Origin of the sequence: Lelliottia sp. 7254-16, from assembly GCF_002922995.1 — a bacterium.
GTDB classification, from domain to species: domain Bacteria; phylum Pseudomonadota; class Gammaproteobacteria; order Enterobacterales; family Enterobacteriaceae; genus Enterobacter; species Enterobacter jeotgali.
Genome location: NZ_PQVS01000006.1, coordinates 172,331 through 229,156, shown reverse-complemented (window position 1 = coordinate 229,156; position 56,826 = coordinate 172,331). Strand labels below are relative to the sequence as shown.

Annotated in this window: 55 protein-coding genes and 5 tRNA genes (2 of these 60 only partly in view); 24 read left to right on the top strand and 36 right to left on the bottom strand. The window is 56.3% G+C overall.

What is annotated here, in order from left to right; translation table 11 throughout:
• Together emrB and leuA are read left to right on the top strand one after the other, a co-directional pair.
• Positions 1-1,380, top strand: partial view of a multidrug efflux MFS transporter permease subunit EmrB gene (emrB, locus tag C3708_RS11180; RefSeq protein ID WP_095283028.1) — the 3' portion only. It extends 159 nt beyond the left edge of the window; 1,380 of the gene's 1,539 nt are visible here — the last part of the coding sequence; its start codon lies beyond the left edge, outside the window; the stop codon is at positions 1,378-1,380.
• 102 nt (positions 1,381-1,482) lie between these two features.
• Entirely contained in the window at positions 1,483-3,132 is a 1,650-nt protein-coding gene (gene leuA / locus C3708_RS11175; RefSeq protein WP_103949273.1) for a 2-isopropylmalate synthase, read from the top strand.
• Here leuA and C3708_RS11170 read toward each other — a convergent pair.
• The 19 genes from C3708_RS11170 to mltB form a co-directional block, all read right to left on the bottom strand.
• The gene (locus tag C3708_RS11170; RefSeq protein ID WP_103949272.1) at positions 3,129-3,893 is read right to left on the bottom strand and encodes a helix-turn-helix domain-containing protein; all 765 of its coding nucleotides are present in this window, start codon (positions 3,891-3,893) and stop codon (positions 3,129-3,131) included. The two genes, leuA and C3708_RS11170, sit on opposite strands and share 4 nt — an antisense overlap.
• 129 nt (positions 3,894-4,022) lie before the next feature.
• Positions 4,023-4,538, bottom strand: coding sequence for an S-ribosylhomocysteine lyase (luxS, locus tag C3708_RS11165; RefSeq protein WP_095283031.1), 516 nt, complete (start codon positions 4,536-4,538; stop codon positions 4,023-4,025).
• Positions 4,539-4,690: 152 nt separating this feature from the next.
• Complete coding sequence (gene gshA, locus C3708_RS11160) at positions 4,691-6,235, bottom strand: glutamate--cysteine ligase (RefSeq protein WP_103949282.1); 1,545 nt, start codon at positions 6,233-6,235, stop codon at positions 4,691-4,693.
• Positions 6,236-6,320: 85 nt separating this feature from the next.
• Complete coding sequence (locus tag C3708_RS11155) at positions 6,321-6,749, bottom strand: YqaA family protein (protein WP_095283032.1); 429 nt, start codon at positions 6,747-6,749, stop codon at positions 6,321-6,323.
• Positions 6,746-7,312 (bottom strand): fructose-1-phosphate/6-phosphogluconate phosphatase, encoded by a 567-nt coding sequence (gene yqaB / locus C3708_RS11150; protein WP_095283033.1) that lies wholly within the window; start codon positions 7,310-7,312, stop codon positions 6,746-6,748. The genes C3708_RS11155 and yqaB overlap by 4 nt, the downstream gene beginning before the upstream one ends.
• 126 nt (positions 7,313-7,438) lie before the next feature.
• Positions 7,439-7,515: transfer RNA gene (locus C3708_RS11145), tRNA-Arg, on the bottom strand.
• Between the two features lie 54 nt (positions 7,516-7,569).
• Positions 7,570-7,646 (bottom strand) — tRNA-Arg (locus tag C3708_RS11140).
• 196 nt (positions 7,647-7,842) lie between these two features.
• A tRNA-Arg gene (locus C3708_RS11135) sits at positions 7,843-7,919 on the bottom strand.
• A 64-nt stretch (positions 7,920-7,983) separates the two neighbouring features.
• Positions 7,984-8,060 (bottom strand) — tRNA-Arg (locus C3708_RS11130).
• A gap of 4 nt (positions 8,061-8,064) precedes the next feature.
• Positions 8,065-8,157 (bottom strand) — tRNA-Ser (locus C3708_RS11125).
• Between the two features lie 342 nt (positions 8,158-8,499).
• Positions 8,500-8,685, bottom strand: a complete 186-nt coding sequence (gene csrA / locus C3708_RS11120) for a carbon storage regulator CsrA (RefSeq protein ID WP_000906486.1) — start codon at positions 8,683-8,685, stop codon at positions 8,500-8,502.
• Positions 8,686-8,926: 241 nt separating this feature from the next.
• A complete protein-coding gene (gene alaS / locus C3708_RS11115) occupies positions 8,927-11,554 on the bottom strand; it encodes an alanine--tRNA ligase (protein ID WP_103946533.1) in 2,628 nt (875 codons plus the stop codon).
• Between the two features lie 131 nt (positions 11,555-11,685).
• Positions 11,686-12,186: a recombination regulator RecX gene (recX, locus tag C3708_RS11110; RefSeq protein ID WP_103949271.1), complete on the bottom strand. Its 501-nt coding sequence runs from the start codon at positions 12,184-12,186 to the stop codon at positions 11,686-11,688.
• Between the two features lie 67 nt (positions 12,187-12,253).
• Positions 12,254-13,312 carry a recombinase RecA gene (gene recA, locus C3708_RS11105; RefSeq protein WP_095283036.1) on the bottom strand — a complete coding sequence of 353 codons (1,059 nt, stop codon included), beginning with the start codon at positions 13,310-13,312 and terminating at the stop codon, positions 12,254-12,256.
• 83 nt (positions 13,313-13,395) lie between these two features.
• On the bottom strand, positions 13,396-13,893 hold the full coding sequence (pncC, locus tag C3708_RS11100) for a nicotinamide-nucleotide amidase (RefSeq protein ID WP_103949281.1): 498 nt from the start codon (positions 13,891-13,893) through the stop codon (positions 13,396-13,398).
• Positions 13,894-14,024: 131 nt separating this feature from the next.
• Positions 14,025-14,903, bottom strand: coding sequence for a metal ABC transporter substrate-binding protein (locus C3708_RS11095; RefSeq protein WP_103949270.1), 879 nt, complete (start codon positions 14,901-14,903; stop codon positions 14,025-14,027).
• 14 nt (positions 14,904-14,917) lie between these two features.
• A complete protein-coding gene (locus C3708_RS11090) occupies positions 14,918-15,766 on the bottom strand; it encodes a metal ABC transporter permease (protein ID WP_103946536.1) in 849 nt (282 codons plus the stop codon).
• Complete coding sequence (locus C3708_RS11085) at positions 15,763-16,416, bottom strand: metal ABC transporter ATP-binding protein (RefSeq protein WP_103949269.1); 654 nt, start codon at positions 16,414-16,416, stop codon at positions 15,763-15,765. Before C3708_RS11085 ends, C3708_RS11090 begins: the two co-directional genes overlap by 4 nt.
• Before the next feature lie 297 nt (positions 16,417-16,713).
• On the bottom strand, positions 16,714-17,814 hold the full coding sequence (mltB, locus tag C3708_RS11080) for a lytic murein transglycosylase B (protein ID WP_103949268.1): 1,101 nt from the start codon (positions 17,812-17,814) through the stop codon (positions 16,714-16,716).
• A gap of 274 nt (positions 17,815-18,088) precedes the next feature.
• Here mltB and srlA point away from each other — a divergent pair, with 274 nt between their 5' ends.
• From srlA to gutQ, 7 genes are all read left to right on the top strand, one after another.
• A complete protein-coding gene (srlA, locus tag C3708_RS11075) occupies positions 18,089-18,652 on the top strand; it encodes a PTS glucitol/sorbitol transporter subunit IIC (protein ID WP_095283041.1) in 564 nt (187 codons plus the stop codon).
• Positions 18,649-19,632, top strand: a complete 984-nt coding sequence (locus C3708_RS11070) for a PTS glucitol/sorbitol transporter subunit IIB (RefSeq protein ID WP_103946538.1) — start codon at positions 18,649-18,651, stop codon at positions 19,630-19,632. Before srlA ends, C3708_RS11070 begins: the two co-directional genes overlap by 4 nt.
• Before the next feature lie 12 nt (positions 19,633-19,644).
• Positions 19,645-20,007 carry a PTS glucitol/sorbitol transporter subunit IIA gene (gene srlB / locus C3708_RS11065; protein WP_103946539.1) on the top strand — a complete coding sequence of 121 codons (363 nt, stop codon included), beginning with the start codon at positions 19,645-19,647 and terminating at the stop codon, positions 20,005-20,007.
• 15 nt (positions 20,008-20,022) lie between these two features.
• Positions 20,023-20,802, top strand: coding sequence for a sorbitol-6-phosphate dehydrogenase (gene srlD / locus C3708_RS11060; protein WP_103949267.1), 780 nt, complete (start codon positions 20,023-20,025; stop codon positions 20,800-20,802).
• Positions 20,803-20,891: 89 nt separating this feature from the next.
• The gene (gene gutM, locus C3708_RS11055; RefSeq protein WP_095283046.1) at positions 20,892-21,251 is read left to right on the top strand and encodes a transcriptional regulator GutM; all 360 of its coding nucleotides are present in this window, start codon (positions 20,892-20,894) and stop codon (positions 21,249-21,251) included.
• 63 nt (positions 21,252-21,314) lie between these two features.
• Positions 21,315-22,088, top strand: coding sequence for a DNA-binding transcriptional repressor (locus C3708_RS11050; RefSeq protein WP_095283048.1), 774 nt, complete (start codon positions 21,315-21,317; stop codon positions 22,086-22,088).
• A complete protein-coding gene (gene gutQ / locus C3708_RS11045) occupies positions 22,081-23,046 on the top strand; it encodes an arabinose-5-phosphate isomerase GutQ (RefSeq protein ID WP_103949266.1) in 966 nt (321 codons plus the stop codon). Before C3708_RS11050 ends, gutQ begins: the two co-directional genes overlap by 8 nt.
• Here the strand turns inward: gutQ and norR are convergent.
• Entirely contained in the window at positions 23,043-24,557 is a 1,515-nt protein-coding gene (norR, locus tag C3708_RS11040) for a nitric oxide reductase transcriptional regulator NorR (RefSeq protein ID WP_103949265.1), read from the bottom strand. The genes gutQ and norR overlap by 4 nt on opposite strands.
• Before the next feature lie 186 nt (positions 24,558-24,743).
• On the opposite strand from norR, the gene norV reads away from it, so the two are divergent.
• Both norV and norW read left to right on the top strand, forming a co-directional pair.
• Complete coding sequence (gene norV, locus C3708_RS11035; protein ID WP_095283053.1) at positions 24,744-26,192, top strand: anaerobic nitric oxide reductase flavorubredoxin; 1,449 nt, start codon at positions 24,744-24,746, stop codon at positions 26,190-26,192.
• Positions 26,189-27,322 carry an NADH:flavorubredoxin reductase NorW gene (gene norW / locus C3708_RS11030; protein WP_103949264.1) on the top strand — a complete coding sequence of 378 codons (1,134 nt, stop codon included), beginning with the start codon at positions 26,189-26,191 and terminating at the stop codon, positions 27,320-27,322. Before norV ends, norW begins: the two co-directional genes overlap by 4 nt.
• Positions 27,323-27,610: 288 nt before the next feature.
• On the opposite strand, the gene C3708_RS11025 is transcribed toward norW, so the two are convergent.
• The 4 genes from C3708_RS11025 to C3708_RS11010 all read right to left on the bottom strand — a co-directional run bounded on the left by C3708_RS11025 (position 27,611) and on the right by C3708_RS11010 (position 32,560).
• Positions 27,611-28,639 carry a HoxN/HupN/NixA family nickel/cobalt transporter gene (locus C3708_RS11025; protein WP_103949263.1) on the bottom strand — a complete coding sequence of 343 codons (1,029 nt, stop codon included), beginning with the start codon at positions 28,637-28,639 and terminating at the stop codon, positions 27,611-27,613.
• Position 28,640: 1 nt separating this feature from the next.
• Positions 28,641-30,863: a carbamoyltransferase HypF gene (hypF, locus tag C3708_RS11020; RefSeq protein ID WP_103949262.1), complete on the bottom strand. Its 2,223-nt coding sequence runs from the start codon at positions 30,861-30,863 to the stop codon at positions 28,641-28,643.
• A gap of 6 nt (positions 30,864-30,869) precedes the next feature.
• Complete coding sequence (gene hydN / locus C3708_RS11015) at positions 30,870-31,415, bottom strand: electron transport protein HydN (protein WP_095284358.1); 546 nt, start codon at positions 31,413-31,415, stop codon at positions 30,870-30,872.
• A gap of 131 nt (positions 31,416-31,546) precedes the next feature.
• Positions 31,547-32,560, bottom strand: coding sequence for a LacI family DNA-binding transcriptional regulator (locus C3708_RS11010; protein WP_103949261.1), 1,014 nt, complete (start codon positions 32,558-32,560; stop codon positions 31,547-31,549).
• 215 nt (positions 32,561-32,775) lie between these two features.
• Here C3708_RS11010 and ascF point away from each other — a divergent pair, with 215 nt between their 5' ends.
• Both ascF and C3708_RS11000 read left to right on the top strand, forming a co-directional pair.
• Positions 32,776-34,227 carry a PTS cellobiose/arbutin/salicin transporter subunit IIBC gene (gene ascF, locus C3708_RS11005; RefSeq protein ID WP_103949260.1) on the top strand — a complete coding sequence of 484 codons (1,452 nt, stop codon included), beginning with the start codon at positions 32,776-32,778 and terminating at the stop codon, positions 34,225-34,227.
• Positions 34,228-34,245: 18 nt separating this feature from the next.
• On the top strand, positions 34,246-35,670 hold the full coding sequence (locus tag C3708_RS11000) for a 6-phospho-beta-glucosidase (RefSeq protein ID WP_103949280.1): 1,425 nt from the start codon (positions 34,246-34,248) through the stop codon (positions 35,668-35,670).
• A 291-nt stretch (positions 35,671-35,961) separates the two neighbouring features.
• Here the strand turns inward: C3708_RS11000 and hycI are convergent, their stop codons facing one another.
• The 9 genes from hycI to hycA form a co-directional block, all read right to left on the bottom strand.
• Positions 35,962-36,417, bottom strand: coding sequence for a hydrogenase maturation peptidase HycI (hycI, locus tag C3708_RS10995; RefSeq protein ID WP_103949259.1), 456 nt, complete (start codon positions 36,415-36,417; stop codon positions 35,962-35,964).
• Positions 36,410-36,820, bottom strand: a complete 411-nt coding sequence (locus tag C3708_RS10990; RefSeq protein ID WP_103949258.1) for a formate hydrogenlyase maturation HycH family protein — start codon at positions 36,818-36,820, stop codon at positions 36,410-36,412. The genes hycI and C3708_RS10990 overlap by 8 nt, the downstream gene beginning before the upstream one ends.
• Complete coding sequence (locus tag C3708_RS10985) at positions 36,817-37,584, bottom strand: NADH-quinone oxidoreductase subunit B family protein (protein WP_103946547.1); 768 nt, start codon at positions 37,582-37,584, stop codon at positions 36,817-36,819. Before C3708_RS10985 ends, C3708_RS10990 begins: the two co-directional genes overlap by 4 nt.
• Positions 37,584-38,126 (bottom strand): formate hydrogenlyase complex iron-sulfur subunit, encoded by a 543-nt coding sequence (locus tag C3708_RS10980; protein ID WP_095283071.1) that lies wholly within the window; start codon positions 38,124-38,126, stop codon positions 37,584-37,586. The genes C3708_RS10985 and C3708_RS10980 overlap by 1 nt, the downstream gene beginning before the upstream one ends.
• Before the next feature lie 9 nt (positions 38,127-38,135).
• Positions 38,136-39,845 carry an NADH-quinone oxidoreductase subunit C gene (locus C3708_RS10975; RefSeq protein WP_103946548.1) on the bottom strand — a complete coding sequence of 570 codons (1,710 nt, stop codon included), beginning with the start codon at positions 39,843-39,845 and terminating at the stop codon, positions 38,136-38,138.
• A gap of 17 nt (positions 39,846-39,862) precedes the next feature.
• Positions 39,863-40,786 (bottom strand): respiratory chain complex I subunit 1 family protein, encoded by a 924-nt coding sequence (locus C3708_RS10970; RefSeq protein WP_103949257.1) that lies wholly within the window; start codon positions 40,784-40,786, stop codon positions 39,863-39,865.
• A gap of 1 nt (position 40,787) precedes the next feature.
• Positions 40,788-42,614, bottom strand: coding sequence for a formate hydrogenlyase subunit 3 (gene hycC, locus C3708_RS10965; RefSeq protein WP_103949256.1), 1,827 nt, complete (start codon positions 42,612-42,614; stop codon positions 40,788-40,790).
• Positions 42,611-43,219 (bottom strand): 4Fe-4S dicluster domain-containing protein, encoded by a 609-nt coding sequence (locus C3708_RS10960; RefSeq protein ID WP_095283079.1) that lies wholly within the window; start codon positions 43,217-43,219, stop codon positions 42,611-42,613. Before C3708_RS10960 ends, hycC begins: the two co-directional genes overlap by 4 nt.
• Positions 43,220-43,289: 70 nt before the next feature.
• Positions 43,290-43,745: a formate hydrogenlyase regulator HycA gene (hycA, locus tag C3708_RS10950; protein WP_095283081.1), complete on the bottom strand. Its 456-nt coding sequence runs from the start codon at positions 43,743-43,745 to the stop codon at positions 43,290-43,292.
• Between the two features lie 209 nt (positions 43,746-43,954).
• On the opposite strand from hycA, the gene hypA reads away from it, so the two are divergent.
• The 7 genes from hypA to C3708_RS10915 all read left to right on the top strand — a co-directional run bounded on the left by hypA (position 43,955) and on the right by C3708_RS10915 (position 50,223).
• Positions 43,955-44,305, top strand: coding sequence for a hydrogenase maturation nickel metallochaperone HypA (gene hypA, locus C3708_RS10945; RefSeq protein WP_095283083.1), 351 nt, complete (start codon positions 43,955-43,957; stop codon positions 44,303-44,305).
• A gap of 3 nt (positions 44,306-44,308) precedes the next feature.
• Positions 44,309-45,172, top strand: coding sequence for a hydrogenase nickel incorporation protein HypB (gene hypB / locus C3708_RS10940; RefSeq protein WP_103949255.1), 864 nt, complete (start codon positions 44,309-44,311; stop codon positions 45,170-45,172).
• A complete protein-coding gene (locus C3708_RS10935) occupies positions 45,163-45,435 on the top strand; it encodes a HypC/HybG/HupF family hydrogenase formation chaperone (protein WP_103946552.1) in 273 nt (90 codons plus the stop codon). Before hypB ends, C3708_RS10935 begins: the two co-directional genes overlap by 10 nt.
• Before the next feature lie 3 nt (positions 45,436-45,438).
• A complete protein-coding gene (gene hypD / locus C3708_RS10930; RefSeq protein WP_103949254.1) occupies positions 45,439-46,560 on the top strand; it encodes a hydrogenase formation protein HypD in 1,122 nt (373 codons plus the stop codon).
• Positions 46,557-47,567: a hydrogenase expression/formation protein HypE gene (gene hypE, locus C3708_RS10925; protein WP_103949253.1), complete on the top strand. Its 1,011-nt coding sequence runs from the start codon at positions 46,557-46,559 to the stop codon at positions 47,565-47,567. The genes hypD and hypE overlap by 4 nt, the downstream gene beginning before the upstream one ends.
• Before the next feature lie 60 nt (positions 47,568-47,627).
• The gene (gene flhA, locus C3708_RS10920; RefSeq protein ID WP_095283090.1) at positions 47,628-49,700 is read left to right on the top strand and encodes a formate hydrogenlyase transcriptional activator FlhA; all 2,073 of its coding nucleotides are present in this window, start codon (positions 47,628-47,630) and stop codon (positions 49,698-49,700) included.
• A 94-nt stretch (positions 49,701-49,794) separates the two neighbouring features.
• Positions 49,795-50,223, top strand: a complete 429-nt coding sequence (locus tag C3708_RS10915) for a molybdopterin-binding protein (RefSeq protein WP_095283091.1) — start codon at positions 49,795-49,797, stop codon at positions 50,221-50,223.
• Between the two features lie 27 nt (positions 50,224-50,250).
• Here C3708_RS10915 and C3708_RS10910 read toward each other — a convergent pair whose 3' ends face one another.
• Positions 50,251-50,595 carry a nitrous oxide-stimulated promoter family protein gene (locus C3708_RS10910; RefSeq protein ID WP_095283093.1) on the bottom strand — a complete coding sequence of 115 codons (345 nt, stop codon included), beginning with the start codon at positions 50,593-50,595 and terminating at the stop codon, positions 50,251-50,253.
• 187 nt (positions 50,596-50,782) lie between these two features.
• On the opposite strand from C3708_RS10910, the gene C3708_RS10905 reads away from it, so the two are divergent.
• Both C3708_RS10905 and mutS read left to right on the top strand, forming a co-directional pair.
• On the top strand, positions 50,783-51,013 hold the full coding sequence (locus C3708_RS10905) for a SymE family type I addiction module toxin (protein ID WP_095283094.1): 231 nt from the start codon (positions 50,783-50,785) through the stop codon (positions 51,011-51,013).
• A 113-nt stretch (positions 51,014-51,126) separates the two neighbouring features.
• The gene (mutS, locus tag C3708_RS10900) at positions 51,127-53,688 is read left to right on the top strand and encodes a DNA mismatch repair protein MutS (protein ID WP_103949252.1); all 2,562 of its coding nucleotides are present in this window, start codon (positions 51,127-51,129) and stop codon (positions 53,686-53,688) included.
• A gap of 5 nt (positions 53,689-53,693) precedes the next feature.
• On the opposite strand, the gene C3708_RS10895 is transcribed toward mutS, so the two are convergent.
• Positions 53,694-54,581, bottom strand: a complete 888-nt coding sequence (locus tag C3708_RS10895; protein ID WP_103949278.1) for a LysR family transcriptional regulator — start codon at positions 54,579-54,581, stop codon at positions 53,694-53,696.
• Between the two features lie 108 nt (positions 54,582-54,689).
• Between C3708_RS10895 and C3708_RS10890 the strand changes: the two genes are divergently transcribed.
• Both C3708_RS10890 and C3708_RS10885 read left to right on the top strand, forming a co-directional pair.
• Complete coding sequence (locus C3708_RS10890) at positions 54,690-55,898, top strand: MFS transporter (RefSeq protein WP_103949251.1); 1,209 nt, start codon at positions 54,690-54,692, stop codon at positions 55,896-55,898.
• Positions 55,895-56,272 carry a DUF4440 domain-containing protein gene (locus tag C3708_RS10885; RefSeq protein WP_095283099.1) on the top strand — a complete coding sequence of 126 codons (378 nt, stop codon included), beginning with the start codon at positions 55,895-55,897 and terminating at the stop codon, positions 56,270-56,272. Before C3708_RS10890 ends, C3708_RS10885 begins: the two co-directional genes overlap by 4 nt.
• Positions 56,273-56,321: 49 nt before the next feature.
• On the opposite strand, the gene rpoS is transcribed toward C3708_RS10885, so the two are convergent.
• Positions 56,322-56,826, bottom strand: partial view of an RNA polymerase sigma factor RpoS gene (gene rpoS, locus C3708_RS10880; protein WP_095283101.1) — the 3' portion only. It continues 488 nt past the right edge of the window; the window shows 505 of its 993 coding nt (coding positions 489-993); its start codon lies beyond the right edge, outside the window; the stop codon is at positions 56,322-56,324.

Below are 56,826 nucleotides of genomic sequence, written 5' to 3'. Positions count from 1 at the left end.
GTAATCACCTCGTTCGGGGTTGCGAATGCGATCTCGATTCCGATTACCGGCTGGCTGGCAAAACGCGTCGGGGAAGTTCGACTGTTCATGTGGTCGACGGTGTTGTTCGTCATCGCCTCCTGGGCGTGCGGCATGTCCAACAGCCTGACGATGCTGATCTTCTTCCGCGTGATTCAGGGGATTGTTGCCGGGCCACTCATCCCACTGTCGCAGAGCTTGCTTCTGAACAACTATCCGCCAGCCAAGCGTTCTATCGCCCTGGCGCTATGGTCGATGACGGTGATCGTTGCGCCGATTTGCGGGCCGATTCTCGGCGGGTATATCAGCGATAACTACCACTGGGGCTGGATATTCTTCATCAACGTGCCCATCGGTGCGTTAGTGGTACTGATGACGCTGCAATCGCTGCGCGGTCGGGAAACCAAAACCGAACAACGCCGTATCGACGGCGTGGGACTGGCGCTGCTGGTGCTGGGTATCGGTAGTCTGCAGATCATGCTGGACCGAGGTAAAGAACTGGACTGGTTTGCCTCGCAGGAGATCATCGTCCTGACCGTTGTCGCGGTGGTCGCGATCAGCTTCCTGATTGTCTGGGAGCTGACAGACGATAACCCGATAGTCGATTTGTCGCTGTTTAAGTCGCGAAACTTCACCATCGGCTGCCTGTGTATCAGTCTCGCCTATATGCTCTATTTCGGCGCGATTGTTCTGCTGCCGCAGCTGTTGCAGGAGGTATACGGCTACACAGCAACCTGGGCGGGCCTGGCGTCTGCGCCAGTCGGTCTGATTCCGGTGTTGCTGTCACCGATTATTGGTCGCTTTGCCCATAAACTCGATATGCGACGGCTGGTCACATTCAGCTTTATCATGTATGCAGTGTGCTTCTACTGGCGTGCGTATACGTTCGAACCGGGGATGGACTTTGGCGCGTCCGCGTGGCCACAGTTTATTCAGGGCTTTGCCGTGGCGTGCTTCTTTATGCCACTGACCACCATCACGCTGTCGGGCTTACCGCCTGAACGCATGGCGGCGGCGTCGAGCTTATCGAACTTTACCCGAACGCTGGCAGGCTCAATCGGGACGTCCATTACGACGACGCTGTGGACCAACCGTGAGTCGTTACACCATGCGCAGTTGACCGAATCGGTGAATGCCTTCAACCCGAACGCCCAGCAGATGTATTCCCAGCTCGAAGGCATGGGGATGACAGAGCAGCAGGCATCGGGCTGGATTGCCCAGCAGATCACCAATCAGGGTCTGATTATCTCCGCCAACGAGATTTTCTGGATTTCAGCAGGAATATTTATCCTGTTGCTTGGTTTGATATGGTTTGCCAAACCGCCATTCGGCGCGGGCGGCGGTGGCGGTGGTGCCCACTAACGATTGGGAAAGTTGTCCATTTCTCTACAGCTTATGTCAGTTCTGATAAAGCAGCGCTCCTGAAATCGCTTCACGATAGTGAAAAGACAACAGGAGCGCATCATGCTGAAACACCCTTCCCAAAAATACGCACCCTTTACGCCTCTCCCCCTGCCCGACCGTCGCTGGCCGGATCAACGTATCACCCAGGCTCCACGCTGGCTTTCCACCGATCTGCGCGATGGCAATCAGGCGCTGGCTGAACCGATGGACAGTGCGCGCAAATTGCAGTTCTGGGATTTACTCCTCGGCTGTGGTTTTAAAGAGATTGAAGTCGCCTTCCCGTCTGCCTCGCAGACCGATTTCAATTTTGTTCGCCAGCTCATTGAAGAGAATCGCATTCCTGATGACGTCACTATTCAGGTGCTGACTCAGGCGCGGGAAGATTTAATCCTGCGTACTTTTGAGTCCTTGCGCGGGGCAAAACAGGCAACCGTTCATCTCTACAACGCCACCGCGCCGCTGTTCAGACGCCTGGTGTTTGGCATGGATAAAGCCCAAATTATCGAGCTGGCCGTTCGTTCAACGCGCCAAATACGCAGGCTGTGCGAGGAAAATCCTGATACACGCTGGCAATACGAATACTCCCCGGAAACCTTCTGTTTTACCGAAGCGGAATTTGCCCTTGAGATTTGCGAAGCGGTCGCTGACATCTGGCAGCCGTGCGCGGAAAGGCCGATGATCCTTAACTTACCTGCCACCGTTGAAGTCAGCACGCCAAACGTCTACGCCGATCAAATTGAGTATTTTTGCCGCCACTTTAGTCGCCGTCGTGACGTCTGCATTAGCGTTCACCCGCACAACGATCGCGGCACAGGTGTGGCCAGTGCAGAACTGGCGGTGATGGCAGGTGCAGACCGCGTGGAAGGTTGCCTGTTCGGTAACGGTGAGCGCACCGGGAATGTCTGTCTGGTGACGCTGGCAATGAATTTGTACAGCCAGGGCGTGAGTCCTGATCTGGATTTCAGCAACATGACGCAGGTTGTCGAAGTGGTGGAGAGCTGCAATCAGCTGCCCGTTCATCCCCGCCACCCGTGGGCAGGACGTCTGGCGTATACCGCTTTTTCTGGATCTCATCAGGATGCCATTAAGAAAGGCTTTGATACGCGTAAACCAGATGAACGCTGGGAGATGCCCTATCTGCCCGTCGATCCGCAGGATATCGGCTGTTCCTACGAAGCGGTTATCCGGGTAAACAGCCAGTCGGGAAAAAGTGGCAGCGCATGGATTATCGAGCAAAATCACGGACTCAAACTCCCCCGCGCCTTGCAGCAGGATTTTAGCCAGCACGTGCAGCAGGAGACCGATAGTCACGGCAAAGAGATGACGCAAAATGCCCTTTGGCAGCTTTTTCGGGCACGTTACGGCCTTGTGGCGACACCGCGTTTTGCGCTGCAAAGCTACCGAAGCGAAAGTCAGCAGGACGGACAATTACGCTTAACGGCCATTGTCGCCGTCGATGGCGGTACGCGCCAGCTTGTGGGTCAGGGGAATGGTCTGTTATCGGCAGCCGCCAACGGAATGAGTCGCTGGGTAACCACGCCGTTTGTGATTAAGGATTATCATGAACATTCGCTCGGAGAGCGCAGCGATAGCCGGTCAGTGGCGTACATTCGCTGTCTGTTCCCGGACGGCAGCAGCCGCTGGGGAGTCGGCATTGATAACGACGTGGCGCGCGCCTCGCTTCAGGCACTGCTGAACGCAGTCGGCTAGTAATCTTTGAAATAGTCGCTGGGTGAAACGCCCATCACCCGGCGAAACATTGCGCTAAAAGCGCTGTGGCTGCCGTATCCCAGATCGAGAGCCACACGCAGTACCGGCTGGCCCTGCGCCAGACGAATCAGCGCCTCCAGCAAACGCGCCCGTCGCGTCCATTCCCCGTAGCTCAGCCCGGTTTGCTGCTGAAAGTGGCGGTTAAGGGTGCGTTCACTCATGCTGGTAAGGTTGGCGGCTTCTGCGCTGCTCCAGTGATGTTCCGGAGCGCTGCGGATTTGCTGACACAATTTGCGCAGTACGTCCGTATCCGGTTCAGGCAAACAGAACGGCAGCACCGGCATGGCCCGGATTTCATCAAGGATCAGTTCATAGATCCGCTCATCGCGACTGCCGGGAGCATAAGATTCAGGAAGATCGAGTGCGCTGACGATCAGCTCGCGCAATAAGGATGAGATCTGCACAATCTGGCACGACGCAGGGAGATCGGCACGCGCCAGAGGATCGATAAACAGCGTTCGCGCTGCCACCTTCCCGGTAATGCGTATCGCGTGCTGCGTCCCGGCGGGCAGCCATACGCCGCGTCCGGGCGGAACCACCCAGCATCCAGCCGCCGTATCAACGCGCACCACGCCGCTCAGGCTGTGCAACAGCTGGGCACAGTCGTGCTGGTGCCACGGCTCGCTATCGCCATTTTTATAATCATGGGCGAAGGGAACCAGGGGGCGATGGGCAAAGGAGAAGGTTAACGTTGTGGTCATTGTGTTTCGCCGAATGGCGGGTTCGGGGCAGTGATTGTGCCGGGTGGCGTCTGCGCCTTACCCGGCCTACGCTTCGAGCCGTTGTAGGCCCGGTATGCGCAGCGCCACCGGGCTTCCACTGACATCATGCTAGATGTGCAGTTCCTGCAGGGTTTCTTTCGGCAGGGCCAGCTCTTCATTGCTGTTCACGCGGACATCACGCTCAATAATGTGACGCGCGATTTCCTGCGCTTCTTCCAGAGAGTGCATCTGATACGTGCCGCACTGGTAGACGTTCAGCTCAGGGATCTGGTTCTGCTCTTTCACTTTCAGTACGTCGGCCATTGCCGCTTTCCAGGCATCCGCCACGCGCGTTTCATCTGGCTGACCAATCAGGCTCATGTAGAAACCGGTACGGCAGCCCATTGGGGAGATATCGATGATTTCCACGCCGTTACCGTTCAGATGATCGCGCATGAAACCGGCGAACAGGTGCTCCAGGGTGTGAATGCCTTTTTCCGGCATCACTTCTTTGTTCGGCACGCAGAAACGCAGGTCGAATACGGTGATTGTGTCGCCGTGCGGGGTATGCATGGTCTTCGCAACACGGACAGCAGGTGCTTCCATACGGGTGTGGTCGACTGTGAAGCTATCTAATAACGGCATACGTCACCTCCGATAGTGATTATTTTTAAAATAAAATGAACTCTTTGTTTCCCTGCGCGTCTGAGTATATGAAAGACGCGCATTTGTTATCATCATCCCTGATTTCAGAGATGTATATTTTGGCCACAGCGATGTGGCCTTTTTCTTTTCTGTCAGGCGTTCTTCGCCAGAAACTCATCAAACGACTCGGTATCCGCAGCTTCCACTTCACGCTGACGCACCACCGATGCCTCGCGCTCTGCCACGAAATCCTCTTCGCTTAAAACCTCCAGCGGCTCCTGCGACAGCATGTCGCGATACTGCGCGGCAAGCGAACGGCCGGTTCCACCGATACCTTGATCAATCATAGAACGCAGAATGCGCGCTGAGAACGTCAGTTCTGGGTTATCAAACGATTCGACCAGCTGATCGCACACCTTCTGATAGTCCTCGCCGCCGTACACGCTGTCCATTGTCTGCGCCACACGTTTGAGATCGCGGAACAGATCTTTGCCGACTTTCGCCAGCGGGAACTGCGCCGTTTCGCAACCAATACCCAGCGTCAGGCCAGGCTTGCGCCCTTCCAGAATCACACGATTCCAGTTGGTGCGCGTACAGAGCAGTTCGTCAGAACTCATCTCAGGCGCATCCGCCAGCACACACCAGACCATAAACAAGTCCAGGAAACGCACCTGCTGCTCGTCGACGCCGATTGGCGAGAACGGGTTGATATCCAGCGAACGCACTTCAATGTACTCAATGCCGCCGCGCTCCAGCGCATCCGATGGAGCTTCACCGCTGCGCGTCACGCGTTTCGGGCGAATCGGCGCATACAGCTCATTTTCAATCTGCAACACGTTACTGTTGATCTGCAGGCGCTTACCGTCTTTTTCGAGGCCGATTTTCTCGTACTCTTCTGACGGCGTTTTGATCGCTCGCTTCAAGCCTGCCACATATTCGTGCAATTCGTTAAACGTAATTCCGAGATTACTTTGCGACTTATTGGTATAACCGAGATCGCTCAGGCGCAGAGAGGTGGCGTACGGCAGGTAATACATGCCGCAATCGGTCTTCTCAAACGGCAGCGTGGTCGGTTTGCCCTGCAGGAACGAGGAGCAAATCGCAGGCGAAGCACCAAACAGGTACGGGATCACCCAGCCAAAACGGTAGTAGTTGCGGATCAGACGGAAATACCCCGCCGAGATCGACTCTTTATCCGTTTCGCCGCACTTCGCCTGCCAGAACGCCATCGGCAGCGAGAAGTTGTAGTGCACGCCGGAGATGGTCTGCATCAGCGCGCCGTAGCGGTTTTTCAGCCCTTCGCGATAAAGCGTTTTCAGGCGACCAATATTCGAGGTGCCGTATTGCGCCAACTCGATATCCTGCCCCTGCTCGATGTAGCAAGGCATGCTCAGCGGCCACATCCGCTCATCGCCCAGCTGGCGGGCGGTAAAGCGGTGAACGTCGCGCATCAGCTTCAGCATGTGGTCAATATCGCCATCGACGGGCGTAATGAACTCCAGCAACGCTTCGGCGAAATCGGTTGTGATCCATTTATGTGTCAGCGCAGAGCCTAACGCTTCAGGATGGCCTGTTGTTGCCAGGCTGCCATCTTCGTTTACGCGCAGCGTTTCGCGCTCAAGCCCACGCTGAATCCCCTTCAGAGCCTGAGGATGTTTTTCCAGCCAGGCCAGCGCCTGTGATACGTCCGGGATCAAATTGACCTCCCGCCTGTCAAAATAAGAGTTATCCAGCATAAATTGTAATGGTTGACGATTGAAGGTCGCTTTTTCATTCCACCAATTAGTGCCACCACGTCATGCCCTGTAGGGTTGCAAGTGCCACGAGGACATAGCGCAACGCCTTGCCAAGGCATAAAAAAAAGAGCACCGGCCCCCAGGAGATGCGCATCCATCCCGCCAGCAGACACAGCAAATCGCCTATAACAGGCATCCAGCTTAATAAAAGCGTCGCAGCGCCATAGCGTTTAAGCCAGCCCGCTGCTTTTTCCTGCCAGCGTGATGTTTTACGCAGCGGAAAGAAACGCCCAAGAATAACGTTAGTCAGCCCTCCAAGGCTATTACCCATTGTTGCTATTACTACCAACAACCAGGGCTGACTGACACCAGACAACAGCATCGCGACCAGCACAACTTCCGAATTACCCGGTAAAAGTGTGGCACTTAAAAAACTGCTGGCAAATAAAGACGCAAGTGACAGCAGGTCACTCACAGCAGGCGAACATCCACAGCGTCCATTCCGGCTGCATGTGCGGCCTGAATGCCGAAATCTGCATCTTCAAAAACGACGCACTTGTTCGCCGGGACGCCCATCAGTTCCGCACAAAGCAGAAAGGTGTCCGGAGCCGGTTTATGTTTTTGAACATGATCGGCGGCGACAACCGCAGAGAAATAGTGGCGTAGACCCAAATGATTTAGCAACGCTTCTGCTACTGCGCTTTCACTGCCTGTGCCCACTGACATCGGACGACGACCGTGCCACTCTTTGACCACCTCAATCAGCGGTAAAGGGTTTACGGTGTCTAACAGCATCGCTTTGACAGCGTCGGTTTTTTCACGGGCAAGCAAATGGGGATCGAGATCAGCGTGGTTCAGTTCAATCACTGCCTGAGCGATTCGCCAGGTGGGTGAGCCATTCAGCGCGACCATCGCCTGTAGGTCGAACGTCATACCATAACGCCCAAGAACGTCATTCCAGGCTTTACGATGTGTGGGTTCGGTATCCAGGATGGTGCCATCCATGTCGAAGATCAGACCGTCATACTGTGCGTACATCGTGCTCTCGCCAAACGATTAACAAGATATTACTTTATCGTAAACGAGGATTTTTGTCGCTGATTCTGGTTGTAATACAAAGAGGATGATGGGTAATTGAACTATGGGGGGAATACTAAGAAGAAATGGTGCATCCGGGAGGATTCGAACCTCCGACCGCTCGGTTCGTAGCCGAGTACTCTATCCAGCTGAGCTACGGATGCATCAAGGGGTACTGCTGATTCAATGTCGCTCAACAAGCCGCAACACTGAGAATATGGTGCATCCGGGAGGATTCGAACCTCCGACCGCTCGGTTCGTAGCCGAGTACTCTATCCAGCTGAGCTACGGATGCATCGGGATTTACTATTTACTGCTTGATACGTCATATCACTTCGAAAGCAATACGAGGTAATAGATGGTGCATCCGGGAGGATTACTCGGCTGCGCCTCGCCCTACGGGCCGTTGCTGAAGCAACGTTATCCTCCCTGGTGCTCGCGATTATCTCGCAGACCTTGAAACAACAGTATTACTGTTATCTCGGAGAAGATGGTGCATCCGGGAGGATTCGAACCTCCGACCGCTCGGTTCGTAGCCGAGTACTCTATCCAGCTGAGCTACGGATGCATCAGGGGGTACTGCTTTTACTGCTGATTCAATGTCACTCAACAAGCCGCAACACTGAGAATGATGGTGCATCCGGGAGGATTCGAACCTCCGACCGCTCGGTTCGTAGCCGAGTACTCTATCCAGCTGAGCTACGGATGCAAAATGGCGGTGAGGCGGGGATTCGAACCCCGGATGCAGCTTTTGACCGCATACTCCCTTAGCAGGGGAGCGCCTTCAGCCTCTCGGCCACCTCACCACACAACGCCTCTTTCGAGTGCTTCGAGTTACTCGTTAAGAGCTTCTCGTCGCTGCGTGGCGCATATATTACTTTCTGGGACTTATAAGTCAAACAATTTTCCACAACCTTTTTTCGTTTGCACAAATCACACTCAATTCGCATGTAAAAGCTGCAAAGAGGGTGTTTTATAAACGGATTTTGCAGCCATCCGCACAGAAATCCTCAGGGAAAATTGCGGAGTTTGGGCGAGATAAGGTTTAGAGAGTGACAAAAAACAGAAGGAATGAAATCGAACGGTAACTTTATGCAGGAAGAATAGCGAGAGGGTTGCGTCTCGCCGGGCGGCGAGACGCGATAATATCAGTAACTGGACTGCTGGGATTTTTCAGCCTGGATACGCTGGTAGATCTCTTCACGATGGACAGAGACTTCTTTAGGGGCGTTCACACCAATACGTACCTGGTTACCCTTCACCCCTAAAACTGTCACGGTGACCTCATCCCCAATCATGAGGGTCTCACCAACTCGACGAGTCAGAATCAGCATTCTTTGCTCCTTGAAAGATTAAAAGAGTCGGGTCTCTTGTATCCCGGCATTATCCATCATATAACGCCAAAAAGTAAGCGATGACAAACACGTAATGTGTAAGCAGTCACGGCATCACATTCTGTTAAACGTAAGTTTAGCCGATATACACAAACTCAACCTGACTTTATCGTTAGCGATAGCGTAGTGAAAAGTACGCCATAACGTTGAGGTTATGGCGTCTGTTTACGCTTTGTAATTATTACAGTTTAGCGTTTACCCAGCTTTCAACACTAGCTAAAGCGGCTGGAAGTGCTGCCACGTCTGTACCACCGGCTTGCGCCATGTCCGGACGTCCACCACCTTTGCCACCCACCTGCTGGGCGACCATACCAATCAGCTCCCCTGCTTTCACACGGTCAGTCACATCCTTAGAGACGCCCGCAATCAGAGAAACCTTACCTTCAAACGCTGTCGCCAGAACGATAACCGTTGAACCGAGCTGGTTCTTGAGATCATCAACCATGGTACGAAGCATCTTAGGCTCTACCCCTGCCAGTTCGCTGACCAGCAGTTTAACACCTTTAATATCAACCGCTTTGCTGGAGAGGTTTGCACTCTCCTGCACTGCCGCCTGCTCTTTGAGCTGCTGCAGCTCTTTTTCCAGCTGACGAGTACGTTCCAGCGCGCTGCGCACTTTCTCGCCCAGGTTGTGGCTGTCGCCCTTCAACAGCTGAGCAATGTCGTGCAACTGATCGCTTGCAGCGTGCAGGCTGGCAATCGCACCTTCGCCGGTCACAGCTTCAATACGACGCACACCGGCCGCGGTACCTGATTCAGACAGAATACGGAACAGGCCGATATCACCCGTACGCGAGGCGTGAGTACCGCCGCACAGTTCAGTAGAGAAATCACCCATGCTCAACACGCGAACACGTTCGTCGTACTTCTCGCCAAACAGTGCCATCGCACCTTTGGCTTTTGCCGCTTCGAGATCCATGATGTGGGTCTCGATTGGCAGGTTGCGACGAATTTGGGCGTTGACCATGTCTTCAACCGCACGGATTTCGGACGGTTTCATTGCTTCGAAATGGGAGAAGTCAAAGCGCAGCACTTTGTCATTCACCAGAGAACCTTTCTGGGCAACGTGCGTCCCCAGCACATCGCGCAGGGCGGCATGCATCAGGTGCGTTGCGGAGTGGTTCAGACGAATGCGCGCACGGCGAGCTTCATCAACTTCGGCTTTCACGCCCGCGCCGACTTTCAGGGAACCTGAAGCCAGTTTGCCGACATGACCAATAGCCTGGCCGTATTTCTGGGTGTCAGTCACGGTGAAAGCAAAATCGCTGCCTTTCAGCTCGCCTTTATCGCCCACCTGGCCGCCAGATTCCGCGTAGAACGGCGTTTTGTCCAGAACGACAACCGCTTCCTGACCAGCGCTGATGCTGTCTACGGCTTTACCGTCAACAAACAGTGCGGTCACGTTACCGGTCAGTTCCAGATGGTCGTAACCCTGGAATTCAGACGCGCTATCCACGCGGATCATCGCGTTGTAATCTGCGCCAAAACCGCTGGACTCACGCGCACGACGGCGCTGTTCTTCCATTGCAGCTTCAAAGCCCGCTTCGTCGACTTTGATATTGCGCTCGCGGCAAACGTCTGCAGTCAGGTCAACCGGGAAACCGTAAGTGTCATACAGGCGGAAAGCGGTGTCGCCGTCCAGCGTATCGCCGGTCAGTTTGGACAGCTCTTCATCGAGCAGAGCCAGACCGCGCTCAAGAGTACGCGCAAACTGCTCTTCTTCGGTTTTCAGAACCTGCTCGACCAGCGCCTGCTGGCGTTTCAGTTCATCGCCCGCTGCACCCATGACGCCAACCAGTGGCCCCACCAGCTTATAGAAGAAGGTATCTTTCGCGCCCAGCATGTTGCCGTGACGGACAGCACGACGAATGATACGGCGCAGCACGTAGCCACGGTTTTCATTCGAAGGGGTCACGCCGTCAGCAATCAGGAACGCACAAGAGCGAATATGGTCCGCGATAACGCGCAGAGATTTGTTGCTCAGATCGGTTGCACCGGTCACTTCAGCCACGGATTTAATCAGGGTGCTGAACAGATCGATGTCGTAGTTGGAGTTGACGTGCTGCAGAACAGCCGCGATACGCTCCAGACCCATACCGGTATCTACGGACGGCTTAGGCAGCGGCTCCATAGTGCCGTCAATCTGACGGTTGAACTGCATGAAGACGATGTTCCAGATCTCAATGTAGCGATCGCCATCTTCTTCTGCCGTGCCCGGAGGTCCGCCCCAAATGTGGTCACCGTGATCGTAGAAGATCTCGGTACAAGGACCGCAAGGACCTGTGTCGCCCATCTGCCAGAAGTTGTCAGACGCATAAGGCGCGCCTTTGTTGTCGCCGATGCGGATAATGCGCTCACGTGGGATACCGACTTCTTTTTCCCAGATTTCGTAAGCTTCATCATCGGTTTCGTACACAGTAACCCACAGACGCTCTTTCGGCAGGTTGAACCAGTTTTCACCGGTCAGCAATTCCCACGCGAACTGGATAGCATCGTGTTTGAAGTAGTCGCCGAAGCTGAAGTTGCCCAGCATCTCGAAGAAAGTATGGTGACGTGCGGTGTAGCCGACGTTTTCCAGATCGTTGTGTTTACCGCCCGCACGCACGCAACGCTGTGACGTTGTAGCGCGGGAATAATTACGCTTGTCGAGACCAAGGAATACATCCTTGAACTGGTTCATCCCGGCGTTGGTAAACAGAAGAGTCGGGTCATTGTTTGGTACCAGGGAGCTGCTGGCAACAACCTGGTGTCCCTTACTATGGAAAAAGTCGAGAAACGCCTGACGGATCTCAGCGGTGCTCTTGCTCATAATTATCCTGAAATCAAGCTAACGAAATGTCGTCGCCAGCCAGTACCGGTTAATACCTGGACGGACTCGCGACTTGAAAAAGTGGGAATAAGATAAGTTTTCTTGCAAGGGAAGTAAAATCCCGCATGCGGTCAATCAGCAAAATTACGCCATATGTCCTGAATATCTTCCATCAGGAAGCCGCGGTACAACAAAAATCGCTGGATTTTGACTTTTTCCGAAAATTCACGCGGCAAAGGTTCGCCGTATTTCCGAATTGCCTGGTCACGTGCCAGTTCGCACCAGTCAATTTCACATTCCCGCATCGCCTGTTCGGTAGCCTCACGGGCGATGCCTTTTTGGTTTAGCTCCTGGCGAATGCGCGCCGGGCCATAACCTTTGCGGCTACGGCTGGCGATAAAGCGGGTCACAAAACGGCTATCGTCGAGATAGTGATATTCGTAGCACCAGGCCACGACGCGGTCGTAATCTTCCGCCGTTGCGTCAATCGCTTCTGGCCCGTTTTTACCCATCACGGGCGCGGCGAGTTTACGCCGTAGCTCCTGTTCGCTGTGGTCGCGCACCACCAGAATGCGCACCGCGCGATCCAGTAAACGCGCGTAGGCAGGGCGACGCGGGGTATTTTCGCTCATAACAAACCTGCTGTTTTACAAATGCAAAAAGGGCCGCAATCGCAGCCCTTGATTTTAGAAGACGGAATTAGAAATCTTCTTTGGTTTCTTCAACATCAGCAGCATCTACAACGAAGTCAGGTTTTGAATCCTGATTGCTGAGAAGCAGTTCACGCACTTTCTTCTCAATTTCTTTCGCTGCAGCTGGGTTTTCTTTCAGCCAGGAAATAGCGTTCGCTTTACCCTGACCAATTTTGTCGCCGTTGTAGCTGTACCAGGCGCCTGCTTTTTCAATCAACTTCTCTTTCACGCCGAGGTCAACCAGCTCGCCGAAGAAGTTGATGCCTTCACCGTAGAGGATCTGGAATTCAGCCTGTTTGAACGGTGCGGCAATTTTATTCTTCACAACCTTCACGCGGGTTTCGCTACCGATGACATTATCGCCGTCTTTCACTGCGCCGATGCGACGGATATCCAGACGAACAGAAGCGTAGAACTTCAGTGCGTTACCGCCGGTGGTGGTTTCCGGGTTACCGAACATCACACCAATCTTCATACGGATCTGGTTGATGAAAATGAGAAGAGTATTAGATTGTTTCAGGTTACCAGCCAGCTTACGCATCGCCTGGCTCATCATACGTGCCGCGAGGCCCATGTGAGAGTCACCGATTTCGCCTTCGATTTCCGCTTTTGGCGTCAGCGCCGCAACGGAGTCGACCACGAGAACGTCTACCGCACCTGAACGCGCCAGCGCGTCACAGATTTCCAGCGCCTGCTCACCGGTATCTGGCTGAGAACACAGGAGGTTGTCGATATCGACACCCAGTTTACGGGCATAGACAGGGTCCAGCGCGTGTTCAGCGTCGATGAACGCACAGGTTTTACCTTCACGCTGTGCGGCAGCAATCACCTGCAGCGTCAGAGTCGTTTTACCAGAGGATTCCGGCCCGTAGATTTCTACGATACGGCCCATTGGCAGACCGCCTGCACCCAACGCGATATCCAAAGAAAGCGAACCGGTGGAGATGGTTTCCACATCCATGGAACGGTCTTCACCCAGGCGCATGATGGAGCCTTTACCAAATTGCTTTTCAATCTGGCCGAGTGCTGCCGCCAACGCTTTCTGTTTGTTTTCGTCGATAGCCATTATTACTCCTGTCATACCGGGGAACTGCGCCGGATAGTGAATTCTGTTCTGTTGATGCGATTATACTGTATGGTCATACAGTATCAAGTGTTTTGTAGAAATTGTTGCCAGAGCGTTTTTAACGCATATTCCGTCGCCTGTCGGCGCACGCTTTCGCGGCCACCGCTGAAGCATTCGCGGAAGGTGACGCCCTGCCCCTGTGAGGTCGCAAAACCAAACCAGACGGTACCGACCGGTTTAACATCGCTGCCGCCATCCGGCCCGGCGATTCCGCTGATGGCGATCGCGTAATCTGCGCGCGCGGCTTTGAGCGCGCCTATCGCCATCTCCACCACCACCGGCTCACTGACCGCGCCGTGCTGTTCGAGTGTCGATTCACGTACGCCAATCATCTGCGCTTTGGCTTCGTTACTGTACGTCACAAAACTGCGCTCGAACCAGGCGGAGCTCCCCGCAATGTCCGTTATCACTTTTGCCACCCAGCCGCCGGTGCAGGATTCGGCCGTCGTTAAGGTCGCGCCGCGCTGCTTTAACGCCAGCCCGACAACTTCGCTCAGCTGCATCAATTCATGGTCAGTCATCATCGCTTTAGGCTCCTGAAAAACATGCAGGACAAGATAGCACTTTCTCATGGGATATGGGGATGAGGTTCCGGTTTTACGAGGAGGCTTCAGAAAAAAGCCGACGCGGGCGCATCGGCTTTAAAAGAGGATTATTTCATGCTGTCGGCGAGGGTATTTACGTTGTGGCGAAAGGCTTTCACGTAGGTGTCCGCGACACCGCCTTTAGCGGAGAGCGCTTCGGGATAGAGTTCACCACCCGGCTGCGCGCCCGTCGCACTGGCAATTTGCTTCACCAGTCGCGGATCGAGCTGGTTTTCCATAAACCAGCTTTTGACGCCATCGGCCTTAATCTGGTTGATAATTTCAGCCACCTGCGCGGCGCTGGCCTCGCTCTCGGATGACAGCCCTTGCGGCGCCATAAAAGTCACGCCGTAGGCACGGCTGAAATAGCCGAAGGCGTCATGGCTGGTGAGCACTTTGCGTTTCTCCTGCGGGATAGAACTGAAGCGCGATTTCGCCCAGCCGTCGAGCTGTGTCAGCTGTGCAATATAAGGTTTGCCCGTGGCCTCCAGCGCTGCTTTCTCTTGCGGGTCAGCCTTGACCAGCCCCGCCAGAATATTTTGCGCATACAGGGCACCATTGCCGGCGCTGTTCCAGGCGTGCGGATCGGTGACAGTTTTCCCGTCTTCCTCCAGGGTATGGGTTTTGACTCCGGCTGATGCCACCACCAGCGTGCCTTTAAAGCCCGAGGCTTTCACCAGGCGATCCAGCCACCCTTCCAGCCCGAGTCCGTTCACCACCACCACATCCGCTTTACTTAATGCGGCGCTGTCTTTTGGCGACGGCTCAAAGGTATGCGGATCGCCGTCCGGCCCCACCAGCGTGGTGACCTTCACATGGTCGCCGCCAACCTCTTGCGTGATATCGCCCAGAATAGAAAAACTGGTTACCACGTTCAGCGTTTTCGCCAGCGCACCCTGTGACATCAGCCCCAGCGCGAACGCCATCATTATTCCTGTCTTTTTCATCATTTCCCCTTGCGTTAAAAAAGCGCACGCAGCCTGCTGCGCGAGCCACATAAAACCGAAATAAAGAACCACACGCTGGCGGTCAGCACGATCGAAGGCCCGGCAGGCAGGCTTGCCGCCCAGGAGAGGCTCAATCCGAGCCAGGCACAAAACACGCCGCTGATGCCTGCCATTAACAGTAATCCCGGTAAGGTGCGCATCCAGCAGCGGGCAGCCACCGCGGGCAGCATCATCAGCCCTACCGCCATCAGCGTGCCGAGCACCTGGAACCCGGCGACCAGGTTCAGCACCAACAATGACAAGAACAAACCGTGCAGCACTGCGGGTAGCCTGCGCGCATTGACCTGCAACCACGCGGTATCAAAGGCCTCCGTGACCAGCCCTCGGTAAAAAAGCGCCAGCATCATTAAGGTCAGGCCGCACACGCCCGCTACGAATAGCGCCGCGTCGTTATCGACCGCCAGAATAGAGCCAAAAAGCAGATGCAACAGATCGACATTCGACCCGCGCAGGGAAACCAGCGTAACCCCCAACGCCAGCGAGCCCAGATACAACCCGGCGAAACTGGCATCCTCTTTCAGGGGCGTGCGTCGACTGACTAACCCCGCCACCAGCGCCACGACGATCCCGGCGATAAATCCGCCAATACTCATCGCCAGCAACGACATTCCGCTGACCAGATATCCCACCGCTACACCGGGTAAAATGGCGTGGGAGAGCGCATCGCCCATCAGGCTCATGCGTCTGAGCAGTAAGAAAACGCCGAGCACTGTGGTGCTGACGGAGAGCGCCAGGCATACCACCAGCGCGCGGCGCATAAAGCCGTATTCGATGAACGGCTGGAAGAAAATATGCCAGATCATGCGACTCTCACCCGCTCCGTGCCCCAATGAGGCGTCGCCGTATCGAGACGTAATGTCTGCGGGAAATGGCGCGATACGCGTTCGCTGTCGTGCAACACCGCCAGCACCGTCTGCCCGTTCAAATACATATCCAGCATTAATTCCATCAGCACATTACAGGTGGTTTCATCGACGCCGGTAAAAGGCTCGTCCAGCATCACCAGCGGCGCATTCTGCACCAGCACTCGCGCGAACAGCATGCGCTGAAACTGGCCGCCAGAAAGCTCGTCAATGGTGGAGTTCGCCAGGGATTCCAGACCGACGCGTTCAAGCGCTTCAGCGATCCTCAGCCGGGTTTCGCGACGATACGCCGCCAGCAGGGAAATTTTCGGCCAGCAGCCCATGCTCACTACGTCATGCACGGTCAACGGAAATTGCGCTTCAAGGGAGTGACGCTGCGCCAGCCAGCCGATCGTCGGGCGTTTTTCACGCCAGCGAAATTTCCCGCTGACCGGTGGAATAAACCCCGCCAGGGTTTTGAGCAGCGTCGATTTTCCGCAGCCGTTGGCCCCAATAATCGCCGTCATGCTGCCGCGTTCAATGATGCCATTTAGCGCCTGAGTCACCGGCTGGCGGTCATAGCCCGCCACCAGGTTTTGCAGTTCAATCATGGAAGAACCACCGCCCAGCGCACCGCCAGGCCAATGAGCACAATCAGAATGGCCGCCAGCCACAGGCGGTTGAGTGCGGAAAGAGAAAAGAGAGACATCGTTGCACCACTGATAAATGTTATAACATAACAATAATCAAATGCAATGCGGATGTAAACGCGAATCAAAAAATGGGAGTGTGGCGAAATGTTTCTGTCGGAGGAAATTGCCGGGTAGCGGCTACGCCTTACCCGGCCTACGTTCGCGGATTTTTGTAGGCCGGGCAAGCGCAGCGCCGCCCGGCAAACTCAACGTAAACTACTGACTAAACGGTGAAGTCCCCGGAACGCGCGCCAGCGAGACCGCCTGACCAAGCTGCCACACCGCCATCGCGTAATGCGTGCTGTGGTTATAACGAGTGATGGTGTAGAAGTTCGGCAGACCGTACCAGTACTGATAGCCGGTGCCGATATCCAGACGCAGCAGGCTGGCGGTCTGATGATTGCCCAACGGCTGCATCGGCGTTAAACCTGCCGCCGCCAGCTGCGACACGCTGTAGTTGGTTTTGAAGCCATTCTCCAGCCCTGGTGCCTGGCCGTTCGCCTGCACCGCCACCGGATCGCCCTTCACCCAGCCGTGCGCTTTAAAGTAGTTCGCCACGCTACCGATGGCATCCACCGGGTCCCACAGGTTAATGTGCCCGTCGCCGTTAAAGTCGACAGCGTACTCTTTATAGGAGGACGGCATAAACTGGCCGTAGCCCATCGCGCCCGCAAAGGAGCCTTTCAGATCCAGCGGATCGTCTTGTTCGTTACGCGCCATCAGCAGGAAGGTTTCCAGCTCAGACTGGAAATATTCCGCACGACGTGGATAGTTAAAGGAGAGCGTCGCCAGCGCATCCAGAATGCGGGTTTTGCCCATCACGCGGCCCCAGCGGGTTTCGACACCGATAATCCCGACGATAATTTCAGGCGGCACACCATAAACCTGCCATGCGCGCGTCAGCGCATCTTCATACTGATTCCAGAACGCCACGCCGTTTTGCACATTATCCGGGGTGATGAACTGTTTGCGATAGCGCAGCCACGCCCCGTTTGGCCCAGTCGGCACCTGCGCAGTCGGCGCCTGGCGGTCCATCAGACGCAGCACGTAGTCCAGACGTTTCGCCTGAGACAGAATCTCGTGCAGCTGCTGTTTGTTAAAACCATGTTTGTTCACCATCTTATCGATGAACTGCTCGGCGACCGCGTTATTAGCAAAATCACCGCCCATCTGCATCATGTTGTGCTGCGGCTCAAGAAGAAAACCACCCGAAGGGGTGCCAGCCGTCTGTTGAACTTCCTCTGTTTTCGGTTTGCTGCTACAGGCAGCAAGCATAATCAGCGCGGGTAAGAGCGCTGCGTAACGACGCTTGACCATGAGACATCCATTTAAACGAATTCGATAAGTGGCAAGTATGGTAAAGCATCCCCAATGCCTCAAGGAAGCGGTTCAGACGAAGGGGAGTCAATCTTTCAACTTCCAGGGCCAAAACCTGCCCTCTCCCACCCGTAAAATCACTCAAACCGCAAACAATCTTTCAAATTAATACATTTTTCTTTCATTGTGAGATCCAAATAACACTTTAAAACCTTTCAAAGTGATTATTATTAGTGCCAGCCAGACAAGAACAAAAAATCCACAGGAGAGAAGAATGATAGAAATCATTACCCATGGTGCTGAATGGTTTATCGGGTTGTTCCAGAAAGGCGGAGAAGTATTTACCGGTATGGTGACCGGTATTCTTCCGTTACTGATCAGCCTGCTGGTGATCATGAATGCCCTGATCAACTTCATCGGACAGCATCGCATCGAACGTTTCGCGCAACGCTGCGCCGGTAATCCGGTATCACGCTACCTGCTGCTGCCCTGCATCGGCACCTTTGTGTTCTGCAACCCAATGACCCTGAGTCTGGGCCGTTTCATGCCCGAAAAGTACAAGCCCAGCTATTACGCCGCGGCCTCTTACAGCTGCCATTCGATGAACGGTCTGTTCCCACACATCAATCCCGGTGAGCTGTTTGTCTATCTCGGTATCGCCAGCGGCTTAACCACGCTCGGCCTGCCACTGGGGCCCCTGGCGGTGAGTTACCTGCTGGTGGGACTGGTGACTAACTTCTTCCGCGGCTGGGTGACCGATCTGACGACCGCCATCTTTGAAAAAAAAATGGGGATTCAGCTTGAACAGAACGTGCAACTTTCAGGAGCCACAGCATGACCCGTATTCGTATTGAAAAAGGAGCCGGCGGATGGGGCGGCCCGCTTGAGCTCGATGCCGTAGCAGGAAAGAAAATTGTCTATATCACCGCAGGGACTCGCCCGGCGATCGTCGACAAACTGAGCGCACTCACCGGCTGGGAAGCGGTGGATGGTTTTAAAGAGGGTGAACCGGCTGAGGCAGAAATTGGCGTGGCGGTGATCGACTGCGGCGGTACCTTACGCTGCGGAATTTACCCGAAACGACGCATTCCGACCGTTAACATCCACTCCACCGGTAAATCAGGACCACTGGCACAGCATATCGTTGAAGAGATTTATGTTTCCGGTGTTAAAGAAGAGAACATTCGTCTTATAGAGGACGCGGGGGCTACCGCCACCACGGTGGCCATAACACCACCGAAGTCTGAACCCCGTGATTACGACAGCAGTAAAAAGATTACCGAGCAGAGCGACGGTCTGCTGGCAAAAGTGGGGATGGGAATGGGCTCCGCCGTGGCTGTGTTGTTCCAGTCCGGACGCGACACCATCGATACGGTGCTGAAAACCATTTTACCTTTTATGGCATTCGTCTCAGCGCTGATCGGCATCATCATGGCCTCCGGTCTGGGTGACTGGATAGCTCACGGTCTGGCCCCGCTCGCCAGCCATCCACTGGGACTCGTGACGCTAGCGCTGATCTGCTCGTTCCCGTTGCTGTCCCCTTTCCTCGGTCCCGGCGCTGTCATCGCGCAGGTGATAGGTGTCCTGATTGGCGTGCAGATTGGCCTCGGCAATATTCCTCCGCATCTTGCCCTGCCGGCGCTGTTCGCCATTAATGCGCAGGCCGCATGTGACTTCATTCCGGTCGGGCTTTCTCTTGCCGAAGCGCGCCAGGACACCGTGCGCGTGGGCGTCCCTTCCGTGCTGGTCAGCCGCTTCCTGACCGGGGCCCCAACGGTGCTGATTGCCTGGTTTGTTTCCGGATTTATTTATCAATAAGAGGTTCCTGTGATGACCGTGATTTACCAGACCACCATTGTCCGTATCGGCCAGAGCGCGCCTGACGCGCTCGACGACAACATGCTGATCACCTTTCGCGAAGGCGCACCGGCGGATATCGAAGAGTTCTGCTTTATCCACTGCCACGGCGAACTGAATGGCGAGCTCAAACCTGGCGGCCAGCTGGAATTAGGCGAGACGCGCTATGTCGTGACCGCCGTGGGCGACGTTGCCGGGCAAAATCTTCGTGAACTGGGTCATATCACCCTGCGATTTGATGGCCAACCGCAGGCGGAATACCCCGGCACAGTACATGTCGACGGACCTGTTCCGCAGGCCATCGTCCCCGGCTGCACTTTGAAGTTTGTTGCGTAATTTAAGGAGAAAGAGATGAATCAGGTTGCCGTTGTCATTGGTGGTGGACAAACCTTAGGAGAGTTTCTCTGCCGTGGGCTTGCCGCCGCAGGTTACCGCGTTGCCGTCGTGGATATTCAAAGCGAAAAAGCCGCCCGCGTCGCCAGCGCGATTAATCAGGAATACGGTGAAAGCGTCGCCTGGGGGTTTGGCGCTGACGCCACCAGCGAGCAAAGCGTTATGGCCCTCGCCCGCGGCGTGGACGAGATATTTGGTCGTACCGATCTGCTGGTCTACAGCGCCGGTATCGCCAAGGCCGCATTTATCAGCGACTTTGAGTTGGGGGACTTTGACCGCTCATTGCAGGTCAATCTGGTGGGCTATTTCCTCTGCGCCCGTGAGTTCTCCCGCCTGATGATCCGTGATGGTGTTGAAGGGCGAATCATTCAGATCAACTCAAAATCAGGCAAAGTGGGGAGTAAACATAACTCCGGTTACAGCGCCGCGAAATTTGGCGGCGTAGGGCTGACGCAATCCCTGGCCCTGGACCTGGCTGAATACGGCATTACCGTGCATTCGCTGATGCTCGGCAATCTGCTGCAATCGCCCATGTTCCAGTCCCTGCTGCCGCAATACGCTACCAAGCTTGGCATCCAGGCCGACGAGGTGGAGCAGTACTACATCGATAAAGTTCCGCTCAAACGCGGATGCGACTATCAGGACGTGCTGAACATGCTGCTGTTTTATGCCAGCCCGAAAGCGTCATATTGCACCGGGCAGTCAATTAATATCACCGGCGGGCAGGTCATGTTCTGAGTCTCTTCCCCGGTAGTGCGGTGCTACCGGGCCGACACACCCCAGAGCCGGATCAGGCGTAGTCGCCCTCCGGCAAACAAGGAGCCAATATGGTCACAGCACTGATCACCGTCGCGGTAATTGCCTGGATCTGCCAGCTGGCGTTAGGCGGCTGGCAAATCCACCAGTTCAATCGCGCATTTAACGCCCTCTGTCAGCAAGGACGCGTCGGCGTCGGGCGCTCAGGCGGACGCTTCAAACCCCGCGTGGTGATCGCCGTCGCGCTGGACGATCAACACCGGGTCTGCGATACCTTGATCATGCGTGGTTTGACCGTTTTTGCCCGGCCGGCGAAAATCCCGGCAATTAACGGTCTGTTCTTACAAGAATTAGAGCCTGATGTGATCTTTCCCCATGATTCACTCTGTCAGAATGCACTATCATTAGCGCTTAATCTGAAACATGGATAATTTCGTTGTGAACGGTATAAGCTTGCGAAATTATCATTTCGCAACTTAAGGAATACAGCGCCCATGAAACCACGTCAGCGGCAGGCGGCCATTCTCGAGCATCTGCAAAAGCAAGGAAAATGCTCGGTTGAAGAACTGGCCCACTACTTTGACACCACTGGCACGACGATACGCAAGGACCTGGTATTACTCGAAAACGCCGGCACCGTCATTCGCACCTATGGCGGAGTAGTGCTTAATAAAGACGAAGCCGACCCGCCTATCGATCATAAAACGCTGATCAACACCCAGCAGAAAGCGTTAATTGCTGAAGCAGCGGTTTCATTTATCCATGACGGCGACTCAATCATCCTGGATGCCGGGAGCACGGTTCTGCAGATGATCCCGATGCTCAGCCGCTTCAATAACATCACAGTGATGACCAACAGCCTGCATATCGTCAACGCCCTGTCCGAGTTCGACAGCGAACAAACCATTCTGATGCCGGGCGGTACCTTTCGTAAAAAATCCGCTTCGTTTCACGGCCAACTGGCAGAGAACGCCTTCGAGCACTTCAGCTTCGATAAACTGTTTATGGGGACCGACGGTATCGACCTGAACGCGGGTGTCACCACGTTCAACGAGGTGTTCAGCGTCAGCAAAGCCATGTGTAATGCCGCACGCGAAGTGATCCTGATGGCCGATTCGTCAAAATTTGGTCGTAAAAGCCCCAACATTGTCTGTAGCCTTGAAAGTGTCGATAAGCTGATTACCGACGCAGGCATCGAGCCAGCGTTCCGAACCGCGCTGGAAGAGAAAGGAATCAAAGTCATTGTTACCGGAGAAAAAGATGAGTGATTTTCTGCTAAACACAGGCCGTCAGACGTTAATGCTGGAGCTTCAGGAAGCCAGCCGACTGCCGGAAAGGCTGGGCGAGGATTTTGTTCGCGCGGCCAATACCATCATCCACTGCGAAGGCAAAGTGATTGTCGCGGGCATTGGCAAATCCGGCCATATCGGCAAAAAAATTGCTGCCACGCTCGCCAGCACCGGCACGCCTGCGTTCTTTGTCCATCCAGCTGAAGCGCTGCATGGCGATTTGGGGATGATTGAAAGCCGCGACGTGATGCTGTTTATCTCCTATTCCGGCTCGGCGAAAGAGCTGGATTTAATCATTCCCCGCCTGCAAGAAAAATCGGTCGCTCTGCTGGCGATGACCGGGAAATCACGCTCTCCGCTGGCATTGGCCGCCAAAGCCACGCTGGATATTTCCGTGGAACGCGAAGCCTGCCCGATGCATCTCGCCCCCACGTCCAGCACCGTTAACACCCTGATGATGGGCGATGCGCTGGCGATGGCGGTGATGCAGGCGCGCGGCTTTAACGAAGAAGATTTTGCCCGTTCACATCCGGCGGGCGCGTTGGGTGCACGTTTGCTGAATAAAGTGCATCATCTGATGCGCACCGACGACGCCATCCCGCAGGTGAAACTCACCACCAACGTGATGGACGCGATGCTTGAACTGAGCCGCACCGGGCTGGGATTAGTTGCGGTGTGCGATGAAAACGGTCTGGTCAAAGGAGTCTTTACCGACGGCGACCTGCGACGCTGGCTGGTCGGCGGCGGTAAACTGGAAGCAGTGGTCAGCGATGCCATGACCAGCGGCGGCCTGACGCTCAACGCCGAAAGCCGCGCCGTCGAAGCCAAAGAAATCCTGATGAAACGTAAAATCACCGCCGCGCCGGTGGTGGACGACAGCGGCAAGCTGTGCGGTGCGATCAACCTGCAGGATTTCTACCAGGCCGGAATTATCTAACCTTTCAGCCCCAGACGTTTCGCCAGCCGATGCAGGTTGGCGACGTCTGTCTCCAGCGCCCGCGCGCAGGCCGCCCAGCTGCGGTTATTCTGCTCCAGCGTGCGGGTAATCATCTGACGCTGAAACTCTTCCGTCGCCTCTCGCAAATTTTCATTAAGGATGACGGGCGCTTCCGCCAATGCAACGGGAACAGCATCATCACGCAGGGAAAAATGCCGGGCGTGGATCACCACTTCATCGCCAGTCCGCGTGGCTCGCGCAAGGACCACCGCACGATGAATGGCATGTTCCAGCTCACGCACATTCCCCGGCCAGCCGTAGCTCAACAGATGGTTACGCGCGCCGGGGCTGAGCACCACGCGGGAAAGTCCCATTTTTAACCGACACTGCTCGCAAAAATAGCCAGCCAGCAAGACCACATCTTCACCGCGCTCACGCAGCGGCGGCACGGAAAGCGGAAACACGCTTAAGCGATGGAACAAATCGGCGCGAAAATTCCCGGCCAGCACCTCTTCGCGCAGGTCACGGTTCGTCGCCGCCAGCACACGGACATCCACCCGCAGGCTGCGGTCATCACCGACGCGCTGAATATCGCCGTACTGCAACACGCGCAGCAGCTTAGCCTGCAACGCCTGCGACAATTCACCGATTTCATCGAGGAAAAGCGTGCCGTTGTCGGCCATTTCAAACTTGCCGCTGCGGTTGCTGATGGCTCCCGTAAACGCCCCTTTCACATGACCGAACAGCTCGCTTTCCGCCACACTTTCCGGCAGCGCGGCACAGTTCAGATAGACCAGCGGATTGATCGCGCGTGGCGAACCTTCGTGGATCGCCTTCGCCACCAGCTCTTTCCCGGTGCCGGTTTCCCCGCTGATTAAGACGTTCAGATCGGACGCCGCAACGATGTCGATCTCCTTTTTAAGCTGCGTCATACCCGGCGACAGGCCGATCATTTCCGTATGCGCCACCTGCTCAAACACCGCCGGACTGCCCGGCAAAATATTCTGACTCTCCAGCTGTTCAATCAGCAGCGCATTGTTCAGCGCCCCGGCGGCCAGGGCGGCAATCAGGCGCAATTCTTCATCGCTAAAAGTATCGAACTGGTCTGGCAGGAGTCCGTCGAGGGTCAGCGCACCAATCAGATTTTGCCCGGCAAACAGCGGCAGGCCGATGCAGGCGTGAACCTTCAGACTCTCCTGGCCGGGAATTAAGCCATCGTAGGGGTCGGGCAAGTCGCTATCAGCAGGAAAGCGCACCACGTCACCCGCGCGGGCGATAGTCTCCAGGCGTGGATGGCCCTCAAGCGTAAATCGCCGCCCCAGCACGTCCTGTGCCAGCCCGTCGATCGCCAGTGGAATGAACTGCCGACCTTCGTAGCGCAGCAGCGCCGAAGCGTCGCAATCCAGTACGTGACGCAGCGTGGAAATCAGCCGCTGGAAGCGGTCCTGATGGCCCACACCGGCCTGTAATTCAATGGCGATCTTCGCCAGCACCTCTACGGAAAAGCTCATTTTCGCCTCACGGTCATTTTGACAATGCATACTGTCATATTGACGATAAACTGCATAGTCATTTCGACTACCCATTGCGAGTGAGTTTTTATAAAACCATTTAAATTAATAATTTAAAAAACTGGCACGCAACTTGATATAGCCAAACCATCTTATTGAAAAACACCGTCTTAATTTGAGGTTGCTATGTCTATTCTGGTTAAAAATAACATTCATTGGGTTGGCCAACGTGACTGGGAAGTGCGTGATTTTCACGGGACCGAATACAAAACGCTGCGCGGCAGCAGCTATAACAGCTATCTGATCCGTGAAGGCAAAAACGTGCTGATCGATACCGTCGATCACAAATTCAGCCGCGAGTTCGTGCAGAACCTGCGCAGCGAAATCGATCTGAATGACATTGATTACATCGTGATTAACCACGCGGAAGAGGACCACGCGGGCGCGCTGACCGAGCTGATGTCTTATATTCCCAACACGCCAATCTACTGCACCACCAACGCCATCGATTCGATTAACGGCCACCACCATCATCCAGAGTGGAATTTCCACACCGTCAAAACCGGTGATGCGCTGGACATTGGCAACGGCAAGCAGCTGATCTTTGTTGAAACCCCGATGCTGCACTGGCCCGACAGCATGATGACCTACATGACCGGCGACGCGGTGCTGTTCAGTAACGACGCCTTCGGCCAGCACTACTGCGACGAACGTCTGTTTAACGATGAAGTGGATCAGACCGAGCTGTTCGAACAGTGCCAGCGCTACTACGCCAACATCCTGACCCCGTTCAGCCGCCTGGTGACACCAAAAATCACCGAAATCCTTGGCTTCAATCTGCCGGTCGATATGATTGCCACCTCGCACGGCGTGGTCTGGCGTGAAAACCCAACCCAAATCGTGGAGCTGTATCTGAAATGGGCGGCAGATTATCAGGAAGATCGCATTACGCTGTTCTACGACACGATGTCCAACAACACCCGCATGATGGCGGACGCCATTGCCCAGGGCATCAACGAAGTCGACCCGAACGTGGCGGTGAAAATCTTCAACGTGGCGCGCAGCGATAAGAATGAAATCCTGACCAACGTTTTCCGCTCGAAAGGCGTGCTGGTCGGCACCTCCACCATGAATAATGTGATGATGCCGAAAATCGCCGGTCTGGTCGAAGAGATGACTGGCCTGCGTTTTCGCAACAAACGCGCCAGCGCCTTTGGCTCCCACGGCTGGAGCGGCGGCGCGGTGGATCGTCTCTCCACCCGTCTACAGGATGCCGGTTTTGAGATGTCGATGAGCCTGAAAGCGAAATGGCGTCCGGACATCGACGCCCTGGAGATTTGCCGTCAGCACGGCCGCGATATCGCACGCCAGTGGGCGCTCGCTCCACTGCCGGAAGCGGCACCAAAAGCACCGGAACAGAAAGACGATTGCGCCTGCGCTGCGGCAGCAGCAGCCGATCTCGGCCCTTGCATGCAGTGCAGTGTCTGCCAGTGGATTTACGATCCTTCTCTCGGCGAGCCTTTGCAGGATGTCGCACCGGGCACCCCGTGGCGCGACGTACCGGACAACTTCCTGTGCCCGGAATGTTCCCTCGGTAAAGACGTCTTCGATGAACTGGCCGCGGAGGCAAAATGAACCACGGAATTGTGATCATCGGCTCGGGCTTTGCCGCCCGCCAGCTGGTGAAAAATATTCGTAAGCAAGACGCGAACGTCCCGCTGACAGTGATCGCCGCAGACAGCATGGACGAGTACAACAAGCCTGATTTAAGCCATGTCATCAGCCAGAATCAGCGTGCAGACGACCTTACCCGCCAGACGGCGGGGGAGTTCGCTGAACAGTTTAACCTGCGACTTTTTCCGCATACGTGGGTCACGGATATCGACGCCAGCGCCCATGTAGTGAAGGGCAAAGACCAGCAGTGGCAGTACGACAAACTGGTGCTGGCGACGGGGGCGTCTGCCTTTGTGCCTCCCGTTGAAGGCCGCGAGCTGATGCTAACGTTGAACAGCCAGCAGGAGTATCAGGCCAGCGAAACCACGCTTCGCGACGCGCAGCGGGTCATGATTGTTGGCGGCGGTCTGATTGGCACCGAACTGGCGATGGATTTTTGTCGCGCCGGGAAAGCGGTCACCCTGGTCGATCACGCCGCCAGCATTCTCTCAGCCCTGATGCCCGCAGAAGTGAGCAGTCGCTTACAGCATCGGTTAACGGAAATGGGCGTGCATTTGCTGCTGAAATCTCAGCTCCAGAGCCTGATGAAAATCGATAATGGCATTCGCGCCACGCTGGGTAGCAACCGCAGCGTTGAGGTCGATGTGGTGATCGCAGCGACGGGCCTGCGCCCGGAAACTGCGCTGGCGCATCGTGCCGGAGCGGAGATCAACCGCGGCGTGAAGGTGGATAGCTATCTGCAAACCACTCAGCCCGACGTTTACGCTCTCGGCGACTGTGCAGAAATCAACGGCCAGGTCCTGCCGTTCCTGCAACCGATTCAGATAAGCGCGATGTATCTGGCGAAAAATCTGTTAGGTGCAAGCGCACCGCTAAAACTGCCTGCGATGCTGGTGAAAATCAAAACGCCAGAACTGCCGCTGCATCTCGCAGGAGAGACTCAGCGACAGGATTTAAACTGGCAAATGATGATTGAACCACAGGGCATGGTTGCGAAAGGTGCCGACACTGACGGTCAACTTCGCGCTTTTGTGGTTAGCGAAGATCGGATGAAGGAGGCTTTCGCCCTGCTGAAGTCGCTGCCCGTTTAACCCTCAAACCTCTGCCACGCTGACTTAACCTTTGGATTTTATGATCCACAGCCCCGGTGTCCCGGGGCTTTTTTTTACGCATTCTGTGCACGAGATAAATACAAATAAGATAAATCACGACTGTCAGTCCCTTGTCTATTATTTATTTGAATATAAAGGACAAGGTGAATTAAATATTTACGCGCGCTATTTATCCACCCCGAACCATATATAATTTTTATTATTGATAAAGAGATTATCGGACGTAATTTAATTGTAACGCATAATAAAAAGCAATTTATGTTTAGATTATTTTTTTAAATACTGATTTGTGCCATCCGACACCGCCAGCGCGTCGTAACCGCGCCAGCGGTAGTTGAGCATTGAGACCAGCCAGCAGGCGATAAACAGGCCCACCACCACAAATCCGGCATCGCCGAGATTGTCATTAATAGCAGCCACTGCGTTCCATATCCCGCCGCGTAATTCAAACTTATCCATCACCAGGCCCATTGCTTCCAGCCCGCCAATAAATAATGCAACCACTACCGACGTACCGGTAATCGTCATGTTGTAATAAAGCTTGCGCTGCGGTTTATTAAATGCCCAGCCGTATGCGCCAATCATCAGTAAATTATCAAGCGTATCCACCAGCGCCATTCCGCTCGCAAACAGTGCCGGGAAGATCATAATCGCCCACACCGACATACCGTTTGATGCGCTGGCGGCAGAAATGCCCAGCACGCCAATTTCGGTGGCGGTATCAAACCCGAGGCCAAACAAAAATCCCACCAGATACATCTGCCAGCTTTTGCTGACCAGACGGAACGTCGCACCAAATAACCAGCTCATCACGCCGCCCTGCACGGCAGGTTCAGCGTTTATCGACTGACCTTTTTTCAAGGCCTGAAAACTGCGCCACACGCCGCTCAGGATAACCATATTGACCAGCGCCATCGCCAGTAAAAAGGTCGCGGAAACCGCCATACCAATCAGACCACCGGTCTCGTGAAACCAGCCCATGTTCTTTTGAAATGCACTCGCGGTGGCAGCAATCGCCACCGAGGCCAGCACCACAATGGTTGAGTGGCCCAGCGAAAACCATGCGCCCACGCCGGATGGCCGTTTGCCCTGCTGCATCATTTTGCGCGTGACCGTATCAATCGCCGCAATATGATCCGCATCGACCGCGTGGCGCAACCCGTAACACCACGCCAGCAGACTGGCCGCCATCAGCGTGGTACTGTCGCTAAAAGTGTGCCAGGCCCAGACCCACGCCAGCACGTTGACCGCCAGCAGAATCATGAGTAAAGGTTCGTTACGCACCCATCGTTGCATATCAGTTCCTGTGTGCAGAATGTCGGGCCGCAGCGACCACTGCCTGCCCAAATGAGATTGCCCCATCGCCCGCAGGCAATTTTTCCGGGAAAAGGAGCGTATAACCTGAAAGATAACGTTGCAGCCGCGATCTGAGCAGCCGGTTGTGCAGCACGCCGCCGCTGAAGCAGAGTGTCGAAATGCCTAAGCGCCGGGCGTGATACATCAGCAGATTAGCCAACCCTTTTGCCAGCGCGTCATGGAATATCCACGCGCGTTCGCCGGGCGTCGCCTGCCAGTCGAACCACTGACGCCAGAATGTGGACATATCGTCCACCGCCAGCGTGACCGGATGATTCACGCCAGCGCATGTCGCGGCGAGCGCCTCAAGCTGGCAGGCGGCTTCACCTTCGTAGCGTTGTCTGTCGGGCGCAATACCGAGCGCACAGGCAACGGCGTCAAACAATCGCCCGCAGGAGGAAGCCCGCGGGGCGTTAATCCCTCGTTCCATTGCCGTCGCCAGCAGTCGCCAATTTTGCGCCTGCACGGCGCGCGTTTCCGGTCGGGACTGCCAGTCCGGAATAAACGCCAGAGACTGGGCGAGCAGATTACGCCACGGTTCGATAGCCGCCAGATCGCCGCCCGGCAGCACCACTGCGGGCAATCCGCCGAGGTGTTCGCACTCACGATAGTTCACACGTAAGCACTCACCGCCCCACAGCGCACCGTTTTCACCCATTCCGATTCCGTCGAGTGTGAGGGCAACCACATCACCGCCGTCCAGCGGCCAACCGTTTTCCGCCAGACATGCCGCGGCGTGAGCATGGTGATGGAGCACCGTTTCTTTCGGCAACGCCAGCGCATCGGCCCATTGAGCAGAACGGTAGCCCGGATGGGCATCACACACCACGCGTTCCGGTAGAAAATCATACATTTGCTGAATGACGGCCAGCGCCTCGCGCCACTGATGCTCGACCCCGTCGTCACTGAGATCGCCAAAATGCTGACTCAGCACAGCCTGCCCGCCGCGCACCAGGCAGAAGGTGTTTTTCATCTCCGCGCCGAGGCACAGCATCGGCGGAATATCATGAAATCCTTCAGGCAGTGGGATGGCGTCAGGGACAAAACCCCGCGCGCGGCGCAGCATCGCGCCGTGCGCGTCGATCACCGAATCATCCATACGCTGCAAAATATCGCGGTTGTGCAGCAAAAATCCGTCGGCTATCTCGCGTAGCTCATCCAGCGCCTGTTCGTTGCTGATCACCGGCGGTTTACCGCTCAGATTTCCGGAGGTCATCACCAGCGGGCGAGCGCAGTCGTCCATCAGCAAATGTTGCAGCGGATTGGACGCCAGCATTACGCCGATGCAATCCAGGCCTGGCGCAATCCCATCGGGCAACGGGGGTAAATCGCTTTTCGCGATCAGCACAATCGGCGCAGCGGGGGAAAGTAAGCGCTCCCGAACATCGACAGGCAAATCACCGACATGAGGCAGCATCACCGCCAGCGGTTTACCCGGACGATGTTTACGCTCACGCAGCCGCGCCACCGCTACATCATTACTGGCATCGCAGGCCAGATGAAAACCGCCGAGGCCTTTTATCGCCACAATCCCGCCGCTTTTCAGCATCGCAACCGCAGCCGTTAACGCTGAATCACGCGTTTGTAGATCGTCACCCGCACGCCATTCAAGCTGCGGCCCACAGTCAGGGCAAGCCACCGGCTGGGCGTGAAAACGGCGATCCGCCGGATTGCGGTATTCGCTCTCACACGGAGAGCAAAGCGGGAAGTTGGCCATCGCCGTAGCGGGCCGGTCGTAGGGCATCGCGCGAATGATGGTAAAACGCGGGCCGCAGTGGGTGCAGTTGATAAAAGGATAGCGATAGCGGCGCTCACGCGGATCGCGCATCTCCGCCAGACAGGCCGGACAGGTCGCGGCATCCGGCACGATTTGGGTCGCCATTGCACCGCCCGCGCTGTGGCGGATGGTGAAACTCGCAGGATTTTGCGACCAGGCAAATGCCTGCATTTCTACGCTGTCGATACGCGCCAGCGGTGGGCAGTTCAGCAACAGCTGTTGTTGAAATGCCGTCGCATCGCCCGCCAGACGCACCAGCACGCCTTCGCCGTCGTTACAGACATCACCGCGAAGACCCAGCTGATTCGCCAACTGCCAGACAAAGGGGCGGAAACCCACCCCCTGTACCTTGCCGCGCACCCGTAGCTGCACGCCGTTGCCAGTCATCGTGGCTTAAAACAGCATTGATGAAGAGGTGTCGAACGCCGCGCGACGGCGCTTCTCGGCGCTCATCTGTTCGAGTTTATTACGATCGATGCAGACCAGGGCGTGCGTCGGACAGGCTTCAATGCACGCCGGGCCGCTTTCACGGTGGTTGCACAGGTCGCATTTGTTAGCTTCCGCTTTGTCGGCCCGCACGCTGAGACCCGCGCCGCTATTGCGCACAACCGGGCGTACCACCACTTCCATCGCGCCATACGGACAGGCCACCACGCAGGTTTTGCAGCCGATACAGCGCTCCTGCATCACCTGCACAAAGCCATTTTCGCGATTGATCGCCCCGTTTGGACAGACGTTGGCGCAGGGTGCATCTTCGCACTGGCGGCAGATAGCTGCCGTTGAGATGTTCACGCCTTTGATAACGTGAATGCGCGGCAGGAAAGATTCGGGGGTCAGGGACGCACAATCCTGCTGCGCCTGATGAGACACAACGCAAGCCACTTCGCAGGTACGACAGCCAATACATTTACTGGCATCGGCCATAATAAAACGGTTCATCTGCTTCTCCAGCATTAAGTTATGCGGCGAAACATACATAAAACGTGCCACATTTTAATATGCTGATTTCACTGAACTTAATCAGTGACCCCAGATGTCATCGTCACGAGTGACGATGACATCTGTCGACGTCAGACATGGGCTTTGGCAGCGACAGAATCGCGCAGGATAAGCTCGCCGGGGAAGGCCTGCTGGCTGGTAAATTCGCCGCCGTCGAGCATAAAAATCAGGCGGCTAATGGTCTCTTTGATCATCTCGGTGACCGGAATACGGACGCTGGAGAGCGACGGCACGGTATACGGCGCGATGGAAACATCATCAAAACCAATGACGGAGACCTCGCCCGGCGAGGCAATCCCGCTGTTATGTAGCTGCTTTAGCGCACCTATCGCCATATCGTCATTACTGGCGACCAGCGCGGTGAATGTCTCTTTGCGTGCAAGTAGCGTGGCCACCCCCGCCGCCCCGCTTTCCGGCGTCCATTTGCCCTCAACCAGCAGTTCATCACGCAGGGGAATACCGTGTTGGGCCAGGGCCTCACGGTAGCCAGAAAGACGTTCGATACCGGTGGGCGAATCCAGCGAGCCGGTGATAAAAGCGATATCGCGATGGCCCATCTCAATTAGCTGCGATACAGCGTCCTGACACGAGGCTTTATGATCGGACCACACACAATGGCTGCTGTTTTTGCGCAGACGACGGTTGAGCACCATGATCGGCTGCACCTGCTTTTCGACGATCTCGTCCATCTCATCGACGCTTAAAAAGCGCGGATAGATGATGATCGCATCGCAGCGCATGTCGAGCAGATACTGAATCGCCTCGCGCTCTTCATCGGCGCTGTGTTTGCCATCCGCCAGAATCAGCTGGCGACCTTTTTCTTCCGTCATACGCGCGGCGTGAAACAGCAGCTCACTGAAATACACGCCGTGATAAAGGGTGTTGGTGACCACCAACCCCAGGGTTTGCGTGCGCTTTGCAGCCAGATTTCGCGCCAGCAAATTCGGGCGATAGCCGCTCTCTTCGATCGCCTTAAAAACGCGGTCTTTGGTTTCCTGGCCTACGTAACCATTGCCCGAAAGCACCCGAGAAACCGTCGCCTTCGACACCCCTGCCCGCTTCGCCACTTCCAGCATCGTGGTCATGTAATCATTCCATCAAAAACTAATGCGCCGAAGTGTACTGCACCGCGCGAAAATTGTCGCAGCGCGTATCTCACGCTTTTGAATGCTCAAAGTGATCGTTATCACGAATGTAAAAAATGCACATGCGACCATCTTGTTTCATACAAAGAAACTCATCATGATTTTGTGGAACCGGTTTCCTACACGTTCTCACCATTAAAACAGGATCAACTCCGATGGCCAAAAATTATGCCGCGCTGGCGAAAGACGTTGTCAGTGCGCTCGGCGGCAAAGACAACATCGTCGCCGTCACCCACTGTATGACGCGCCTGCGCTTTGTGTTGCAGGACGAAAGCGCCATCGACAGCGCCACCCTCAAAAGCATCAGCGGCGTGCTCGGCGTGGTGCGTAACGACAACCAGTGCCAGGTGATTATTGGCAACACCGTTTCTCAGGCGTACCGCGAAGTAGTGAATCTGCTGCCTGCCGGAATGCGCCCTGCCGAGCCGCAAGGCCCGCAAAAACTGACCCTGCGCCGGATCGGTGCCGGGGTTCTCGACGCGCTGATCGGCACTATGTCTCCGCTGATCCCGGCGATCATCGGTGGTTCGATGGTCAAGCTGCTGGCGATGATCTTAGAAATGACCGGCGTGCTGACCAAAGGCGCACCGACGCTCACTATTCTGACGGTGATCGGCGACGGCGCATTCTTCTTCCTGCCGCTGATGGTGGCCGCATCTGCTGCCGTAAAATTCAAAACCAACATGTCGCTGGCGATTGCTATCGCGGGCGTGCTGGTTCATCCAAGCTTTATCGAGCTGATGGCGAAAGCCACCCAGGGCGAGCACGTCGAGTTCGCGTTTATCCCGGTGACCGCAGTGAAATACACCTACACGGTGATCCCGGCGCTGGTGATGACCTGGTGCCTGTCGTACATCGAGCGCTGGGTGGACAAAATCACCCCGGCGGTGACTAAAAACTTCCTCAAACCGATGCTGATTGTGCTGATTGCCGCCCCGCTGGCTATCCTGTTGATTGGTCCGATTGGCATCTGGATTGGCACCGCGATTTCCGCGCTGGTTTACACCGTGCATGATTATCTCGGCTGGCTGTCCGTCGCCATCATGGGCGCACTGTGGCCGCTGCTGGTGATGACCGGGATGCACCGCGTCTTTACGCCTACCATCATTCAGACCATCGCCGAAACCGGCAAAGAGGGAATGGTCATGCCGTCGGAAATCGGCGCCAACCTGTCGCTCGGCGGTTCTTCGCTGGCGGTGGCGTGGAAAACCAAAAACCCAGAGCTGCGCCAGACCGCACTTGCGGCGGCGGCGTCCGCCATCATGGCGGGTATTTCTGAACCGGCGCTGTACGGCGTGGCGATTCGCCTGAAACGCCCGCTGATTGCGAGCCTGATAAGCGGCTTTATCTGCGGCGCTATCGCTGGAATGGCGGGGCTTGCCAGCCATTCGATGGCGGCACCGGGTCTGTTCACCAGCGTGCAGTTCTTCGATCCGGCCAACCCGATGACCATCGTCTGGGTATTTGGCGTGATGGCCCTGGCGGTGGTGCTCTCGTTTGTTCTGACGCTGATCCTGGGTTTTGAGGATATCCCGGTAGAAGACGAAGCCGAGAAAGCACGTGCCCTGCAGGCTGCACCGGTCCCGGCACAAGAAGCACGCGCATAAATGAATAACGAGGTAAAAATGTCTGTTTTTCCACAAGGATTTTTATGGGGCGGCGCACTGGCCGCCAACCAGAGTGAAGGCGCTTACCGTGAAGGCGGCAAAGGGCTGACCACCGTCGATATGATTCCCCACGGCGCGAACCGTATGGCGGTAAAGGTCGGCAAGGAAAAACGTTTTACGCTTCGCGACGACGAGTTTTACCCAAGCCACGAGGCGATTGATTTTTACCATCGCTACAAAGAAGACATCGCCCTGATGGCGGAGATGGGTTTTACGGTGTTTCGGACCTCGATTGCCTGGAGCCGTCTCTACCCGAACGGCGACGAGCCGCTGCCAAATCAGGACGGCATTGCCTTTTACCGCGCGGTGTTTGAAGAGTGCAAAAAGTACAACATTGAACCGCTGGTGACGCTGTGCCACTTTGATGTGCCGATGCATCTGGTGACGGAATACGGCTCCTGGCGCAACCGCAAAATGGTGGATTTCTTCGCCCGCTACGCGCACACCTGCTTTGAAGAGTTCAACGGTCTGGTGAAATACTGGCTGACCTTCAACGAGATCAACATCATGCTGCACAGCCCGTTCTCGGGGGCGGGTCTGGTGTTTGAAGAAGGCGAGAACGAAGATCAGGTGAAATACCAGGCTGCGCACCACGAGCTGGTGGCGAGTGCACTGGCGACCAAAATCGCCCATGAGGTGAACCCGGAAAACCAGGTCGGCTGCATGCTGGCGGGCGGGAATTTCTACCCTTACTCCTGCAAGCCGGAAGACGTGTGGACGGCGCTGGAAAAAGACCGCGAGAACCTGTTCTTTATCGACGTGCAGGCGCGTGGGACTTATCCAGCCTATTCGGCGCGCGTGTTCCGCGAAAAAGGGGTAACGATTGTCAAAGACCCGGCCGACGATCAGATCCTCAAGCACACCGTCGATTTTGTCTCGTTTAGCTATTACGCATCACGCTGCGCCTCGGCGGAGATGAACGCCAACAACACCAGCGCGGCAAACATCGTTAAATCCCTGCGTAACCCGCATATCGAAGTGAGCGAATGGGGCTGGGGCATTGACCCGCTGGGCCTGCGCATCACCATGAACATGATGTACGACCGCTACCAGAAACCGCTGTTCCTGGTGGAAAACGGGTTAGGCGCGAAAGACGAGATCGACGCGAATGGTGAGATTAACGACGATTATCGCATTAGCTATCTGCGCGAACACATCCGCGCGATGGGCGATGCGATTGAAGACGGCGTACCGCTGATGGGCTACACCACCTGGGGCTGTATCGATCTGGTGGCGGCATCCACCGGCGAGATGAGCAAGCGCTACGGGTTTGTCTACGTCGATCGCGACGATGCAGGCCACGGCACGCTGGACCGGAAACGCAAAAAATCGTTCTGGTGGTATAAGAAGGTGATTGCGAGTAACGGGGCGGATTTGGGGTAGCCGAACGTCCTCCGAACGGTCCCCTCTCCCTGTGGGAGAGGGTTAGGGTGAGGGGAACCCGCGTCACAGGACTGACAGGTATGTGCGCTCTGGTGCCCTCACCCCGGCCCTCTCCCACAGGGAGAGGGAGATAACGGCCCAACCGGTAAGCGCAGCGCCACCGGGCAATGTCAGGCCGCAGCGCCGTTTCCCGCCGGGTGGCGGCTACGCCTTACCCGGCCTACAAAACCATAGGCCGGTGCAAGCCTTTGTAGGCCCGGTAAGGCGTAGCCGCCACCGGGCAATCACCGCTCAGAGCTGCGCAAATCCCCCATCCCCCACCCACCCTGCCAGCCGGGAATACACCACCTCAACGGCCGCTTTAATTGCTGGCGTCATCGGATAATAAAACCCGACAATATCCGGCTGAATGCCCAAAAACAGCACCTCGCCCACGTCGTCTTTGATCTGATCGACCAGATAGTTAAGCGGCATATTGTGAGTGGTCATCATGAACATCTCGGCGATATCGTCCGGGTCGATCAGGCGGATTTCACCGGGGTTAAGCCCCATATCCGTCGCATCGACAATCAGCAGACGGTTCGGGCGCAGCTCGCGCAGGGCGACCACGTCGTTTTCAGGGGCGCTACCGCCGTCGATCACCCGCCAGTTGCCCTGCGGATTCGCGAAGCACATCTCCGCCAGCAGCGGGCCTGCGCCGTCATCGCCCATCATGCTGTTGCCGACACACAGTAAAACGTCAGTCACGTAATCTCCTCACCATCAGGTAGATGGCGCTCTCCTGATGAATATCATGCAGCATGCTGAGCAGCGTTTTGCTCCACGCCTGCTGGGCGGGGGTCTGCACCGCCAGCGCCGCGTCAAAGGCGTTCGCCAGCATGGCGATATGGTTGCTGTCGATGACGATTTCGCCATACTTCGGCACGCCTTCCATTTTGCGCCGCGCCGTACTGCCCACCTCTAACGTGCCGATCCACTGAAGATAATCGTCCCACGGGCAGCTAAGTGCCGCCTCTAAACAGTCGATTATCCCAAGATGGTGACCAATCGCCAGGCTGTAATAAACCACCTGCTGGGCCGCATCCGGCGTCGCATCGTTCTCATCGATAAACTTACGGCTCAGCTGACTGAACACCACCTGTTCGCTCATCGGATACGCGCCTCGTCCACCACCTGGTTGAGGTTCGCCACGATCTCGTTCAGACGCGGATCTTTTTCCGCCTCCAGCCAGCGCTCAACCTGATGATCACCCTGGCTCAGCAGACGCAGATAGTCATCGGCAATCTGACGGCCATAGCGATATCCGGCAAGACGACGCGCCGTCCGGTCAACCTTCACGCGCAATGGCTGAACCATGTCAGGGTGCAAAATTTGCGCAGGCTGGTTGTCGATTTCCCCCGGCTCGCGGGCATGGATTTTCTGCTCCAGCAGCCCCAGCGCCATCGCAAAACCGTACAGCGTCGCGGCAGGCGTCGGTGGGCAGCCGGGAATATAGACATCCACCGGCACGATTTTGTCGGTCCCGCCCCACACGCAGTAAAGATCGTGGAAGATGCCGCCGCTGTTGCCGCACGCCCCGTAGGAGATGCAGATTTTTGGATCGGGCGCGGATTGCCAGGCGCGCAGCGCCGGGGATCGCATCGCGCGCGTCACTGCACCGGTGAACAGCAGAATGTCCGCATGACGCGGAGACGGCACCACTTTGATACCAAAACGTTCGGCGTCAAACAGCGGTGACAGAGTGGCGAAGATTTCAATCTCGCAGCCGTTGCAGCCCCCGCAGTCCACGCGGTAGACGTAGGCGGAACGTTTGATTTTTTTCAGCAGGGACGCTTTCATGTTGGCGATGGATTCATCCACCGTCATCGGCACCGGAATGCCGTTATCGTCGCGCGGGCCGAGTAAATTATTCATCAGCTGGCTTCTCTCATGTGGCGGGTGATATCGATGCGGTCGGACGGCAGCAGGCACTTCTGGCGTTTGCATTCCGGGCAGGTTTCGAACCCTTCCCGGTGCTGTTCCGCACGCGCATCACCGTTGTGTTTCAGCAGCGCAATGGCGTAGTCGATCTCTTTTTGCACGGCGAACGGATGGTTGCAGACGCGGCAATGGCACAGGTCAAAGCGCGACTGTTGAAGGAAATCGGCTTTGTTCCACACCGCCAGCTCGTACTCCTGCGACAGTTTAATCGCCGCCGTCGGGCAGACCTCTTCGCAGCGGCCGCAAAAAATGCAGCGCCCGAGATTGAACTGCCAGGCCAATTCATTCGTCGCCAGATCCGTTTCCACCGTCAGGGCGTTCGACGGACAGGCGTTCACGCACGCCGCGCAGCCGATGCACTGCTGCGGGTTGTGCTCCGGTTTGCCACGAAAGTTTTTATCGACCGGCATCGGCTCCAGCGGATAACTGCTGGTCACCGTGCCGGTTTTGATCACTTTTTTGATAAAGGTAAACATGACGAATCCTTATTTCAGCGGCGAGTTCTTGCGCTCGATGCTGTAGCGTTCAAGCTCTTTGTACGGCACTACCTGGCTTTTCTTCTTGCGCACATCCACCACCGTCATGCGGTCGGTACAGGAGTAGCAAGGATCGAGACTGCCGATGATCAGGGGTGCGTCAGACACCGTGTTGCCGCGCAGCATGTAGCGCAGGGTCGGCCAGTTGGCGTAGGTCGCCGCACGGCAGCGCCAGCGGTAGAGCTTCTGGTTGTCGCCGGTCATGCTCCAGTGGATATCATCCCCGCGCGGCGCTTCGGAGAACCCGAGCGCGAAGCGGTTCGGAATATAGGTAAAGCCTTCCACCGCCAGCGGACCGCCCGGCAGATTATCCAGACCAAAGTCGATCATATTCAGCGCGGTAAAGACTTCGTTGATGCGCACTTTCAGGCGGGAGATGACGTCGCAGCCCTGCTCGGTGTGGACCGTCATCGGCAGCAAACCGTAGCCAACGAACGGGTGATCGGCGCGGGTATCGCGGGCGTGACCGCTGGCGCGCACCATCGGGCCGACGTTGCTGAAGTCACGGGCAATCTGCGGATCGAGGCGGCCCACTCCGACAGTACGCTGCTCGATGTTAGGCGTGCTGAGCAGCATATCCACCAGATCCTGCACGTCGCGGCGCATCTGCTGCGCCAGCAGGCGGGTCTGGATCATGTCGTCTTTCAGCAGATCGCGGCGAATCCCGCCGATCAGGTTCAGACCGTAGGTTTTACGCGCCCCGGTGAGGATTTCAGCCATTTTCATCGAGGCTTCACGCACGCGGAAGAACTGCATAAACCCGGAGTCAAAGCCGACGAAGTGACAGGCCAGGCCGAGGTTCAGCAGGTGCGAGTGCAAGCGCTCCACTTCCAGCAGAATGGCGCGGATCATCTGCGCGCGCTCTGGCACCACGATGCCCATCGCGTTTTCCACCGAGGTGGTGTAGGCGGTGCTGTGGGCAAAGCCGCAGATCCCGCACACGCGATCGGAAAGGAACGTCACTTCGTTGTAACCCATGCGGGTTTCCGCCAGTTTTTCCATTCCGCGGTGGACGTAGAACAGACGGTAATCGGCGTCGATAATGTTTTCGCCATCGACGAACAGGCGGAAGTGGCCCGGCTCATCAGAGGTGACGTGCAGCGGGCCAATCGGCACCACGTTGTTCTTTTTGCTGCCCAGTTCGTTGATGAACTCGTAGGTTTCGCTGTCGGTCGTTGGCGCAGGACGCTGACGATAATCCATGCTGTCTTTACGCAGGGGATAGAGTTCATCCGGCCAGTCGTCCGGCAATACCAGGCGACGTTCATCCGGCAGGCCGACGGCTACCAGACCGTACATATCACGCACTTCGCGCTCGCCCCAGACCGCCGCAGGCACGCGCGGCGTGACGGACGGGTACTCCGGTTTATTCGGATCGACTTCGACGCGCACGGTTATCCAGCATTTGACGCCCTGCTCCATCGACAGTACGTAATAGACCGCGTAGTTGCCGCACAGCTGGCGCTCATCGTTGCCGAACAGCACCGACAGCCAACCGCCCTGCTGGTAATAAAGAAACTCCACCACTTCCGGCAGATAGTTCACCTTGATGGTCAGGGTGATTTGATCTTTGGTCTGCCAGCTCTCTTCCAGCACCACGCCGGGAAACGCCTGATGCAGTGCGGCGAGATACTGTTGACCTACTTTTTCTTCAGACATGCTAAGACTCTCTGTAATCACGCCACCAGCAAGGAGACGAAGGCTAAAAAGGCAAAGCCAAACCCGGCCCAGGTGATGCGCGAGGTGGCGTTAAAGCGCAGTCGCGCCATGCTGTTTTCAAACAGGGCGATAATCAGCACACCGGCCACCAGCTTGAGCGCGGCAATCACCACCGCCAGCAGTAAACCCGTCACCGAAAAGTGCGTCACCTGTCCCCACGGGAAGAAGACGCCGACAAACATTTGCAGTACCACCAGCTGTTTGAGGCTGATGCCCCACTTCAGCACCGCAAAACCATAGCCGCTGTACTCCGTGAGCGGGCCTTCCTGCAGCTCCTGCTCCGCTTCCGCGAGGTCAAAAGGCAGTTTGCCCATCTCGATAAAGGTGGCGAATGCGCAGGCACACAGGGCCAGAATCAGCGGCACGCTGCGGGCGACGGGCCAGTGATAGACGGTATCTGCAATAAAGCTGATGTGCGTTGAGCCCGCGACCTGCGCCGCGACCCACAGGCCCAGCAGCAGGATCGGCTCAACCAGCACGCCGAGCATCGCTTCGCGGCTGGCGCCGATACCGGTAAACGGACTGCCCGTATCCAGCCCTGCAATCGCGAAGAAAAAGCGTGCGATGGCGAAGAGATAGATCAGGGTGATCAGGTCACCGAGCACCGGCAGCGGCGACGCAACCGTCACCATCGGCAGTGCGGTGGCGATGGTCAACATCACGCCGACCATCACGAACGGCGTCAGGCGGAAAACCCAGCCGGACGCGTCAGGAGCGATGCTCTGACGGCCCATCAGTTTGAACAGATCGCGGTACTCCTGGAGTACGCCAGGGCCGCGACGGTTGTGCATTCGGGCGCGGGCCACGCGGGTGATGCCCGAAAGCAGTGGCGCAACGGCGAATAACACCAGCGCCTGAAGTAATGCCAGTAACAGACTCATGTCAGGCTCCTCGTGAAATCACAATCACCACCAGCACCGCCAGCTCGATCAGGGCGAGGCGACGGAACAGCGTGGGCGCGACCGCGCTTTGCCAGCCGGGTATCAACTTCACCGGATTTAGCAGGTGACGCAGCTTCAACACAGCGGCAAAGTTCTCTTTCACCGGCATTGCAAAACCGTGGGCGGTGATCACCATCGACTGTTCGTGCTCATACCCGCACGCCCATGCCGTCCCGCGTGAACGGGCGGGCAGACGGTCGCGTTTGAAGAACATCATCAGCACCAGCGGGAGAAGCGGCGCGGCGATCAGCAGCAGAGCAATCATCGGCTGAGAAACGGCGGTGTGCGCGGTGGTAAGCGGCAGTGGGACTGCACTTCCCAGCAGCGGCAGCAGCCACGGCGCAGCCACCCCGCCCGCAATGCAGCACAGGGCCAGCAGAACGACGCTTACCGTCATCAGCGCTGGCGCACAGCGGGCGTTTTCTGCCTCCGGTGTGCGCGGTGCGCCGAGGAAGGTGACGCCGTAGACTTTTGCCATACACATCACCGCCAGCGCGCCGGTAATCGCCAGACCGACGGCCAGCATTGGCCCCAGCAGACGGGCGATAAAGACGTCGCTCTGGCCGAGGGCAAAGAAGGACTGATAGATCACCCACTCACCGGCAAAACCGTTGAGTGGCGGCAGCGCGGCCATCGCCATCAAACCGACCAGCATGGCGAGCGAAATCAGCGGCATTTTTTTGCCGATCCCGCCGAGCTTCTCGATATCGCGATGCCCGGTGCGGAACCAGACGCTGCCTGCGCCGAGGAACAGCGTGCTTTTAAACAGGCTGTGGTTGACGAGGTGATACAGCCCACCGATAAACCCGGCGGCAACGAGCGCCGGATGGTTCAGCGCTAGGCCAGTCAGCCCCGCGCCCAGACCAAGCAGGATGATGCCGATGTTTTCCAGGGTGTGATACGCCAGCAGGCGCTGGATGTTGTGTTCCATCAGGGCGTACAGCCCGCCGACAAAGGCGGTGATCATCCCGGCGACGAGCAGCACTACGCCCCACCACAGCGGCGGCTGGCCGCCGATCAGCGAAAGGGTGAGGATGCCAAACACACCGACTTTCATCACCACCGTCGAGAACAACGTCGCGGCAGGTGCAGAGGCATTCGCGTGTGCCTGCGGCACCCAGCCATGCAGCGGAATAATCCCCGCCAGCAGACCAAAACCAACCACACCCAGCAGCCAGATATCCGCGCCAAATGGCACTAGTTGCGCACGGGTGCTCAGGAGATCCAGTTCCAGCGTGCCGTAGCGCTGCCACACCAACCAGCAGGTCAGTGCCAGCAAGAGAGTGCCGAGGCGCCCAAGCGCAAACCACAGTTTGCCGGACGGGCTGCAGCCGGTCAGGAACACGCCGCACAGAGCCATGATTTCCGCCATCACCACCAGCGCGGCCAGGTTGCTGGCGACGACCGTACAGACGGCGGCGGCGAGCAGGAGATTGATCAGCAGACCGTTCGGTTTGGTCTGCGGATGGCGGTGCCAGTCGATATTAAACAGGCTGACAAACAGGCCGCACAGGCCAAAGGTAATGAGCCAGATAGCGTTCAGCGGCGTGAGCTGAACGGTGTGGCGAACCAGCGGCATAGCGCCTTCTGCATGGACACCCTGCGTCAGCACCATAAACCCGGTCAGCGCCGTTATCGCACTACCGACTGCCCCGCCGATTCCGGCGGTCCATCCGCTGAGGGGTTTGTTGAAAGAGAACACCAGCGACAGCACGGCGGCGGCCACAAACCAGGCCACGGCGCTGTTAATCAGAGTCACAGCGTTCATTTCGCCCCCTCGTTTTGCGCCTGAAACAGCGACAGATCGCCAAAATCGGTATTTATCGTCAGTTCGCGTTTGCGTTTACTGGTGCGCGCGATATCGCGGATATTGACCAGAATCAGCGCTTTGGTCGGGCAGGTGCGCACGCAGGCCGGGCCTTGTTCATCAAAGCTGCACAGATCGCATTTCACCGCCACGGCGCGCACACCCGGCACCCAGTCGAGCAGGCTGCTGACGCGGGCCGGAGCGGGAGGCGCAGGCGGGGCTTTTGGCGAATTGGCGTTGGCCGGAATATGCAGCGGGCGGCTGCCCGAAAATTCAATCGCGCCGAACGGACAGGCGATGCCGCACAGCTTGCAGCTCACGCACAGGCTCTCGTTTAGTTGCACAGCACCATCGACGCGGGTGATGGCATTCACAGGACAGACGCCCGCGCAGGGGGCATCCTCACATTGATGGCAGAGCTGCGGGGCAGACTCTTTTTCATTACGCATAACGCGCAGGCGCGGCATGGACTGCAGCCCGTGCAGGCGGTGTGTTTCCGAACACGCCGCTTCACAGGTATGGCAGCCAATACAGACCGTCGAGTCAGCAATTACAAAACGGTTCACCGGGTAGTCCTCAGGACAGTGTCATTTTTGACGACGACGTGCCATATCGACACATCTCGACACGCAAACATCAGGCGGTGTGCGGTTCGCGCACCAGCTCATGCAGATTTACCGGCACGTTATTTTCCACCGCCGAATAGAGGCCGTCGTACACCGGTGCAATTTTTTCCAGATAGTGTTCAAGCACCTGGTGGCGATCGCGGGTACTGACGTGGCCGTCAACCATGCCGTCGATCATCAGCTGCGCCTGCGCAATACGCTGTCTGTCGCCGTCTTTGGTTTCGACGTGATATTCGATGACGTGGCTGTTGAAGTTGTCCGCCAGGGTGACGTAAATCGTGAAGTGACCAAACAGCACGAAGCACAAATCCTCTTGTGCCGCGCAGCTCATCGCATGATGCAGATGGGCTTTAGACAGGGTGATGCCCTGAACCAGTGAGTTGCAGTACAGGTGCCACTGCTCCTGTAATTGTTGATGGCGTTGCGCGATGTAGTCCGCTTTTTCGCTAAGTTCCCAAATAGTCATCTCAGGTATCCGGTTAATGGAGATGACGGCTGTTAAGCAGATTTTGTGCCAGTTTTTATCTTTATGATTTATAAGACTTTTAACTAATAAACGCTATCCCCGTCAGCATGTCGACGTGTCATTTCGTCAGCGCCGTCATCGACACTCCCTTTCCTAAATCAGGCTGGCATCGTTATTGCATTAACGGTGAAAATCACCGAGGAGGCGTCATGCACGAAATCACCCTCTGCCAGCGCGCGCTGGAACTTATCGAGCAGCAGGCAAAGCAACACCACGCAAAACGCGTTACCGGCGTATGGCTGAAAGTCGGGGCTTTTTCCTGCGTCGAACCCAGCGCCCTCACCTTTTGCTTTGAGCTGGTGTGCCGCGACACGCTGGCGGAAGGCTGCACTTTGCATCTCGAAGAGCAGCAGGCCGAATGCTGGTGCGAGACCTGCCAGCAGTACGTCACGCTGTTATCGTCAAAAGTGCGAAGCTGCCCGCAGTGTCAGAACACCGGCTTGCGCATCGTGGCCGACGACGGTTTGCAGATCCAGCGCCTCGAAATAGACCAGGAGTAAATCATGTGTAGTACCTGCGGTTGCGCCGAAGGCAACCTGTATATCGAAGGCGATGAGCATCGCCCCCACTCCGCGTTTCGCTCCGCGCCTTTCTTGCCCGCCCCGCGCAACGTGGCAGCGCTCACCGGCATCCGCTTTGCGCCAAAGCCATCAGACGAAGGCGACCTGCACTACGGCCACGGCGAAGCAGGCACCCATGCGCCGGGGATGAGCCAGCGCAAAATGCTGGAAGTCGAGATCAACGTGCTGGACAAAAACAACCAGCTCGCCGCACGCAACCGCGCACGTTTCGCCGCGCACGACCAGTTGGTACTTAATTTGGTGTCCAGCCCCGGCTCCGGCAAAACCACCCTGCTGACAGAAACCCTTAAACGCCTGAACGTGCGCGTCTCCTGCGCGGTTATAGAAGGCGATCAGCAGACCGTGAATGACGCCGCGCGCATTCGCGAAACCGGCACGCCGGCAATTCAGGTCAATACTGGCAAAGGCTGCCATCTGGATGCGCAGATGATTGCCGACGCCGCGCCGCGTCTGCCGCTGGCGGATAACGGCATTCTGTTTATCGAGAACGTCGGCAACCTCGTCTGCCCCGCCAGTTTTGATCTCGGTGAACGGCATAAAGTGGCGGTGCTTTCTGTCACTGAAGGTGAGGACAAACCGCTGAAATACCCGCATATGTTTGCCGCCGCCTCGCTGATGCTGCTCAACAAAATAGATCTGCTGCCGTACCTCGATTTCGACGTCGAAAAATGTTTGGCGTACGCCCGGGAAGTGAACCCGGAAATTGAAATCCTGATGGTGTCCGCCACTAAGGGTGACGGCATGGAAAGCTGGCTTTCCTGGCTGGAGAATGAGCGATGTGCATAGGCGTTCCGGGGCAGATTCGTACCATCGACGGTAATCAGGCAAAAGTGGAAGTGTGCGGCGTGCTGCGCGATGTCGATCTCACGCTGGTAGGGGTTGTTGACGAAAACGGCGCATCGCGTATCCACCAGTGGGTGCTGGTCCACGTTGGTTTTGCGATGAGCGTGATTAACGAAGACGAGGCCCGCGACACGCTGGCGGCGCTGCAAAATATGTTTGAAGTCGAGCCGGACGTCGGCGCGCTGCTGTTTGGCGAGGAGCGATAACACATGCGCTACGTTGATGAATATCGCGCACCGGAACAGGTGATGCAGCTTATCGCGCACCTGAAAACGCGGGCTGCGCTACTGGAGTACACCGCCGCGCGTCCGCTGCGCATCATGGAAGTCTGCGGCGGCCACACTCATGCGATCTTTAAATTCGGCCTCGACCAGCTCCTGCCCGATAACATTGAATTTATTCACGGCCCTGGCTGTCCAGTGTGCGTCCTTCCAATGGGCCGGATCGACAGCTGCATTGAGATTGCCAGCCAGCCGGAGGTGATTTTTTGCACTTTTGGCGATGCGATGCGCGTGCCAGGCAAAAACGGTTCACTGATGCAGGCCCGCGCGCGCGGCGCGGATGTGCGTATCGTCTATTCGCCGATGGATGCCCTGAAGCTGGCGGCAGAGAATCCAGCGCGAAAAGTGGTGTTTTTCGGCCTTGGATTTGAAACCACCATGCCCGCAACGGCCATCACTTTGCGGCAGGCAAAAGCGCAGGATCTGACAAACTTTTTCTTTTTCTGTCAGCATATTACGCTGATTCCTACCCTGCGCAGCCTGCTGGACGAACCGGACAACGGTATCGACGCGTTTCTTGCGCCAGGCCACGTCAGCATGGTGATTGGCACCGAGGCCTATGGCTTTATCGCCGCCGACTATCATCGCCCATTAGTGGTGGCTGGATTCGAACCACTTGATCTACTGCAAGGCGTGAACATGCTGGTTGAGCAGAAAATAGCAGCCGTGAGTTCGGTAGAAAATCAGTATCGTCGCGTGGTCCCCGATGCGGGCAATCATCTGGCGCAACAGGCTATCGCCGAGGTATTTAGCGTCGAAGGTGACAGCGAATGGCGCGGGCTGGGTCTGATTGCGCAGTCAGGCGTCCATCTGACCGCTGCGTACCAGGCATTCGACGCCGAAGCGCATTTTCGACCTCAGCCGCAGCAGGTATGTGACGATCCTCGCGCCCGCTGTGGCGCGGTGTTAACCGGCAAATGCAAACCGCATCAATGTCCATTATTTGGCAACACCTGCAATCCGCAAACCGCGTTTGGCGCGCTAATGGTCTCTTCCGAAGGAGCCTGCGCCGCGTGGTATCAGTACCGCAATCAGGAGTGTGAAGCATGAAGACGGTGGAAATGGCCCACGGCAGCGGCGGCCTGGCGATGCAGCAGCTGATTGGTCAGCTGTTTATGTCCGCCTTCGACAACCCGTGGCTGGCGCAGCAGGAAGATCAGGCACGCATTGCGCTGTCATCGTTGACCTCCCAGGGCGATCGCCTGGCGTTTTCCACAGACAGCTACGTCATCGACCCGCTGTTTTTCCCCGGTGGCGATATCGGCAAGCTGGCGGTGTGCGGCACGGCGAATGATGTGGCGGTGAGCGGTGCAATCCCCCGCTATCTCTCGTGCGGTTTTATCCTCGAAGAGGGATTACCAATACAGACCTTAACCGCCGTCGTCAACAGCATGGCGCAGACCGCACGGGAAGCAGGTATTGCCATCGTCACTGGCGACACCAAAGTGGTGCAGCGCGGTGCGGCGGACAAATTGTTTATCAATACTGCGGGCATGGGTGCCATTCCGGCGGACATCCACTGGGGCGCGCAGCAGCTCAATGTCGGCGATGTGTTGATTGTTAGCGGTACGCTGGGCTGCCACGGCGCGACAATTTTAAATCTACGCGAAGGGCTGGGGCTGGACGGTGAACTGCAGAGCGACTGCGCGGTGCTGACGCCGCTTATCCAGACCTTGCGTGACTGCCCCGGCGTTAAAGCCCTGCGCGATGCTACGCGCGGCGGCGTGAATGCCGTCGCCCATGAGTTCGCCGCCGCCAGCGGGTGTGGCGTTGAACTGGTGGAAAGCCAGTTGCCCGTCAAAGCGGCAGTGCGTGGTCTTTGCGAGCTGCTGGGCCTGGACCCACTCAACTTTGCCAACGAAGGCAAGCTGCTGATTGGCGTTGAACGCGCTTACGCTGAAGCGGTACTGGAAAAACTGCGCGCCCATCCGCTCGGGCAGAATGCCGCTATCATTGGTGAAGTGGTTGAGCGCAAAGGAGTGCGACTGTCCGGCCTGTACGGCATCAAACGCACGCTGGATTTACCGCATTCAGAACCGTTACCCCGAATTTGCTAGAACCGCGCGAAAAGCGGTCAGCACTGTTTCTCTTTTTTTGCCAGTCTCTTTGGAAGCGATATGTCGTATACACCGATGAGCGATCTTGGACAGCAAGGGCTGTTTGATATTACGCGCACACTTTTACAGCAGCCCGATTTGGGTTCACTGAGCGAGGCTCTGACGCGCCTGGTCAGGCAATCTGCGCTGGCAGACAGCGCCGCCATCGTGCTCTGGCACAGCGCCAGCCAACGCGCCAGCTACTTTGCGACGCGCGACAACGGCAAGCCCGTCGAATATGAAGATGAAACGGTGCTGGCACACGGCCCGGTGCGTCGTATTTTGTCGCGCCCGGACGCGCTGCACTGCAACTTCGAGGAGTTTCGCAAGATCTGGCCGCGTCTCGCCGACAGCCCGTTATATTCGCCCTTCGGCCATTACTCCATGCTCCCGCTGGCCGTCGATGGTCGTATCTTCGGCGGCTGCGAATTTATTCGTAATAACGATCAGCCGTGGAGCGAAGCGGAATACGAACGCCTGCACACTTTCACCCAGATTGTCAGCGTGGTGGCGGAACAGATCCACAGCCGCGTCAGCGATAACGTCGATTACGATCTCCTGAGCCGCGAGCGTGACAACTTCCGCATTCTTGTCGCTATCACCAACGCGGTGCTCTCCCGCCTCGACATGGACGAGCTGGTGAGCGAGGTCGCGAAAGAGATCCACCACTACTTTAAAATCGACGCTATTAGCATTGTGTTGCGCGGCCATCGCAAGGGCAAACTGACCATTCACTCCACCCATTATCTGGACGAAACCAACCCGGCGCACGAGCAAAGCGAAGTCGACGAAGTGGGAACGCTGTCCGAGCGGGTGTTTAAAAACAAAGAGATGCTGCTGCTCAATCTCAACGAGCGTGACGAACTGGCACCGTACGAGCGGATGCTGTTTAACTCGTGGGGAAACCAAATTCAGACATTGTGCCTGCTGCCGCTGATGTCCGGAAACACCATGCTCGGCGTACTGAAACTGGCGCAGTGCGAAGAGCAGATCTTTACCACCACCAATTTAAAACTGCTGCGCCAGATTGCCGAGCGTATCGCTATCGCGCTCGATAATGCCCTTGCGTATCAGGAGATCCACCGCCTGAAAGAACGGCTTGTGGATGAGAACCTGGCGCTGACGGAACAGCTGAATAACGTCGACAGTGAATTTGGCGAGATTATTGGCCGCAGCGATGCCATGTACAGCGTGCTCAAACAGGTGGAAATGGTGGCGCAGAGCGACAGCACGGTGCTGATCCTCGGCGAAACCGGCACCGGCAAAGAGCTGATTGCCCGTGCAATCCACAATCTCAGCAATCGCAACAGCCGTCGGATGGTGAAAATGAACTGCGCGGCGATGCCTGCGGGGCTGCTCGAAAGCGACCTGTTTGGCCACGAGCGCGGTGCGTTTACCGGTGCCAGCACCCAGCGCATCGGTCGTTTTGAGCTGGCGGACAAAAGTTCGCTGTTCCTCGATGAAGTGGGCGATATGCCGCTGGAGCTGCAGCCCAAATTGCTGCGCGTGTTACAGGAACAGGAGTTTGAACGCCTCGGCAGCAACAAGCTGATTCAAACCAATGTGCGCCTGATTGCTGCCACTAACCGTGACCTGAAAAAAATGGTCGCCGATCGTGAGTTCCGCAACGATCTTTACTATCGTCTGAACGTGTTCCCAATCTGTCTGCCACCGCTGCGCGAGCGTCCGGACGATATCCCGCTGCTGGTGAAAGCGTTCACCGCCAAAATTGCCCGCCGGATGGGGCGCAATATTGACAGCATTCCGGCAGAAACCCTGCGCACGCTCTCGGCGATGGAATGGCCGGGCAACGTTCGCGAGCTGGAAAACGTCATTGAGCGGGCGGTGCTGCTGACGCGCGGCAGCGTGCTACAACTCTCGCTGCCCGAAGTGATGATTTCACAAGAGCCGATGCCGGTGGCGGAAATGGCACAGGACGGTGAAGACGAATATCAGCTGATCGTGCGTATTCTGAAAGAGACCAACGGTGTGGTCGCCGGGCCGAAAGGGGCTGCCCAGCGACTGGGGCTGAAACGGACAACGTTGCTTTCACGCATGAAACGGCTGGGTATTGAGAAAGATATGCTGGTGTGAATCACGCCCTCTCTCGCCTGAGAGGGTTTTCTTTAATATTCATGCTATAAACTCCGCTGTATGACCCACATTCATTCGTTTTCCAGGAGGTAACATGTCTGTTTCTGCACGCAACCAGCTCGCCGGTACTGTCAGCGCCACATCACACGGCGCGGTCAATGATGAAGTCGAGTTAACTCTGACTGGCGGCGCAAAACTGGTGGCAATTGTCACCACCAGCAGCAAAGAAGCACTAGGACTGGTGCCGGGCAAAGAGGCTATCGCGCTGATCAAAGCCCCGTGGGTAACGCTGGCGACGGAAGACTGTGGCCTGAAGTTTTCAGCACGTAACCAGTTTGCAGGTGCCATCAGCAAAGTGACGGAAGGCGCGGTTAACGCCACGGTTCATGTAAAAACGGATGCAGGGTTTGAAATCGTTGCGGTGGTCACTAATGAGAGCCGCGAAGAGATGCAGCTTGCGGCAGGTAAACGTGTTATCGCTCTGGTGAAAGCGTCGGCGATCCTTATCGCGACGCGCGCATAACGGGCTGGTGCCGCGCGCTGCGTGGCACTATTTTTTCGGACGATATTTCTCAGGCAATTCCGGCACCGGACGGCGATCGTCAATCAGATGGCGAATCGTCAGGATCGGGTGACGCCATAGCATGCGCGGCCCAGCCCAACGCATAACTTGCTTCATCTCTTCGCGTTTTGCGGGCTGATAACAGTGCACCGGACACTGTTTGCAGGCGGGCTTTTCCTCACCAAACACGCACTTATCCAGCCGTTTGTCGGCGTAATCGTTCAACGCCTGATAATGCCCCGCAGCACGAGATGCCTGAGGGCATTGCCGCTCATACAGCGCAATCATTTTGCTGATGGTCTCTTTTTCGCGGGAGATGCGTTTTCCTGACATGTCACGTTACCGGTTAATAAAGGTGCATTTATAATACATTTTTATATCTCCTGTTTCAGCCCGTTTTCATCTTTTGCATTCCATTTTCTGAAGGCTGCTTCCAGTATTAAGACTGCCTCCTGTGCATTTTACTGGTATTTTATACAGGTAAATTTAATGCCAACCTGGCTGCTGTTATGGAGTTTTTATGTCTGACATTTTCATTGCTCAACCGCTTCGCCATCTTAAAGTGGGCTACTTCAGAAAACGCCACGAAGATCGTAAAACTAAAATCCCCAGACGCTACAGCGTACATGCTGCCCTGAGCCTCAAAGGCGACTGGCTGGAGCAAGCTGGGTTTAAAACAAATTCACAGGTTCGGGTGCTCGTCGAACACGGGAAATTACTCATTGAGCTGATGGATGAAACTGTGGCGTAAACTCTCGACATTTTGCTGCGCCGCGTCATTTTTTCATGCGACAATAGAGGGAATTAACGAGCTGAAGATCGCTCAAAACGCAACAATTTCAATGAAATGGATATCATAACTCCATGAGCACAATCGACAATTTAACCGCGCATACGCCGATGATGCAGCAGTACCTGAAGCTAAAAGCTCAGCATCCGGAAATCCTGCTGTTTTATCGTATGGGCGACTTTTACGAGCTTTTTTATGACGATGCGAAACGCGCGTCGCAGTTGCTCGACATCTCGCTGACCAAACGTGGTGCGTCTGCAGGTGAACCGATCCCGATGGCCGGCATTCCTCATCATGCGGTAGAAAACTATCTGGCGAAGCTGGTGAACCAGGGTGAATCCGTCGCCATTTGCGAACAGATTGGCGATCCGGCCACCTCAAAAGGGCCGGTCGAGCGCAAAGTCGTGCGTATCGTCACGCCGGGCACTATTAGTGATGAAGCGCTCTTACAGGAGCGTCAGGATAACCTGCTCGCCGCTATCTGGCAGGACAGCAAAGGCTTCGGCTATGCGACGCTGGATATCAGCTCAGGGCGTTTTCGCCTAAGCGAGCCCGCCGATCGTGAAACCATGGCGGCTGAGCTACAGCGCACCAATCCGGCGGAGCTGCTCTACGCCGAAGATTTCGCCGAAATGGCCCTGATTGAAGGCCGTCGCGGTCTGCGACGCCGACCTTTGTGGGAATTTGAAATTGATACCGCGCGCCAGCAGTTGAATCTACAGTTTGGTACCCGCGACCTGATTGGCTTTGGCGTAGAGAGCGCGCCTCGCGGCCTCTGTGCTGCGGGCTGTCTGTTACAGTATGTGAAAGACACGCAGCGCACGACCCTGCCGCATATTCGCTCCATCACGATGGAACGACAGCAGGACAGCATCATTATGGATGCCGCTACGCGCCGTAACCTGGAGATCACCCAGAATCTGGCCGGTGGTGTAGAAAATACCCTCGCTGCGGTGCTCGACAGTACGGTGACGCCGATGGGCAGCCGCATGTTGAAGCGCTGGCTGCATATGCCGGTTCGCGATACGTCGGTGCTGGTCAGTCGTCAGCAGACTATCAGTGCTTTACAGGATCGCTTTACGGATCTTCAGCCGGTACTGCGCCAGGTGGGCGATCTGGAACGTATTCTGGCGCGCCTGGCACTGCGTACGGCGCGCCCGCGCGATCTGGCTCGCATGCGTCACGCCTTCCAGCAATTACCAGAACTGCGCGCACAGCTGGCAGATGTCGACAGTGCGCCGGTGCAAAAACTGCGCGAAAGCATGGGTGAATTTACTGAGCTGCGCGAGCTGCTTGAGCGTGCGGTGGTCGACGCACCGCCGGTGCTGGTCCGCGATGGCGGTGTCATTGCCCCAGGCTACAACGAAGAGCTGGACGAATGGCGCGCCCTGGCGGACGGTGCAACGGATTATCTGGATAAACTGGAAATTCGCGAACGCGAGCGTCTGGGCCTTGATACCCTAAAAGTCGGCTACAACGCCATTCACGGCTATTACATCCAAATCAGCCGCGGTCAGAGCCATCATGCACCTATCCACTACGTTCGTCGCCAGACGCTGAAAAACGCCGAACGCTACATTATTCCTGAGCTGAAAGAGTACGAAGACAAAGTCCTCACCTCCAAAGGCAAAGCGCTGGCGCTGGAAAAACAGCTGTATGAAGAGCTGTTCGACACGCTCCTGCCGCACCTGGCCGATTTACAGCTGAGCGCCAGTGCCCTGGCTGAGCTGGACGTGCTGGTGAACCTGGCAGAACGCGCAGACACGCTGAACTACACTTGCCCGACATTCAGCGATAAGCCCGGTATTCGTATCAGCGAAGGGCGTCATCCAGTGGTGGAACAGGTGCTCAACGAGCCGTTTATTGCTAACCCGCTTAACCTGTCTTCCCAGCGTCGGATGCTGATCATTACCGGCCCGAATATGGGCGGTAAAAGTACCTACATGCGCCAGACTGCGTTGATCGCCCTGCTGGCTTATATCGGTAGCTACGTTCCGGCACAAAGCGTGGAGATCGGCCCAATCGATCGCATCTTCACTCGTGTTGGGGCGGCGGACGATCTGGCCAGCGGTCGCTCCACCTTCATGGTCGAGATGACCGAAACCGCCAACATTCTGCACAACGCCACGGAAAACAGCCTGGTGCTGATGGATGAGATTGGTCGCGGGACATCGACCTATGACGGTCTTTCCCTGGCCTGGGCCTGCGCTGAAAATCTGGCGAATAAGATCAAAGCGCTGACCCTGTTTGCGACGCACTATTTTGAACTCACGCAGTTGCCAGAGAAAATGGAAGGCGTTGCCAACGTTCATCTGGATGCGCTGGAGCACGGTGATACCATCGCCTTCATGCATACAGTGCAGGACGGCGCGGCCAGCAAAAGTTACGGCCTGGCCGTGGCAGCCCTGGCGGGGGTGCCGAAAGAGGTGATCAAACGCGCGCGTCAGAAACTGCGCGAGCTGGAAAGCCTGTCGCCAAATGCAGCGGCAACGCAGATTGATGGCTCGCAAATGTCGTTACTGGCCCAGGCAGAAGAGACCTCTCCAGCCGTTGAAGCGCTGGAGAACCTCGACCCTGATTCACTGACACCGCGCCAGGCTCTCGAGTGGATCTATCGCCTGAAGAATCTGGTGTAAGAGTATTAACCGGCTTTGGTGCGTAGATAGTCGATAAAGACGCGCACCTTAGCCGACACATGCTGTGCATCGGGATAAACCGCATAAATGCCCTGCGGCATAAATTGGTAGTCAGGGAGTATCTGCACCAGACGTCCGCTTTCCAGCTCTGCTTTTACCAGCCATTCAGGCAACAACGCGACTCCAGCACCCGCCAGCGCAAAGGCCATCAGTGCCTGAGCGCTGTCGGCAAAGAGACGCGCAGGATGCGTAATTTCCAGCGACGCCTTCTGCCCGCTAGCATCGGTCATCTGCCAGCGCAGCGGTGAAGGGAGACGCTCATGAATAATCCACTCGGCCTGAGATAGTGCATCCAGAGAAACAATGGGGTTTGCGGCAAGCCAATTGGGAGCGGCAACCGGTAAAATAGTAAAACGTGAAATCTGCGCGGCGTGATAGCGAGAATCTGCCAGCGTCCCCAGTCGAATAGCGACATCGAATCGCTCAGCAATCAAATCTGCATGATGAGAAGACGCAACGTGACGTATGCGTAAATCGGGATGAAGCCGGCTAAATTCCGCCAGCACTGGCACAATCACCAGTGCACCATATTCCGGCGTGGAAGTAATTCGCAGTTCGCCACTCAGTCCCACATGGCTGGCCCTGACCTCATCCTGCAAATTCTCCGCAGCGTTTAATAACTCGACGCCACGCTGGTAAAAGATCGTGCCCGCTTCCGTCAGCGTAATACGTCGCGTCGAGCGCAGGAGCAACGTCACGCCCAGCTCGTTTTCCAGCTGCCGAATATTGAAACTCACTACGGCTTTTGTTTGCCCAAGCGCAGTCGCCGCTGCGGTAAAACTGCCGGTGTCCACCACGGCGACGAAAATCGTCATTCGCTGTAAATTGAGCATCGCTGCAACCATTACTGTCAAAATTATTTTGACAGTATATCGCCAGAGACGTCGTTTATCCCTCGCTTTCAGACAGATACATTACCGCTCCTTAACGGAGGGTAAAACATGGCTTATCGCAGTAAAGTCGCCATCGTATTTCTGCTGGGCTTTTTTCTCGATCTCATCAATATGTTCATCGCCAGCGTCGCGTTTCCGGCAATGTCGGCGGCATTGCATTCATCCGCCCCGGCGCTGGCATGGGTCAGCAATGGGTATATTGCGGGCATGACGTTGGTCATCCCTTTTAGTGCCCTCATCACCCGCCGTCTGGGTGCAAAGCGGGTTTTCATTCTTTCTTTGACGCTGTTTTGTCTCGCGGCCACTGCTGCCGGTATGTCTGACTCGCTGAGTCACCTGATTTTTTGGCGTGTTTTACAGGGTACAGGTGGCGGATTGCTCATCCCCATTGGACAGGCGCTGGCATGGCAACAGTTTAAGCCGCATGAACGGGCCGGTTTATCCACAGCGGTAATGCTGGTCGCACTTCTCGCCCCTGCATGCGCCCCGGCCCTGGGTGGAATTCTGATTCAGTTCTTTCACTGGCGATGGATCTTTTTCGCCCCGCTGCCGCTTGCCGTCGTCACGCTGCTATTGGCTTGCCTGTGGCTTAAAAACGAGACTGCTCCACCAGGCCCTGCAAGGTTGCTACATCTCCCCCTGTTGTCCGACCCGCTGTTGCGTTTCTCAATGCTGGTCTATCTTTGCGTGCCAGGGATATTCATCGGCGTGAATGTTGTCGGCCTTTTTTACCTGCAAAGTGTGGCGCAAATGGCCCCGGCAGCAACCGGAGCGCTGATGCTTCCCTGGTCTCTCGCGTCGTTTATCGCCATTTCAGCCACCGGGAAATATTTCAACCGCCTTGGCCCACGTCCGCTCATTATCACCGGCTGTCTGTTGCAGGCGGCGGGGATCGCTGGTTTGTCGACAGTTTCTGCCACTACGCCAGAATCGCTCATCATCGTCCTCTTCGTCCTGATGGGTGCAGGTGGCAGCCTGTGCAGCAGCACCGCTCAGAGTACCGCATTTCTCAATGTGGCCTATGAAGAGATGCCCGATGCCAGCGCCCTGTGGAACATTAACCGTCAGCTGAGTTTCTTTCTTGGTGCCACACTGCTGGCGCTGATACTCAGTACGCTACAACACGTTTTTCCGCCTATTCAGGCCTGGCATGGGGTCTTTATTTTGTCAGCCGGAATCACGCTTTTCCCCATCATCAGCGCGCTTCGCCTCAACAACCAACAGGTGCTTGCGCATCTTCATAAGGAAACATCATGAATTTATTCGAAAATGAAATCATTGAGGCCCACGTCGCCATTGAAAACTGGCTCGGTAAAGGCGAAGGCGACCCCGAAGCGTTGATGGCCCACTTCAGCGAAACATTTAGCATGGTGACATTAACCGGTGCTTGTCTGGATTATGCCGCCTTGAAAGGATTCTTTCTGGCTCAGCGCGGAGGCCGTCCAGGACTTTGCATTACCGTGGACTGCGTGGAAGTGCTGGAAACATGGCCAGACGGTGCAGCGTTACGGTATCGGGAGATTCAAAGCCAGCCTTCAGCCGCAACCACCGTGCGATGGTCTACGGTATTGCTGAGCAAACAAGGCGAAAGCGTGCTCTGGCGTCATCTTCACGAAACGGCCCAAGGATAGAAAAGAAAAAGGCCCGTCTCTCGACGGGCCTCTTTTAGATGAAAATGGCTTATTCGCGGAACAGCGCTTCGATATTCAGCCCTTGCCCCTGCAGGATTTCACGCAGGCGACGCAAACCTTCTACCTGAATCTGGCGAACACGTTCACGAGTCAGGCCAATTTCACGGCCCACATCTTCCAGTGTCGCAGCTTCATACCCCAGCAGACCGAAACGACGTGCCAGCACTTCACGCTGTTTGGCGTTCAGTTCGAACAGCCATTTGACGATGCTCTGTTTCATATCATCGTCTTGCGTGGTGTCTTCCGGACCGTTGTCTTTTTCATCGGCCAGGATGTCCAGCAGCGCTTTTTCGGAGTCGCCACCCAACGGGGTGTCGACGGAGGTAATGCGCTCATTGAGACGCAGCATACGGCTTACGTCATCAACCGGTTTATCGAGTTGTTCGGCAATCTCTTCTGCACTAGGTTCGTGGTCCAGTTTATGGGACAACTCACGCGCAGTACGCAGATAAACGTTCAACTCTTTGACGATGTGAATCGGCAGGCGAATCGTA

Excerpts from the sequence above, each read along its gene's own strand:
- leuA (WP_103949273.1), top strand. The coding sequence starts at position 1,483 with ATGCTGAAACACCCTTCCCAAAAATACGCACCCTTTACGCCTCTCCCC.
- C3708_RS11170 (WP_103949272.1), bottom strand. The coding sequence starts at position 3,893 with ATGACCACAACGTTAACCTTCTCCTTTGCCCATCGCCCCCTGGTTCCC.
- luxS (WP_095283031.1), bottom strand. The coding sequence starts at position 4,538 with ATGCCGTTATTAGATAGCTTCACAGTCGACCACACCCGTATGGAAGCA.
- yqaB (WP_095283033.1), bottom strand. The coding sequence starts at position 7,312 with ATGTACGCACAGTATGACGGTCTGATCTTCGACATGGATGGCACCATC.
- csrA (WP_000906486.1), bottom strand. The coding sequence starts at position 8,685 with ATGCTGATTCTGACTCGTCGAGTTGGTGAGACCCTCATGATTGGGGAT.
- alaS (WP_103946533.1), bottom strand. The coding sequence starts at position 11,554 with ATGAGCAAGAGCACCGCTGAGATCCGTCAGGCGTTTCTCGACTTTTTC.
- recX (WP_103949271.1), bottom strand. The coding sequence starts at position 12,186 with ATGAGCGAAAATACCCCGCGTCGCCCTGCCTACGCGCGTTTACTGGAT.
- recA (WP_095283036.1), bottom strand. The coding sequence starts at position 13,312 with ATGGCTATCGACGAAAACAAACAGAAAGCGTTGGCGGCAGCACTCGGC.
- pncC (WP_103949281.1), bottom strand. The coding sequence starts at position 13,893 with ATGACTGACCATGAATTGATGCAGCTGAGCGAAGTTGTCGGGCTGGCG.
- C3708_RS11095 (WP_103949270.1), bottom strand. The coding sequence starts at position 14,903 with ATGAAAAAGACAGGAATAATGATGGCGTTCGCGCTGGGGCTGATGTCA.
- C3708_RS11090 (WP_103946536.1), bottom strand. The coding sequence starts at position 15,766 with ATGATCTGGCATATTTTCTTCCAGCCGTTCATCGAATACGGCTTTATG.
- C3708_RS11085 (WP_103949269.1), bottom strand. The coding sequence starts at position 16,416 with ATGATTGAACTGCAAAACCTGGTGGCGGGCTATGACCGCCAGCCGGTG.
- mltB (WP_103949268.1), bottom strand. The coding sequence starts at position 17,814 with ATGGTCAAGCGTCGTTACGCAGCGCTCTTACCCGCGCTGATTATGCTT.
- srlA (WP_095283041.1), top strand. The coding sequence starts at position 18,089 with ATGATAGAAATCATTACCCATGGTGCTGAATGGTTTATCGGGTTGTTC.
- C3708_RS11070 (WP_103946538.1), top strand. The coding sequence starts at position 18,649 with ATGACCCGTATTCGTATTGAAAAAGGAGCCGGCGGATGGGGCGGCCCG.
- srlB (WP_103946539.1), top strand. The coding sequence starts at position 19,645 with ATGACCGTGATTTACCAGACCACCATTGTCCGTATCGGCCAGAGCGCG.
- srlD (WP_103949267.1), top strand. The coding sequence starts at position 20,023 with ATGAATCAGGTTGCCGTTGTCATTGGTGGTGGACAAACCTTAGGAGAG.
- gutM (WP_095283046.1), top strand. The coding sequence starts at position 20,892 with ATGGTCACAGCACTGATCACCGTCGCGGTAATTGCCTGGATCTGCCAG.
- C3708_RS11050 (WP_095283048.1), top strand. The coding sequence starts at position 21,315 with ATGAAACCACGTCAGCGGCAGGCGGCCATTCTCGAGCATCTGCAAAAG.
- gutQ (WP_103949266.1), top strand. The coding sequence starts at position 22,081 with ATGAGTGATTTTCTGCTAAACACAGGCCGTCAGACGTTAATGCTGGAG.
- norR (WP_103949265.1), bottom strand. The coding sequence starts at position 24,557 with ATGAGCTTTTCCGTAGAGGTGCTGGCGAAGATCGCCATTGAATTACAG.
- norV (WP_095283053.1), top strand. The coding sequence starts at position 24,744 with ATGTCTATTCTGGTTAAAAATAACATTCATTGGGTTGGCCAACGTGAC.
- norW (WP_103949264.1), top strand. The coding sequence starts at position 26,189 with ATGAACCACGGAATTGTGATCATCGGCTCGGGCTTTGCCGCCCGCCAG.
- C3708_RS11025 (WP_103949263.1), bottom strand. The coding sequence starts at position 28,639 with ATGCAACGATGGGTGCGTAACGAACCTTTACTCATGATTCTGCTGGCG.
- hypF (WP_103949262.1), bottom strand. The coding sequence starts at position 30,863 with ATGACTGGCAACGGCGTGCAGCTACGGGTGCGCGGCAAGGTACAGGGG.
- hydN (WP_095284358.1), bottom strand. The coding sequence starts at position 31,415 with ATGAACCGTTTTATTATGGCCGATGCCAGTAAATGTATTGGCTGTCGT.
- C3708_RS11010 (WP_103949261.1), bottom strand. The coding sequence starts at position 32,560 with ATGACCACGATGCTGGAAGTGGCGAAGCGGGCAGGGGTGTCGAAGGCG.
- ascF (WP_103949260.1), top strand. The coding sequence starts at position 32,776 with ATGGCCAAAAATTATGCCGCGCTGGCGAAAGACGTTGTCAGTGCGCTC.
- C3708_RS11000 (WP_103949280.1), top strand. The coding sequence starts at position 34,246 with ATGTCTGTTTTTCCACAAGGATTTTTATGGGGCGGCGCACTGGCCGCC.
- C3708_RS10990 (WP_103949258.1), bottom strand. The coding sequence starts at position 36,820 with ATGAGCGAACAGGTGGTGTTCAGTCAGCTGAGCCGTAAGTTTATCGAT.
- C3708_RS10985 (WP_103946547.1), bottom strand. The coding sequence starts at position 37,584 with ATGAATAATTTACTCGGCCCGCGCGACGATAACGGCATTCCGGTGCCG.
- C3708_RS10980 (WP_095283071.1), bottom strand. The coding sequence starts at position 38,126 with ATGTTTACCTTTATCAAAAAAGTGATCAAAACCGGCACGGTGACCAGC.
- C3708_RS10975 (WP_103946548.1), bottom strand. The coding sequence starts at position 39,845 with ATGTCTGAAGAAAAAGTAGGTCAACAGTATCTCGCCGCACTGCATCAG.
- C3708_RS10970 (WP_103949257.1), bottom strand. The coding sequence starts at position 40,786 with ATGAGTCTGTTACTGGCATTACTTCAGGCGCTGGTGTTATTCGCCGTT.
- hycC (WP_103949256.1), bottom strand. The coding sequence starts at position 42,614 with ATGAACGCTGTGACTCTGATTAACAGCGCCGTGGCCTGGTTTGTGGCC.
- hycA (WP_095283081.1), bottom strand. The coding sequence starts at position 43,745 with ATGACTATTTGGGAACTTAGCGAAAAAGCGGACTACATCGCGCAACGC.
- hypA (WP_095283083.1), top strand. The coding sequence starts at position 43,955 with ATGCACGAAATCACCCTCTGCCAGCGCGCGCTGGAACTTATCGAGCAG.
- hypB (WP_103949255.1), top strand. The coding sequence starts at position 44,309 with ATGTGTAGTACCTGCGGTTGCGCCGAAGGCAACCTGTATATCGAAGGC.
- C3708_RS10935 (WP_103946552.1), top strand. The coding sequence starts at position 45,163 with ATGTGCATAGGCGTTCCGGGGCAGATTCGTACCATCGACGGTAATCAG.
- hypD (WP_103949254.1), top strand. The coding sequence starts at position 45,439 with ATGCGCTACGTTGATGAATATCGCGCACCGGAACAGGTGATGCAGCTT.
- hypE (WP_103949253.1), top strand. The coding sequence starts at position 46,557 with ATGAAGACGGTGGAAATGGCCCACGGCAGCGGCGGCCTGGCGATGCAG.
- flhA (WP_095283090.1), top strand. The coding sequence starts at position 47,628 with ATGTCGTATACACCGATGAGCGATCTTGGACAGCAAGGGCTGTTTGAT.
- C3708_RS10915 (WP_095283091.1), top strand. The coding sequence starts at position 49,795 with ATGTCTGTTTCTGCACGCAACCAGCTCGCCGGTACTGTCAGCGCCACA.
- C3708_RS10910 (WP_095283093.1), bottom strand. The coding sequence starts at position 50,595 with ATGTCAGGAAAACGCATCTCCCGCGAAAAAGAGACCATCAGCAAAATG.
- C3708_RS10905 (WP_095283094.1), top strand. The coding sequence starts at position 50,783 with ATGTCTGACATTTTCATTGCTCAACCGCTTCGCCATCTTAAAGTGGGC.
- mutS (WP_103949252.1), top strand. The coding sequence starts at position 51,127 with ATGAGCACAATCGACAATTTAACCGCGCATACGCCGATGATGCAGCAG.
- C3708_RS10895 (WP_103949278.1), bottom strand. The coding sequence starts at position 54,581 with ATGCTCAATTTACAGCGAATGACGATTTTCGTCGCCGTGGTGGACACC.
- C3708_RS10890 (WP_103949251.1), top strand. The coding sequence starts at position 54,690 with ATGGCTTATCGCAGTAAAGTCGCCATCGTATTTCTGCTGGGCTTTTTT.
- C3708_RS10885 (WP_095283099.1), top strand. The coding sequence starts at position 55,895 with ATGAATTTATTCGAAAATGAAATCATTGAGGCCCACGTCGCCATTGAA.